This is a genomic window from Rhizobium sp. 007 (assembly GCF_015353075.1).
GTDB lineage: Bacteria > Pseudomonadota > Alphaproteobacteria > Rhizobiales > Rhizobiaceae > Rhizobium.
Map to the genome: position 1 here is coordinate 1,507,581 of NZ_CP064187.1, position 55,059 is coordinate 1,562,639.

Consider the following 55,059-nt stretch of genomic DNA (forward strand, 5'->3'; position numbering starts at 1 on the left):
GCTTCACCGGCGCGGGTTTTTTGTTGCTCTAAATTCATAGTCAACGGACGGTTAATCTCTCAGGCGTAGGCTCGCTCAATAGGTAATGCGTTTGAGAGCATGTGTGCGTATGTGGACAAAGCATCATAAGAAGAGAAAGATCGGCCGGTTCGTCATTCCGGCCATGACGGTCGCTTTTCTCTCCTATTTCGGTTATCACTGCATTCACGGCGACTATGGTCTCCGGGCCACGGAAGGCTTCGAGAAGCGCCGAATTGCGCGCGAGCGTGAGCTTGCGGTCTTGAAGGCGAAACGCGAACATCTGGAGCAGCAAGTCGCGCTGTTGAGCGATGGCTCGCTCGACAAGGACATGCTGGACGAAAAAGCCCGCTATCAATTGAACATGTCGCGGGCCGACGAAATCGTCATATTCAATTCCTACGCCAATTAACCGGAAATAGGTTAATTGGCAATTCTGTAGCTTTATCAATTATTTAAAGCAGAATACGTGCCATGCATTTATGGCATTGCTGTGGCCAAATTTCTTCCCTATGGTACGCGCCACCTAAGAAACGACAAACCCATAGGGAGGGTTGAATGGCGCCGCGAAAGACCGCGACCGTTTCCAGCCGCAAAACCAGCGCAAAACCTCAGAGCAAGCAATCGAATGGCGGGGCTATCGCCGATTTCGACCGCAATACCGAACTTAAGGCCTATCGCGAAATGCTGCTCATCCGCCGTTTCGAGGAAAAGGCAGGCCAGCTGTACGGCATGGGCTTCATCGGCGGTTTCTGTCACCTTTATATTGGCCAGGAAGCCGTTGTCGTCGGCATGCAGTTCGCGCTCAAGGAAGGCGATCAGGTCATCACCGGCTACCGCGATCACGGCCATATGCTGGCGACCGGCATGAGCGCGCGCGGCGTGATGGCGGAGCTGACGGGACGCAGGGGCGGCTATTCCAAGGGGAAGGGCGGCTCCATGCACATGTTCTCCAAGGAAAAGCATTTCTACGGCGGCCACGGCATCGTCGGCGCCCAGGTTTCGCTCGGCACCGGCCTCGCGTTCGCCAACAAGTATCGCGGCAATGACAATGTCAGCGTCGCCTATTTCGGCGACGGCGCGGCCAACCAGGGCCAGGTCTACGAAAGCTTCAACATGGCGCAGCTCTGGAAGCTGCCCGTCATCTACGTGATAGAGAATAACCGCTACGCCATGGGCACGTCGACCGCCCGCGCGACCGCGCAGGCCGATTTCTCCAAGCGCGGCGCGTCCTTCGGCATTCCGGGCATGCAGGTGGACGGCATGGACGTGCGCGCCGTCAAGGCTGCTGCCGATGAAGCGATCGAGTACTGCCGTTCCGGCAAGGGTCCGATGATCCTCGAAATGATGACCTATCGCTATCGCGGCCATTCGATGTCCGACCCGGCGAAGTATCGTTCGAAGGACGAAGTGCAGAAGATGCGCTCCGAATCCGATCCGATCGAGCAGGTGCGCCTGCGCCTCATCGAGAAGGGCTGGGCGTCGGAAGATGACCTGAAGTCCATCGACAAGGACGTGCGCGATATCGTCGCCGACAGCGCCGATTTCGCCCAGGCCGATCCAGAGCCGGATGTATCCGAGCTCTACACCGACATTCTGCTCTAATCGGGGAGGGAACCTATGCCTATCGATATCCTCATGCCCGCCCTCTCTCCGACGATGGAAGAAGGCACGCTGTCCAAATGGCTCAAGAAGGAAGGCGACAAGGTCACTTCCGGTGACGTGATTGCCGAAATTGAAACCGACAAGGCGACGATGGAAGTCGAAGCCGTCGACGAAGGCGTGATCGGCAAGCTGCTGGTCCCGGCCGGCACCGAAAATGTCAAGGTGAACGCCAAGATCGCCGTTCTGCTGCAGGATGGCGAATCGGCTTCGGACATCTCCACCGCAGCGCCCGCCGCACAGGCGGCTCCGGTTGCGGCTCCTCAGGCCGAGGAAAAACCGGCCGCCCAGGCGTCCGTTCCGGCCGAGCCTAAGGCATTCGTTCCGAAGGATCCGGAAATCCCGACAGGCACCGAGATGGTGTCGATGACCGTTCGCGAAGCGCTTCGCGACGCCATGGCCGAAGAAATGCGCGCCGACGAGAGCGTCTTCGTCATGGGCGAGGAAGTTGCCGAATACCAGGGCGCCTACAAGGTAACCCAGGGCCTCTTGCAGGAGTTCGGCTCGCGCCGCGTGGTCGATACCCCGATCACCGAACATGGCTTTGCCGGCATCGGCGTCGGTGCTGCTATGGCCGGCCTGCGGCCGATCGTCGAATTCATGACTTTCAACTTCGCCATGCAGGCGATAGACCAGATCATCAATTCCGCCGCCAAGACGCTCTACATGTCCGGCGGCCAGATGGGCGCACCGATGGTCTTCCGCGGCCCGAACGGCGCGGCTGCCCGCGTTGCCGCCCAGCACAGCCAGGACTACGCTGCCTGGTACTCGAGCATTCCGGGCCTCAAGGTTGTCATGCCGTACACGGCGTCGGACGCCAAGGGCCTGCTAAAGGCCGCCATCCGCGATCCGAACCCAGTCATCTTCCTTGAGAACGAAATCCTCTACGGCCAGCACTTCGACGTGCCGAAGCTCGATAACTTCGTTCTGCCGATCGGCAAGGCCCGTATCCACCGTCCAGGCAAGGATGCGACCGTCGTTTCATGGGGCATTGGCATGACCTATGCCACGAAGGCCGCCGCCGAACTCGAAAAACTTGGCATCGACGTCGAACTGATCGACCTTCGCACCATCCGTCCGATGGATCTGCCGACCGTCATCGAATCGGTCAAGAAGACGGGCCGCTTGGTCACCGTCGAGGAAGGCTATCCGCAGTCGTCCGTCGGCACGGAAATCGCCACCCGCGTCATGCAGCAGGCCTTCGACTATCTCGATGCGCCGATCCTGACGATTGCCGGCAAGGACGTTCCAATGCCCTATGCCGCCAACCTCGAGAAGCTGGCTCTGCCGAATGTCGGCGAAGTCGTCGATGCGGTGAAGGCCGTCTGCTACAAATAACAAGGGGAGGGTATTTCGATGCCTATCAACATCACGATGCCAGCCCTTTCTCCGACGATGGAAGAAGGCAATCTGGCCAAGTGGCTCGTCAAGGAAGGCGACACGGTCAAGTCCGGCGATGTGATCGCCGAGATCGAGACAGACAAGGCGACAATGGAAGTCGAAGCCGTCGATGAGGGCACGATTGCCAAAATCGTCGTTCCGGCCGGTACGGAAGGTGTCAAGGTCAATGCGCTGATCGCGGTTCTTGCCGGCGAAGGCGAGGACGTTGCTGCCGCTGCAGGCGGCGCGGGTTCGGCTGCTGCCTCGTCTTTCGAAGCGAAAGCCGAAAGCGCTTCCGCCCCCCGCGATGAGGCAGGGAAAGGCACCGCGCCAGCCGCTGCCCTGCTTGCCGCAAATGCCAATGTGAGCCCTCAACCTGAGGTGCCGCTGCAGGCCGCCCCGAAGGGCGAGGGCGGCACACGCATCTTCTCCTCGCCGCTCGCGCGGCGTCTGGCCAAGGAAGCCGGTATAGACCTTTCCGCAATTGCCGGTTCCGGCCCCCGCGGCCGTGTGGTTAAGAGCGATGTCGAGGCCGCCGTCGCCGGTGGTGGCGCTAAAGCGGCTCCCGCTGCTGCGGCGGCGCAGCAGGCTGCTGCGGCCCCGGCTCCGGCTGTAGCCAAGGGTGCACCGGAAGAGGCTGTCCTCAAGCTCTTCGAGCCGGGCTCCTACGAGCTGGTGCCGCATGACGGCATGCGCAAGACGATTGCCCGCCGTCTGGTGGAATCCAAGCAGACCATCCCGCACTTCTACGTCACCCTCGATTGCGAACTGGATGCGCTGCTGGCGCTCCGTGCCCAGCTCAACGATTCCGCCCCGCGCAAGGATGGTGCCCCGGCCTACAAGCTTTCTGTCAACGACATGGTCATCAAGGCGATGGCGCTCGCGCTGCGAGACGTTCCGGACGCGAATGTGTCCTGGACCGAAAACAACATGGTCAAGCACAAGCATGCCGATGTCGGCGTCGCCGTCTCCATTCCAGGCGGGCTGATCACCCCGATCGTTCGCAAGGCTGAAGAAAAGACGCTGTCCGCTATCTCCAACGAGATGCGCGATCTCGGCAAGCGCGCCAAGGACCGCAAGCTGAAACCCGAGGAATACCAGGGCGGCACGACCTCGGTCTCGAACATGGGCATGATGGGCGTGAAGGACTTCGCGGCCGTCGTCAACCCGCCACATGCGACGATCCTTGCGGTCGGCGCCGGCGAGCAGCGCGTCATAGTCAAGAATGGCGAAATGGCGATCGCGACGGTGATGAGCATCACGCTTTCGACGGACCACCGTTGCGTCGACGGTGCGCTCGGCGCCGAGTTGCTGCAGGCCTTCAAGGGCTATATCGAAAACCCGATGAGCATGCTTGTCTGATCATTGAGCGGAGACGGAAATGACGAAGACCGTTCTTTGCTATGGCGACTCGCTGACCTGGGGCTACGATCCGGTTTCGCTGAGGCGGCATGCCTATGAGGACCGCTGGCCGAGCGTGCTGCAGGCAGTGCTTGGCGGTGCGGCGCATGTCATTCCGGAAGGCTTGAACGGCCGGACGACCGCTTTCGACGACCATCTCGCCGATTGCGACCGCAACGGTGCGCGCGTCCTGCCGACGATCCTGCAGACGCATGCGCCGCTTGATCTCGTCATCATCATGCTCGGAACCAACGACATGAAGTCGGTCGTGGCGGGATCGGCTTTTGCCGCCTGCCAGGGCATCGGCCGCCTGGTGCGCCTGATCCGCAATCATGCCTGGCCCTTCGAATTCGATGGGCCGGACATCCTAATCATAGCACCGCCGGGGATCTGCGCGACAGGGAATGTGCCTTTTGCCGCTTCGTTCCCGGGCGGTATCGAGGAATCGGCAAAACTTGCAACGCTTTATCGTGACCTTGCCGACGAACTCGGTTGCGGATTCTTCGACGGCAACTCCGTCGCGAAGACGACACCGGTCGACGGCATCCATCTCGATGCGGAAAATACCCGCGCTCTCGGGCGCGGGCTGGAATCAACTGTACGGATGATGCTGGGGCTCTGACCATGGCCGCTTTCGCCGCGCTGCGGCCGGCAGAACGGCGGGACGCGGCGGAGCTGGCCATCCTCGTGGACATCGGCTCGCACGGCTTTGCTTCCTGGCTTTGGTTCGCGGAGGTGGCGGGCAGCAGCGCCGACACGCCGTTGGAGCGGGGCCGGATGAAGATGAGCCGCGATGGCGCATGGGGGAATTGGCAGAGCGCGGTGATTGCCGAGGCTTATGGCGAGATCGCCGGAACGGCGGTGGGCTATGCGCTTGGCGAAGAGATCAGAGCGATCGCGGCGGATGGTCCTGCGCTGGAGCCGGTAATAGCGCTACAAAAGCAGGCGGCCGGAAACTGGTTCATCGGCACGCTGGCCGTCTACCGCCATCTGCGCGGCATCGGCATCGGAAAGCGATTGCTGGGCGACCAGATCGAGAAGGCGGGAGAGCGGGCTGTCAGCCTGATCACCGCAAGTGATAATGAGGCAGCGCTCGCGCTGTACGAGAAGAATGGATTTTCGCAAGCCGCCCGCGCTGAGGCCGTGGCGCTTTTCGAAAACAGCAGGAAACACGAGTGGGTGCTTCTGACCCGCCTCGCCGGATAAAAAGGGCAGGAATACATGGCTGAGAATTACGACGTCATCATCATCGGCTCCGGTCCGGGCGGCTATGTCGCCGCCGTGCGTGCCGGCCAGCTCGGTCTGAAGACCGCGATCGTCGAACGCGAGCACCTGGGAGGCATCTGCCTGAACTGGGGCTGCATCCCGACCAAGGCGTTGCTGCGCTCCGCCGAAATTCTCGACCATTCCACTCATTTGAAGGATTACGGCCTCGTTCTCGAAGGCAAGGTCAGTGCCGATGTGAAGGCCGTTGTTGCCCGTTCGCGCGGCGTTTCCGCACGCCTCAATAGCGGCGTCGGCTTCCTGATGAAGAAAAACAAGGTGGATGTGATCTGGGGCGAAGCCAAGATCACCAAACCCGGCGAGATCGTCGTCTCCAAGACTTCCAAGCCGGTTGTTGAGCCGCAGCATCCGTTGCCGAAGAACATCAAGAGCCAGGAAGGTACTTACACCGCCAAGCATATCATTATTGCGACCGGCGCCCGTCCGCGCGCGCTGCCGGGCATCGAGCCGGACGGCAAGCTGATCTGGACCTATTTCGAGGCGCTGAAGCCGGATGTCCTGCCGAAGTCCTTGATCGTCATGGGCTCGGGCGCCATCGGCATCGAATTTGCGAGCTTCTACCGCTCGATGGGTGTCGACGTGACTGTCGTCGAAGTCCTGCCGACGATCATGCCGGTCGAGGATGCGGAAGTGACCGCCATCGCACGCAAGCAGCTGGAAAAGCGCGGCATGAAGATCTTCACGAGCGCCAAGGTGGCGAAGGTCGAGAAGGGCGCCGGCAGCATCACCGCCCATGTCGAGACGGCTGATGGCAAGATCCAGCACATCACCGCGGACCGTATGATCTCGGCCATCGGCGTGCAGGGCAATATCGAGAATCTCGGTCTCGAAACACTCGGCGTGAAAACGGATCGCGGCTGCGTGGTAGTTGACGGCTATGGCAAGACCAACGTTCCCGGCATCTACGCGATCGGCGATGTCGCAGGCCCGCCGATGCTGGCCCACAAGGCCGAACATGAAGGCGTTGTCTGCGTCGAAAAGCTCGCCGGCCTGCCGAATGTTCATCCGACCGACAAGGTCAAGGTTCCGGGCTGCACCTATTGCCAGCCGCAGGTTGCCTCTGTGGGTCTGACGGAAGCAAAGGCCAAGGAACTGGGCCGCGACATCCGCGTCGGCCGTTTCTCCTTCGCCGCAAACGGCAAGGCGATCGCGCTCGGCGAGGACCAGGGCCTCTGCAAGGTGATCTTCGACAAGAAGACCGGCGAACTCCTCGGAGCGCATATGGTTGGCGCTGAGGTAACCGAGCTGATCCAGGGTTTCGTCGTCGCGATGAATCTCGAGACGACCGAGGAAGAATTGATGCACACGATCTTCCCGCATCCGACCGTCTCCGAATCGATGAAGGAAGCCGTGCTGGACGCTTACGGCCGGGTGTTGAACGCTTGATAATTTCCCTTTCCAGCCTCTATCCGAAGGTAGAAAAAACGAAAGGAAATCATCATGTCTATGGAGACGCAGGCATGGCTTGTCTTCCTCCTGATCGGCCTCGTTGCGGGCTTCCTCGCGAGCTTGGTCGTCGGCGGAGGCGGATTGATACGCTGCCTGCTCAGCGGCATCATCGGCGCGTTCGTGGGCGGGTTTCTGTTCAATGCGCTGGGTATATCGCTCGGCATTGAAAATGCGTTGGTCGTGCAGATCATTCACGCCACAGTCGGCGCCATTGTCGTGGTGTTGATTGCAAGGGCGATAGCTTAGGGAAAACGACAATCATGGAAGGCGTCGGCTGGATAGCGGCAATCATCATCGGCGGTTTTGCGGGCTGGCTCGCCGGCAAGCTGATGGAAGCGCGATATGGCATTGTGCTGAACATCGTGCTCGGCATCGTCGGTTCGGTGGTTGCGACCGCCATCCTGGCGCAATTCCACGTCGAGGTGGCCGCAGGACGGCTCGGCTACTTCGTCACCGGCTTCCTCGGCGCCTGCCTGCTGATATTCATCGCCCGGCTCGTGCGGCGATAATGCGCATCACGACTTGAATTGTAAGGTTCGAGCAAAACGCTTATGTGCAGACGGATGACGAAGCCGCATGGGCGGCGGAAAGTTGATACTGCAATGGTAACCATTCTCGACACGGTCAATCCCGACGCCAAGCGCGTGCGGCATCCGGAAAAGGCGAACCGCCCCGATACGGAAGTCATGCGCAAGCCGGACTGGATCCGCGTCAAGGCCCCGACCTCGAAGGGCTATGCCGAAACGCGCGCGATCGTGAAGGAAAACAAGCTCGTCACCGTCTGCGAAGAAGCCGGATGTCCGAATATCGGCGAGTGCTGGGACAAGAAGCACGCGACCTTCATGATCATGGGCGAGATCTGTACCCGTGCCTGTGCCTTCTGCAACGTCTCGACCGGCAAGCCGAACGCGCTCGACATGGCAGAGCCTGAGAACGTCGCCAAGGCCGTGAAGGAGATGGGCCTTTCCCACGTCGTCATCACCTCGGTCGACCGCGACGATCTGGAAGACGGCGGTGCTGAGCATTTCGAGAGGGTGATCTGGGCGATCCGCGCCGCCTCTCCGGCAACCACGATCGAAATCCTGACGCCGGACTTCCTGCGCAAGCCTGGCGCCCTGGAGCGCGTCGTCGCCGCCAAGCCGGATGTCTTCAACCACAATCTGGAAACCGTGCCGTCGAACTACCTGACGGTCCGTCCAGGCGCCCGCTATTTCCACTCCATTCGCCTGCTGCAGCGCGTGAAGGAACTGGACCCGACGATGTTCACCAAGTCCGGCATCATGGTTGGCCTTGGCGAAGAGCGCAACGAAGTGCTCCAATTGATGGACGACCTGCGCACCGCCGACGTCGACTTCCTGACGATCGGCCAGTACCTGCAGCCGACCCGCAAGCACCACAAGATCGAGAAGTTCGTGACGCCGGATGAATTCAAGTCCTACGAAACCGTCGCCTACACCAAGGGCTTCCTAATGGTGGCATCGAGCCCGCTCACCCGCTCTTCGCACCACGCCGGCGACGATTTCACCCGACTGAGGGCGGCACGCGAAAAGAAGCTGCTGATGGCGGTGGAATAATCAACGAAGGCTTGCATTTTCTGAAAGCCGCGGCGATCGTCCCGCGGCTTTTTCTTTGGAGGATGCCATGGCCTGGTTGAGCGATGTCAGGGATGCCGCCCACCGGCTGAAGACGGCTGATCGCGTACTCGTCATTGGCTGCTCCGGCGGCGGCAAGACCACGCTTGCGCGGACGATCGCAACGCGCTTCAGCCTGCCCTTCATTTCCATGGATCGCGAGTTCTTCTGGCTGCCGGGCTGGGTCGCACGCGCACGGCCGGAGCAGCGGGCGTTGATAGCCGAACGGATCAAGCGAGATCGCTGGATCATGGACGGAACCAACACGTCGAGCTTTGATCTCCGGCTGCCGCGGACCGATATCGTCCTATGGGTCCGCATGCCGCGTCTGATATGCGTTTGGGGCGCCGTCAGCCGCTGGCTGAAGTGGATTGGGCGTACACGGCCGGAAATGACGCCGGGCTGCCCGGAGAAGGTCGATCTCGAATTCCTGCGCTACATCTGGAATTTCGAAAAGAAGCATTCGCCCATGGTTCTCGCCGCCATGGCCGCCCACGGCCCCGATGTCCCGGTTCTCCAGCTAAAATCACGCCATCAGATGCGCGAGCTTCTTGATCTTCTCGGTTCTCCCGCTTAACTGCCGATCATGCCGCAATTCGAAACGCATCACCGCGTCCCGCACTCCGCCGATCAGATGTTCGCCCTCGTGGCCGATGTGGAACGCTATCCGGAATTCCTGCCGCTCTGCGAAGCCTTGAGCATCCGCAGCTGCAAGGAGCGCGACGGCAAGATTTTGCTGATTGCCGACATGACCGTCGGCTACAAGGCGATCCGCGAGACCTTCACCACGCAGGTGCTGCTCAACAAGGCGGAGCGCTTCATCGACGTCAAATATATCGACGGGCCGTTCCGGTATCTCGATAATCGCTGGCGCTTTGAGGAGGCCGTCGGTGACGGCTGTACCATCCATTTCTTCATCGACTACGAGTTCAAGAGTCGCATCCTCGGTGCGCTGATGGGCTCGATGTTCGACCGCGCCTTCCGCATGTTTTCCGAGGCCTTCGAAAAGAGGGCGGAAGCGATCTACCGATAGCCGTCAGAAGGCCGTGTCCTGACAGCCTTACCGATCGAAGAAGTGATAGAAGTACCGATTTGCCGGATAGGCATATGCCCCCCGATCAATAAAGTTGCGCCGGGACAGGCAACTTCTCAGGGCCGCGTTGTAAACGAGGCTGTACCGGTTGGGCGACCCTCTTCGCCAGGACATCGCCTCGTACTGGCAATATCCAAGCGCACGGTCGTATTTAGCCAGCAAGACAGGGTCGGAATCGACGCGGATTCCATGATATGTCTGATAGTTTGACGGTGCCTCGGCAGCCGATACGCAGCCCAGGCTCAAAGCAACTCCCATTGCGGCCAGATATCTCATCGACGTAACCCCTTGCGGAATGAAATCCGGCATAGGAACGGGCGCCAGTGCTCTTTGTTCCAAGCGCAGGATTAGGCGCGGTTTTCCTGGAGTTCGATCAGCATTTCCAGCGCGGTCTGTACGGTTGCAAGACGCACCTTGTCGCGGCCGATATCGCCATAGAGCATCTTGCGGCGGATGAGGGCGCCGGTGCGCGATTTCGCCGCCAGATGAACCAGTCCGACCGGCTTTTGCGGCGAGCCCCCGCTCGGCCCGGCAATCCCCGTCACGGCGACCGCGACGTCGGCGCGGGAGCGGAAAAGGGCGCCGTGCGCCATCTGCAGCGCAGTCTCCTCGGAAACGGCGCCGAAGCTTTCGAGTGTGCGTTCCTGAACGCCGAGCATCTCGATCTTGGCGGTATTGGTATATGTGACGAAACCGCGATCGACGACCGCCGAGGAGCCGGAGATTTCGGTGAGCGCGCCGGCGATCAGCCCCCCGGTGCAGGATTCAGCAGTTGAGATCATTTTCTTTGCCGTCGTGAAATCGCGCACGATGGTCTCCGCGAGCGAGAGAATGTCGGCGGTGAACATACTTACCCCTTTGCTCGGCGATAGACGACGGTCGCGGTTGCGATCGCCGCAATGCCCTCGCGGCGGCCGACAAAGCCGATCGTCTCGTTCGTCGTGGCCTTCACTGAGCAGCGGTCGATCGAGATATCCAGAAATTTGGAGAGATTGGTCCGCATCGCGTCGCGGTGCGGGCCGACTTTCGGCGCTTCGGCAATCAGCGAGACGTCGGCATTCATGATCGTGCCGCCGCGATCGCGCACGATCTTCGCCGCATGTTCGAGGAAGATGCGCGAGGGGGCACCCTTCCATTGTGGGTCCGAAGGCGGAAAGTGATCGCCGATATCGCCTGCGCCGCAGGTGGCAAGCAGCGCGTCCGTCAGGGCATGCAGCGCGACGTCCGCATCCGAATGGCCCTTGAGCCGCTGGTCGTGCGGGATGAAGACGCCGCAGAGCGTGACCCCATCGCCGGCTTCCAATTGATGCACATCATAGCCGTTGCCGGTGCGCACGTCGGGCAGCTGCGATGACGAAAGCCGGTCGTCGGCAAGGGCGATATCCCGTTTGACCGTCAGTTTCACGTTGTCGGCAGCACCTTCGACGATCGTCACGGGAATCCCCGCCCATTCGGCGATTGATGCGTCGTCTGTGAAATCCGTGCGGCCGATCTCGCTTGCCTTTTCATGCGCCGAGAGGATGGTGTCATAGACGAAGGATTGCGGCGTCTGGGCTGCGAAAAGATGCTCGCGCGACACCGTTTCCAGAACCGTGCCCGTACCGTCAGCCCGCTTCAGCGTGTCGGCAACAGGTATTGCGGGCAGGACCGCCGGCGCGCCGCCGGCCAGTGAATCGGCAATGCGATCGAGAAGCTGGTGGTCGAAGAAGGGGCGAACGGCGTCATGAATGAGGACATGCGTAATGCCCTTGTTTTTCAGGTGCCTTAGTCCGGCGAGAACAGACTGCTGTCGCGTTGCACCGCCGTGAACGGCTTCGATCGGCGTGGCGGACAGCACCTGGCGAAATGCCTTTGCCACCAGCGCGTCGTCGTCGGGATGGATGACGACGACGATGTGGGCGGCGTGCTCCCATGTCATGAAGTTTTCAAGCGTATGCGTGATAACCGGCTTTCCGCCGATTAACCGGTATTGCTTCGGACCTTCCTCATGCGAGCCCGCCCGCTCGCCGCGGCCGGCAGCAACGATGACAATTCCAGCCGAGATCGGTTGCTTCGAATGCATTTGCGGCATAAATCCCTAAAAATGTGCGGAAAGCGGCGTGACTGCTCTATCGCCTTCGCGGTCCGCTTTCCAGCATCTGCCCAAAAAATATCAATTCTCACCGAAGCCTCTTGGCAAGCCCCCTTAGTATGGCTAAAAATAGTGCAGCAGTTTCGTGTGCCTGAAAGATAATCAATTGCATCCAGTAAATCTTGCGGCGCCCTTGCAGATCGGAAATGTCTCCGTGCGCAACCGCGTTGTGCTGGCGCCGATGTCCGGCGTCACCGACATGCCCTTCAGGCAACTCGCCTGGCGCCATGGCGCAGGCCTGGTTGTAACCGAGATGGTAGCGAGCAGGGAGCTCGTGAACAATTCGGCCGAATCATGGTCGCGACTGAGGGCTGCCGGCTTCAAGCCGCATATGGTGCAGCTCGCCGGCCGAGAGGCGCATTGGATGGCGCAGGCGGCCAAGATCGCGGCCGATAGCGGCGCCGACATCATCGACATCAACATGGGTTGTCCGGCCAAGAAGGTGATCGGCGGCTATTCCGGCTCGGCGCTGATGCGCGATCCGGATCATGCGCTGAGCCTTATCGAGGCGACCGTGAAGGCGGTCGATGTTCCGGTGACGCTGAAGATGCGGCTCGGCTGGGACGACAATTCGATTAATGCACCAGAGATCGCCAAGCGTGCTGAAGATGCAGGGGTAAAGCTGATCACCATTCATGGCCGTACGCGGATGCAGTTTTACGAAGGCAAGGCGAATTGGGACGCGATCCGCGCCGTTCGCAACGCAATTTCGGTTCCGCTGATCGCAAACGGCGATGTCGACACACAGGCAGATGCGCAGGAGATCCTTCGCCGCTCGGGCGCTGATGTGGTGATGATCGGGCGGGGTTGTCAGGGGCGGCCATGGCATGCAGGCGTGCTGGCTGGAGCACCCGCGCCGTCGCCGGAGAAAATACCGGACATTGCCGTCGAGCACTACGAAATGATGCTGGATTTCTATGGCGAGGCGACGGCTATCCGCCATGCCCGCAAGCACCTCGGCTGGTATCTGGAGCGTTTCGCACCGTTGCTGCCGGTTTCGCAGAAGGCGGCAATCATGACATCGCATACACGGGCAGAAGTAGTCTCGCGCCTTCGCGATGCGCTGGCGGCCGGTTTGGAAATTTCAAAAAGCCGGGAGGCGGCATGATGGACAAGGTTCAAGCCGATCATACCGGCGGCGTTGCGATGGCAGTGCTGAACGCGATCCAGAATCCGGTGGTGATGGTCGACGAGGCGGGCTTGATCGCCTTCGCGAACTGGGAGGCGGAATCGTTTTTCGGCGCTAGCGCGTCGCACCTTGCCCGCTACAAGATTTCCACCTTCATTCCGTTCGGAAGCCCGCTACTGGCCCTGATCGATCAGGTGCGGGAGCGCAGGGCGCCCGTCAACGAATACCGCGTCGACCTGAGTTCGCCCCGTCTTGGCCAGGACAAGCTGGTCGATATCTACGTCGCGCCGGTGATCAGCGAGCCCGGTTCCGTCGTCGTGGTGTTCCAGGAGCGTTCGATGGCCGACAAGATCGACCGTCAGCTGACGCACCGGGCGGCCGCCCGGTCGGTGACGGGCCTTGCGTCCATGCTCGCCCACGAAATCAAGAATCCGCTCTCCGGCATTCGTGGTGCCGCCCAGCTTCTCGAGCAGTCGGTCGTCGATGAGGACCGCGCGCTGACGAGGCTCATCTGCGACGAGACCGACCGCATCGTGTCGCTGGTCGATCGCATGGAGGTCTTCTCAGACGAACGTCCTGTCGATCGTCTGCCCGTCAACATCCATTCGGTGCTCGACCATGTGAAGGCGGTGGCAAAGGCAGGCTTTGCCCGGCACGTCCGCATCACCGAGAATTACGATCCGTCGCTGCCTGCAGTTTACGCCAACCGCGATCAGCTCGTGCAGGTCTTCCTCAACCTCGTGAAGAATGCAGCCGAAGCAGTCGGAGACCGGCAGGACGGCGAGATCATGCTGACGACGGCCTATCGCCCCGGCATCCGCCTTTCTGTCGCCGGAACGCGCGAAAAAATCTCGCTGCCGCTGGAGTTCTGCGTGCAAGACAACGGTCCTGGCGTGCCGTCCGACTTGCTGCCGCATCTCTTCGATCCGTTCATCACCACGAAGACGAACGGCAGCGGCCTCGGCCTTGCACTGGTCGCCAAGATCATCGGCGATCACGGCGGCATCATCGAATGCGACAGCCAGAACAACAAGACGACGTTCCGCGTCCTTATGCCGGCTTCCAAGGATGCTTCGGCCGATGATGCGGCAATTGCAAACCCAACAGGAACTTCTCGATGACAGCAACGATCCTCGTCGCGGATGATGACGCGGCCATCCGTACCGTGCTAAACCAGGCGCTCAGCCGTGCAGGTTATGATGTTCGCATCACCTCCAATGCCGCCACGCTCTGGCGCTGGGTTTCGGCTGGCGAGGGCGATCTGGTCGTAACGGACGTGGTGATGCCGGACGAGAATGCCTTCGATCTGCTGCCGAGAATTAAGAAGGCTCGTCCCGAGCTGCCGGTGCTCGTCATGAGCGCGCAGAACACATTCATGACGGCCATCAAAGCCTCTGAGAAGGGCGCTTACGACTATCTTCCAAAGCCCTTCGACCTGACGGAACTCATCGGCATTATCGGTCGCGCGCTGGCGGAGCCGAAAAAGAAGCCAGCCAAGCTCGACGAAGACATGCAGGACGGCATGCCGCTTGTCGGCCGTTCCGCGGCCATGCAGGAAATCTATCGCGTCCTCGCCCGCCTGATGCAGACCGACCTGACGCTGATGATCACGGGTGAATCCGGTACCGGCAAGGAACTTGTGGCCCGCGCGTTGCACGATTACGGCAAGCGCCGCAACGGACCGTTTGTGGCGATCAACATGGCGGCCATCCCTCGTGACCTCATCGAATCCGAGCTCTTCGGCCACGAAAAGGGTGCCTTTACCGGGGCGCAGACCCGTTCCACCGGCCGCTTCGAACAGGCCGAAGGCGGCACGCTCTTCCTCGATGAAATCGGCGACATGCCGATGGACGCACAAACGCGTCTTTTGCGCGTCCTGCAGCAGGGCGAATATACGACTGTCGGCGGGCGTACGCCGATCCGCACGGACGTCCGCATCGTCGCGGCGACCAACAAGGATCTGAAGCAGGCGATCAACCAGGGGCTCTTCCGCGAGGACCTCTATTACCGCTTGAACGTCGTCCCGCTACGGCTTCCGCCGTTGCGCGACCGCGCCGAGGATATTCCGGACCTGGTTCGGCACTTCATCCAGCAGGCCGAAAAGGAAGGGCTCGGTACCAAGCGGTTTGACCAGGAAGCTATCGAGCTGATGAAGGCCTACGCCTGGCCGGGCAATGTGCGCGAGTTGGAGAACCTTATCCGCCGCTTGGTGGCACTTTATCCACAGGACGTGATCACGCGCGAGATAATCGAAGCCGAGCTTCGTTCCGACGTGCCGGACAGCCCGATCGACAAGGGGCCGATCCGTGCAGGATCAATGACGATTGCCCAGGCAGTGGAAGAAAACATGCGGACTTATTTCGCAAGTTTCGGCGATAATCTGCCGCCTCCGGGCCTTTACGACCGGGTGCTGACGGAACTGGAATATCCGCTGATCCTCGCCGCATTGACGGCCACGCGTGGCAACCAGATCAAAGCGGCGGATTTGCTCGGACTCAACCGCAATACGCTGCGCAAAAAGATCCGCGAACTCGGCGTCTCCGTTTACAGAAGCTCTCGAACAGCTTGACAAGGCTGCAGGCCGCGTTGCATTTTCGCCACAATGCGTTGCTTAAAGGTCACGCATAGGGTTTGGACTTCGCCATCGCATCGAGACTGCTGAAGCTCATGTTTCAGGCTGTCCGGCGCCGTTTCAGCAGAAGGCTGAGACGCCGGGGGCTTTGCATGCATGGCGATCATATCCAGTCGATGAACCGTGACATACCGGCTTCTGCCGCTTGGAGTGATGACTTGATGAAGCAGGATGCGGCACCGCCTGCGGCAGACAGCGATACGGTCTCGACCGTTACCGATCGCCGGGCGCTGTTTGCGCTGCCGGGTCTTGTCCTGGCCGGCGGCGCGTTGCTCTGCGCGACGCTGACGCTCTTCATTCTGCTGGGTGTGACGCCGATCGACCCGACGACCCGCGTCGTCATCACTTCGGTCGTGGTGAATTCCTTCTTCGTGCTTGCACTGATAGCACTGATCGGACGCGAAGTTGCACGGTTGCTCAAAGCGCGCACCCGCGGCCGCGCCGCTGCCCGTTTGCACATCCGGATCGTCGTCCTGTTCTCGATCGTCGCCATCACGCCGGCGATCCTGGTGGCGATCTTTGCAAGTATCACGCTGAATGCGGGGCTCGACCGCTGGTTCGCGCTGCGCACGCAATCCATCGTCAGTTCGTCGCGCAATATCGGCCAGGCCTACATGATGGAGAACGCCAGCTATCTGCAGGGCCAGACCATCTCCATGGCGAACGACCTGGAACGCAACCGGGTGCTTTACAACCTCGACCGCACGGGCTTCGGGGAGTTGATGACGCGTCAGGCGCGGGGCCGCGGGCTGCTTGGCGCATTCCTAGTTGAAAGCGACGGCACTGTCATCGTTCAGGCGGACATCAAGACCGAGAAACCGTTACCAGCGATCCCGCAGGATGCCCTGCAGAAAGCCGCCGCTGGCCAGCCGACGCTCATTCCGCCGGGCGTAACCAACCTTGTCGGCGCCATCATCAAACTCGAGCAGATTCCAAGCGCGTTCCTCTACACCGTGCGCGCCGTTGATCCGAAGGTCATGGGCGCAATGCGCATGATGGAGGAAAACGCAACGGAATACCGCTCGATGGAGGCGGGTCGCGTCTCGCTGCAGATCGCGTTCGCGGTTCTCTATATCGGTTTTGCCCTGATCGTGCTGCTTGCGGCGATCTGGACGGCTATAGCCGTTGCCGACCGGATCGTCCGCCCGATCCGCCTGCTAATCACTGCGGCCGACAGCGTGGCGTCCGGCAACATGGATATCGTCGTGCCGGTTCATGCGGTCGATGGCGACGTTGCAAACCTATCCCGCACGTTCAACAAGATGATTTCGGAAATCCGCACGCAGCGTGACGAGATTCTGGAGGCGAAGGACGAGGTGGACGACCGCCGCCGCTTCATCGAGGCCGTGCTGTCGGGTGTCACTGCCGCGGTGATAGGCGTCGAGAACGACCGGCGGATCACCATCGTCAACAGTTCTGCTGAGACGCTGATGTCGCTGCCGGCGCGCGAGATGCTCGGGAAGCAGTTGAATGAAATTGCTCCCGAAGTCGATCAGGTGCTGACCGAAGCCGCATCGCGCTACCGCGGCGATTTCCGCAAGCAGATTGCCCTCGTGCGCGGCGGAACGGTGCGAACGCTGAGCGTGCAGGTCACGCGCGAGGAAGTTCGCGATACAAGCGATTCCTACGTGATCACCCTCGACGACATTACCGATCTCGTGATCGCGCAACGCTCGACGGCCTGGGGCGACGTGGCAAGGCGCATCGCCCATGAGATTAAAAACCCTCTGACGCCGATCCAGCTCTCCGCCGAGCGCATCCAGCGCCGTTACGGAAAGCAGATCAATCAGGAGGATCGCACAGTCTTCGATCAGTGTACCGATACGATCATCCGGCAGGTTGGCGATATCGGCCGCATGGTGGACGAGTTCTCGGCTTTTGCGCGCATGCCCAAGCCGACGAAGGAACAGACCGATCTGCGCAATATTCTCCGCGATGCCATCTTCCTGCGTGAGATGGGCAATACGCATGTGAGCTTCCTGCAGGAATTCGGCGACAAACCGCTGGAGGGCCAGTTCGACAGCCGCATGCTGGGCCAGGCATTCGGAAACCTGATCAAGAATGCGGTCGAATCCATCGAGGCTGTTCCGAGCGGCGAGCGCGATCAACGGAAGGTTCTCGTCAGGGCGTCGTTGGACGAGAGCCGCGACCGCTTCACGGTCGACGTCATCGACAACGGCCGGGGACTGCCGGTGGAAAACCGGCACAGCATCCTGGAGCCCTACATGACGATGCGGGAGAAGGGCACCGGCCTCGGCCTCGCAATCGTCAAGAAGATCATTGAAGAGCATGGCGGGCAGTTGGAACTGCATGATGCGCCCGCCGATTTCGACCAGGGAAGGGGAGCAATGATCCGCGTGCATCTGCCGCGTCTCGAGCCGGTTCCCGCCGCCCCGGCGTCAAATGACAAGGAAAGTGTGTATGGCCTCTGATATTCTCGTCGTCGACGATGAGCATGATATTCGCGAGATCGTCTCCGGCATCCTCTCTGATGAAGGACACGAGACGCGTACCGCGCATGACAGCGACAGCGCGCTCGCCGCGATTTCCGATCGCGCGCCGCGCTTGATTTTCCTGGATATCTGGATGCAGGGCAGCAAACTCGACGGTCTCTCATTGCTGGACGAGATTAAGACGCGCCATCCCGACATCCCGGTCGTCATGATTTCGGGCCACGGCAATATCGAAACGGCTGTTTCCGCCATCAAACGCGGCGCCTTCGATTTCATCGAAAAGCCCTTCAAGGCTGATCGCCTGATCCTAATTGCCGAACGCGCGCTGGAAAACTCGAAGCTGAAGCGGGAGGTATCCGAGCTGAAGCGGCGCGCAGGCGACGCCGTCGAACTGATCGGCACTTCCGTCGCGGTCTCGCAGCTTCGCCAGACGATCGAAAAGGTCGCGCCGACCAACAGCCGCATCATGATCTTCGGCGCATCTGGCTCCGGCAAGGAGCTGGTGGCGCGGATGATCCACAAGAAGTCGGCGCGCGCCAACGGGCCGTTCGTGGCCTTGAACGCTGCGAACATTACGCCGGACCGCATGGAAGTCGCCCTCTTCGGGACGGAAGGCTCCCCTGGCCAAGCGCGCAAGACCGGGGCGCTGGAAGAAGCCCACCGCGGCATACTCTATCTTGATGAAGTCGGGGAAATGCCGCGCGAGACGCAGAACAAGATCCTGCGCGTGCTTGTCGACCAGCAGTTCGAGCGCGTCGGCGGATCGAAGCGCGTGAAGGTGGATGTCCGTATCATCTCTTCGACGGCTTACAATCTGGAAAGCCGCATCGCCGAAGGCTGGTTCCGCGAGGATCTTTACCATCGCCTCGCGGTCGTCCCCGTTCGCGTACCGGCATTGGCGGAACGCCGGGAGGACATCCCGTTCCTTGTCGATCAGTTGATGCGTCAGATTTCCGAGCAGGCGGGCATCCGCCTGCGCCGTATCGGCGACGATGCAATGGCGGTGCTGCAGGCTCATGACTGGCCAGGCAACATCCGACAGCTGCGCAACAATATCGAACGGCTGATGATCCTTGCACGCTCGGATGGCCCGGATGCGCCGATCACAGCCGACATGCTGCCGACGGACCTCGGCGACATGCTGCCCAAGGTGTCCGCCAAGAACGACTACCACATCATGACACTTCCGCTGCGCGAAGCCCGCGAGATGTTCGAGAAGGATTATCTGATCGCGCAGATCAACCGCTTCGGCGGCAATATCTCGCGCACCGCGGAATTCGTGGGGATGGAGCGCTCGGCGCTTCATCGTAAGCTGAAGTCGCTCGGCGTCTGATTGCTCCGGCGCAATTTTCTGCGCCGGTTTCCCATTTCATTGCCTTGGATGCAGGTTTTCCATGCCGAGAATTTCCTATGTAAATGGCCGCTACGTGCCGCACGCCGATGCGATGGTCCATATCGAAGACCGCGGCTACCAGTTCGCGGACGGCGTCTACGAGGTTTGCGAAATACGTCACGGCTTCATCGTTGATATCACGCGCCATCTCGACCGCTTGAACCGCTCGCTTGGCGAGTTGCGTATCGCCTGGCCGATGAGCCGCCAGGCGATGATCCATGTGATTCGTGAAACGGCGCGCCGCAACAAGGTACGCAACGGCCTGTTCTATCTGCAGGTGACGCGCGGCGTGGCGCGCCGCGACCATGTGTTTCCGGCCGAAGGCACCAAGCCTTCGCTGGTCATCACGGCCAAAAGCACCGATCCCGCGGTCATCGCGAAGAAAAACGCAAACGGCATCAAGGCGATCACCGTTCCGGACAATCGCTGGGATCGGGTTGATATCAAGACGGTCGGTCTTCTTTCGAATGCCCTGGTCCGCCAGCAGGCGAAGGAAGCCGGCGCCCAGGAGGCCATCTATGTCGATGCCAACGGCTGCGTGAAAGAAGGTGCCGCGACCAATGTCTGGATGGTCGACGCCGACGGCACCTTGATCACGCGCCCTGCCGAACATGGTATTCTGCGCGGCATCACGCGCACGACGCTGATGGATGTCGCGGTGAAGCTTGACCTCAGGATCGCCGAGCGGAACTTCACCGTCGCCGAAATGCTGGCGGCACGCGAGGTCTTCATCACAGCTGCCACAAGCATTTGTTTTCCCGTCGTTTCCATCGACGGGCAGACAATTGCCAACGGTCATCCCGGCACGATCTCGCAGAATATTCGAGAAGTCTTTTTCGACGTTGCGGAAAAGATTGCGATTTGATACCAAGATTTGCTGGACGGAAGGGATGAGGGTTACCATCCGTCTTTCAGGAGAGGTTGATTAATATTCACCGGCCAGATCAAGCCGGCAATAAAGAAAGAAGCGGCGCGATGGCGGAACGTTCTCAGAATTTGCAGGACTTATTTCTCAATACTGTTCGCAAACAAAAGATTTCTCTCACAATTTTTCTCATTAACGGCGTAAAGCTCACGGGCGTTGTCACTTCTTTCGACAATTTCTGCGTTCTTCTTCGCCGTGACGGCCATTCGCAACTCGTGTATAAACACGCGATCTCAACGATCATGCCGGGTCAGCCCATGCAGATGTTCGAGAGCGAAGAAGCAGCGTCCTAACAAGGTCAGCAGTCATTTCGACACGCGATACCAGGAATGATTCCATCATCCCGGAGGCTCAGAGACTTCGGGATGATATACGGGCAACCGTCGTCGTGCCTGTGCTCAAGCAGGCGCGGAGTAGGAGTGCGCCCATCGAAGGAGCTGCGACCCGCTCGCCGGAAAGCCGCCTTGAGGAAGCGACCGGTCTCGCTGAGGCAATCGATCTGGATGTGGTCAACGGCGCGATCGTACCGATCTCCGACCCGCGTCCGGCTACGCTGCTCGGCACCGGCAAGATCGAGGACATCAAGGCGCAGCTCGATGAGCATGATTCCGGCCTGGTGATCGTCGATCACCCGCTGACGCCGGTGCAGCAGCGCAATCTCGAGAAGGAGTGGAATGCCAAGGTCATCGACCGCACGGGCCTGATTTTGGAAATTTTCGGCCGCCGCGCCTCGACGAAGGAAGGCACGCTGCAGGTCGATCTTGCGCATCTGAACTATCAGAAGGGCCGTCTGGTCCGCAGCTGGACCCACCTTGAACGCCAGCGCGGCGGCGGCGGCTTCATGGGCGGCCCGGGTGAAACGCAGATCGAAGCCGACCGCCGTCTGCTGCAGGATCGGATCATCAAGCTGGAGCGCGAGCTGGAGCAGGTCGTCCGCACCCGCCAGCTGCACCGGGCCAAGCGCAAGAAGGTGCCGCATCCGATCGTGGCACTGGTGGGCTACACCAACGCCGGCAAGTCGACGCTCTTCAACCGCATTACCGGCGCAGGCGTGCTCGCGGAGGACATGCTCTTCGCTACGCTCGACCCGACGCTTCGCCGCATGAAGCTGCCGCATGGCCGGACCGTCATCCTGTCCGACACCGTCGGCTTTATCTCCGACCTGCCGACGCATCTTGTCGCCGCCTTCCGCGCAACGCTTGAAGAGGTGCTGGAAGCCGATCTGATCCTCCACGTCCGCGATATGTCGGATGCAGACAATCAGGCGCAGAGCGCAGACGTGATGCGCATCCTGAAAGATCTCGGTATCGACGAGGCTGAAGGGGCACGACGCATCGTCGAAGTCTGGAACAAGATCGACCGTCTCGAACCGGAAACGCATGATGCGATGGTGCAGAAGGTTGCGGGCGCCGAAAACGTGGTCGCTGTTTCGGCCATCAGCGGCGAGGGCATCGATCACCTGATGCAGGAAATCAGCAAGCGCCTTTCCGGCGTGATGACCGCGACGACGATCAAGCTGCCTCTGGGCAAGCTGGCGCTGCTACCCTGGCTTTACGAACATTCGATCGTCGACGGCCGCGAAGACAATGAAGACGGCACGGTGACGCTCGACGTAAGGCTCGCCGAAAGCGAAGCCGCCGAATTGGAACGGCGCATGGGCGACGGCCCGAAGCCGCAGAAGGAAGACTGGGAATAGCGAGACGCCTGACCGCTTCTAAGCAAATTCGAGACCCGGCGTCCGTTGCGGATGAAAAGACGGTTCGGCACAGAAGCTGTCGCTGTTTGATGTCGCCTTGCCTCCTTTCTCATCCCTATGCCTGTCGCAGCGATCTCAAGTCCTTGGGTGCAGGAGACTTTTCTCTCGTGGCATGTGAGTCATTCACCGCGCGGACGCGCGGTGGCTGGCTTCCTGTGAGGCCAGTACGGGATGGACGCTGGTGGCAATGGGCAGTCATTCAGCGGATCCATACCGCAAAGGCGACCTACGGGGGAGGAGATCCTTCGAGACCCTGCGGCTTCGCCTTCAGGCACCTATGCCGAAGGCGGCAGATTCGACGAATAAGCGTCGACCCTCGACACTAGCCCCCCGCGACCGCCCGCTCGATCGCCTTGGCGGCCTGCCAGATTTCCTCCATGCGCTCCAGCGTTGCCGCCTCCAGTGTTTCGCCATCTGCTTCAAGCGTTTTCTCGATGTGATTGAATCGACGCCTGAATTTCGTGTTCGTGCCGCGAAGCGCCTGCTCGGGATCGGCCTGTACATGCCGGCCGATATTGGCAATGGCGAAGATCAGGTCGCCGAGTTCATCGCTGACCTTCGCGTGATTGTCCTCCTTGAGTGCGGCACGAAGCTCGCCGATCTCTTCCTCGATCTTGTCGAGGATGGGCTCTGGCGCCGACCAGTCGAAGCCGACCTTTGCTGCGCGTTCCTGCAGTTTCAGCGCTTCTGTGAGCGCGGGGAAGCTCCGCTGCACGGAGCCAAGAAAGCCTGCCTTGAAATCTTCGGAAACGCCGCGCCTTGCGCGCCTTTCGGCACGTTCGTGTTTCTCCGCCTGCTTGATCTCGTCCCACTGCTTCTTGACGCGTTCCGGCGTGTTGGCATCGGATCGCGCGAAGACATGCGGGTGGCGGCGGATCATCTTGCGCGTGATGGCTTCGACGACGTCGCCGAACGTGAATTCGCCGGCTTCCTCGGCCATGCGGGCATGGAAGACGACCTGCAGCAGCAGGTCGCCAAGTTCCTCGCAAAGGTCGTCCATGTCGTTGCGTTCGATCGCATCGGAGACCTCGTAGGCTTCCTCGATCGTATAGGGCTTGATCGTTTCGAAGGTCTGGACGATGTCCCAGGGGCAGCCGGTTTGGGGATCGCGCAGTGCCGCCATGATCTCGATCAGGCGCGAAATATCTTTTGAAGCTTCCATGATATCTCAGTTCAAGGGGATGGCATTGGCGTCTTTGGACGCCTGATAGATGTCGGACAGCGCATCGTAGCGGGCCTTGATGCTGGCGGCCTGCGCTTTCAGACCGGTTTTCAGCGGTTCGTCCTCGGTTTCGATGAGATCGGCGATCGCAAAGCTGTTCCAGAATGCGTTGTGACGGCGGTATCCGCCCGGTTCGAGGCCGAAGACCTCCTTCAGAATCTTCAGATCATGCGGGATGGCAAAGCTGTCGCGCGAATCCTCATGGCTGAAGAAATAATAGAAATTATCGAAACCCGCCCAGGTGATCGCCGACATGCACATGCTGCAGGGCTCGTGCGTCGAGAGAAAGATGAGATCCTTGGTCGAGGGCTTATCGGAGAGTTCGTAAAAGCGCTTCAATGTGTGGACTTCGCCATGCCATAGCGGATTTTCCAGTTCGTTGTTCGTTTCGGCGACGACCAGCGCCAGGTCGGACTTACGCAGGATTGCCGCGCCGAAGACCTTGTTGCCCTCGGAAACGCCGAGCTCGGTGATCGGCAGGATATGCTTCTCGATGACTTCGAGAAGACGGGGAGCAATCGTCTTTTCCCGCATGGTGTTCTCCTGTTTCGTGCAGTTTACCGGTTGCCGCCGGGAAGCGGAATGCATGATCCCGCCGAATCTGCGCATTTGTCACTAACTTATGATGCGCTGCAGCAGCATTTTCAAACGACCGGGCGACTTTTCTCAAATCCTTGAGATGGCGAGCAAAAGAATACGCGCTCAGCGAGGCTTTCGAATTTCTGTTTCTTCAATCCGTTGACCGTAAAAGGCATAGTCGACCAACTTCGAAGTGGAATGATAATGCCTTCCAGCAACGAACAGCTATCGGTGTTTCCCGCATTCTTCCGTGTGGAAGGGCGGATCGCAGCCGTTTTCGGCAATGGAGACGAGGCCTTCGCCAAGGTGCGCCTGCTGCTGAACACGCGCGCCCGCATTGTTGCTTATGCGGACCATCCCGAGGCTGATTATCATTCGTTCCTGATTTCCAATCGAATCGAAACGGTCCGTGGCGCTTTCTCGCCCGAGCAGGTGGACGGTGCGACGCTTGTTTTTGCTGCAACCGGTAATGCTGCCGAAGATCGCGCGGTCGTGGAAGCTGCCCGGGCGGTCAGAGTTCCGGCCAATGCAGTCGACCAGCCGGACTATTGCGATTTCTTCACGCCCGCTCTCGTCAATCGCGCGCCGGTCGCCGTTGCGATCGGCACGGAAGGTGCCGGCCCGGTGCTCGCGCAGATGATCCGTGCGCAGGTCGATCAGTTGCTTTCCCCGTCGCTCGGCCGCCTGGCCGATCTTGCGACGAGCTACCGCAGGACCGTCGAACATCTCGTTCCACGCGGCGTCGCCAGAAGGGTCTTCTGGCGCCGTTTCTTCTCTGGTCGCGTGGCGGACGCCGTTGCAAACGGCAATCTTCCCGAAGCGCGGCGTGCCGCAAACGGCCTCCTGCGCTCGGCGGAAAAGGTTGACGGTCGCGTCTGGCTCGTCGGTGCCGGTCCTGGAGCCGAAGATCTGCTGACGTTGCGCGCCCAGCGCGTGATGATGGAAGCCGACGTCATCGTTTTCGATGCGCTGGTGCCGCAGGCGATCGTCGATATGGGCCGCCGCGATGCCGAGCGCCTTTCGGTCGGCAAGCGCAAGGGTTGCCATTCGAAATCGCAGGAAGAGATCAACGATCTGCTTGTCCAGCTTGGACGCCAGGGCAAGCGCGTCGTGCGCCTGAAATCCGGCGATCCGCTGGTCTATGGCCGGGCAGGGGAAGAGATGGCGGCGCTGCGTGCCGCGGGCATCGGCTACGAGGTCGTTCCGGGCATCACTTCCGCTTTCGCCGCCGCAGCCGATTTCGAGCTGCCGCTGACGCTACGCGGCGTTGCCTCGTCGCTGGTCTTCACGACCGGGCATGATCTGACCGGCGACGTGCTGCCCGATTGGGCAAGCCTTGCCGTGTCCGGCGCGACGATCGCCGTCTATATGGGACGTACTGTCGCAGCTTCGGTCTCCGAGCGGCTGATGAGCGCTGGGCTTCCCGCCGAGACGACCGTTGCCGTCGTCGAGAATGCCAGCCGTGCGGACCGTCGCCTACTGCACGGCATTCTGCGCGATCTTCCCGACTTGCAGCATCGTGACGAGTTGACCGGACCGGTCATGGTCATTATCGGCGATGCCGTCGCAGGCGCCAATTTCGAACTGTCCGAGCCACTGGTGCGCCATGAGGCCACCGCGCCGGAATTTGCAAGGAGCTGAACATGGTCGACAAGGTTCTGACCGCCAACAGGCTGACGGACGGCGTGGCGGTCTGGCTTAACGCCGGCGGCGAATGGGTAACCTCGCTGCAGGATGCGCTCATCGCCCGCCATGCCGAGGCCGTGACGGCTTTGGAAGAGATCGGCAAGAAATCCTATGCCGACAACAAGGTCGTTGACGTTGCCGTCATCGAAGTTCAGGAAACCAACGGAGTTCTATGGCCGCTCCGCCTCCGCGAGCGCATCCGCGCCCAGGGCCCGACCATGGAATATGCGCCGGGCTACAAGCCGGCCGATCCCGAATTCATTGCAGTCTGAGGAAGCTGATGTACCGTTACGACGAATTTGACCACGCCTTTGTCGCCGAGCGCGTCGAGCAGTTTCGCGACCAGGTCCAGCGCCGTCTGTCCGGTGAGCTTGCCGAGGATGCGTTCAAGCCGCTGCGCCTGATGAACGGCGTCTATTTGCAGCTCCATGCCTATATGCTGCGCATCGCCATCCCCTACGGCACGCTCTCCTCGCGCCAGATGCGCATGCTCGCTCATATCGCCCGCACCTACGACCGCGGCTACGGTCACTTCACGACCCGCCAGAACCTGCAGTTCAACTGGCCGAAGCTCTCCGACATGCCGGACGTGCTTGCCGAACTTGCGACGGTCGAGATGCATGCCATGCAGACCTCCGGCAACTGCATTCGCAACGTCACGGCGGATCATTTCGCCGGTGCCGCGGCGGACGAAGTCGCCGATCCGCGTCCCTATGCGGAAATCCTGCGCCAGTGGTCGTCCGTGCATCCGGAATTCTCCTTCCTGCCGCGCAAGTTCAAGATCGCCGTCACCGGCGCCGAGCGCGACCGCGCTGCGATCCAGGTCCACGATATCGGCCTGCATCTGAAGAAGAACGACAAGGGCGAGATCGGCTTTGCCGTTTACGTCGGCGGCGGCCAGGGCCGCACGCCAATGGTCGCCAAGCTGATCCGCGACTTCCTACCGGAAGAGGACCTGCTGTCCTACACGACCGCGATCATGCGCGTTTACAATCTGCACGGCCGCCGCGACAACAAGTACAAGGCGCGCATCAAGATCCTCGTGCACGAGACCGGTGCCGAAGAACTGGCGCGCCAGGTCGAGGTTGAGTTCGTGCAGCTCAAGGATACCGAGCTCAAGCTGCCGGAGAAGGACGTCCAGGCGATCGCCGCCTATTTCGCGCCGCCCGTGCTGCCGGAACGCGCCGAAGGCTGGGAGAACCTTGCCCGCTGGAAGAGGGCCGATCCGGCATTTGCCCGCTGGGTGCAGCAGAACGTAGCGCCCCACAAGAACCCCGATTACGGCATGGTAACGATCTCGCTGAAGCCGATCGGGGGCATCCCGGGTGATGCCTCTGACGCGCAGATGGATGCTGTTGCCGACATCGCGGAGGAATATGCCTTCGACGAAATTCGCGTGAGCCACGAACAGAACCTCATCCTGCCGCATGTGGCGCTGGGCGATCTGGAAGCCGTCTATCGCGGCCTGGTCGCGGCCGATCTCGAAACTGCCAATGCCGGCCTCATCACGGATATTATTGCCTGTCCGGGGCTGGACTATTGCGCGCTCGCCAATGCGCGCTCCATTCCGGTTGCGCAGGAGATTTCCAAGCGATTTGGCGATCCGGCCCGTCAGGCGGAGATCGGCGAACTGAAGATCAAGATTTCAGGCTGCATCAACGCCTGCGGGCATCACCATGTCGGCCATATTGGCCTGCTCGGCGTCGAGAAGAAGGGTGCCGAACTCTATCAGATCACGCTTGGCGGTTCCGGCGACGAACACACCTCGATCGGCGAGATCATCGGCCGCGGCTTCGAACCGGACAAGGTGACGGACGCAATCGAGACGATCGTCGATACCTATCTCGGCATCCGCCGGGACCCGTCTGAAACCTTCCTTGCAGCCTATCGCCGCGTCGGACCGCAGCCTTTCAAGGACGCGCTCTATGGCGCGGCCGCGGAAGCGGCATAAGGAGGGGATGATGACGAAGATTTGGAGAGAAACCGGTTTTGTCGCCAACGATCCCTGGGTGATCGAGAGCGATGAGGTGAAAGCGACCGAAGATCAGAAGCCTCTGCTCGGCCTCGACGAGCTGATCGCCATGGCCGGAGAGAGCAACGATGTCGGGCTTGGTGTGCTCATCAAGCCCGCCGACGACGTCCGCAAGCTCGAGCCTTACCTCGATCGCCTCGATATCGTCGCCGTTGCTTTTCCGGCATTCAGCGACGGCCGTGCCTTCAGCCATGCTTCGCTGCTGCGCGAGCGACTGGGTTATGCCAACGAATTGCGGGCGGTAGGCGATGTGCTAATCGACCAGATCCCGTTGATGCTGCGCGTCGGGATCGACAGCTTCGCCGTGACCAATGAAACGGCGCTCAAGCGCCTTTCCGAAAACCGGCTGCCCGGAATTCCCCATCATTATCAGCCGGCTGTGCGTGACGCGGAGGTCGGCAAGGGCTATAGTTGGCGCCGTCAGGCGAAGCCGGCGGCATAATGCCGGCTCGCCGTCTCTGATGACGGAAGCGATGCAATGAAACATTTCGAAGTGGCGGTGATCGGTGGCGGTCTTGCCGGCATGGTGGCCGCGATCGCGCTCGCCCGCGGCGGCCGCAGCGTGGCGCTGATTGCCCCTCCCGCCGCGACCGAGGACCGGCGCACGACGGCGCTTATGGATCAGTCGATCCGCTTCCTTGATCGCCTGGCGCTCTGGGAAAAGCTGAAGTCCGAGACCGCGCCGCTGAAAAGCATGCGCATCATCGACGGCACACGTCGCCTGCTGCGTGCACCAACCACGACGTTCCGCTCCGTCGAAGTCGGGCTCGACGCCTTCGGCTACAACTTCCCGAACAAGGGTTTGACCGACGTGCTCGAGGCGGCGGTCGCCATCGAAGGCAATATCACGCGCTTCACTGCTTTTGCTGACAGCATTGATATCGGCGAGAATGCCGTTTCCATTATGCTGGCGGGCGGCGAGATGCTGTCTGCAGATTTTGCTGCCGGCGCCGACGGTCGCAAATCGAAGCTTAGGGAAAAAGCCGGCATTGGCGCGCGCAACTGGTCCTATCCGCAGTCGGCCATGGTGCTGAATTTCAGCCATTCGCTGCCGCACGAAAACACCTCGACGGAATTTCACACCGAATGCGGCCCCTTTACCCAGGTGCCCTTGCGCGGCAATCGCTCTAGCCTCGTCTGGGTACAGAATCCGTCGGATGCCGCCGCCGGACTCGAATTGTCGCTTGCCGAATTGAGCAATGTCGTCGAAGAGCGGATGCAGTCGCTGCTCGGCAAGGTGAGCGTCGAGGAAGGCGTCCAGATTTGGCCGCTTTCGGGCATGATGGCGCACCGCTTCGGCAAGGGCCGGATGGCGCTGATCGGAGAAGCCGCGCACGTCTTCCCGCCGATCGGAGCACAAGGCCTCAATCTCAGCCTGCGCGATATCATGGCGTTGACGGATATTCTCTGCGACCGGGCCGAACTGCCGATACCAGCTGATTCGGGCGATCGGTTTGACCGCAGGCGCCGCGCCGACATCATGACGCGAACGGTCAGCGTCGATTTGCTGAACCGCTCGCTTCTCTCGGGTTTCCTGCCGGTGCAGATGCTGCGCGCCGCGGGCCTCCACATCCTGTCGGCGTTTCCACCGCTACGCAGCGTCGTCATGCGCGAAGGCATCGAGCCGGGTCGGGGATTGCGGGATATTCCGACTGCCTTGCGGGAAAAATTCAGCCGGAAGAAAGGCTGATCTGATCGCGATCGGAACGGCGGCTTACTCTTTGCAAGGCAGGCTATGATGTGCTGCCTTTAGCCAATCCGCATCAAGATCGGAAAGGTCTGCTGGAACCAGATGGCAGTATCGCTGACGAAACCGAAGATGAAGGCGAGCCCCGTGAGCACGAGGAAGCCTCCCATGATCTTTTCGATCGTGCCGAGATGGCGGCGGAAGCGCGCCAGAAAATTCATGAAGGCACCGGAAAAGCCGGCGGCGATCCAGAAGGGAATAGCGAGGCCGAGCGAATAGACGGCGAGAAGCCCCGCGCCGGCGCCGACGGTCTCGCGCGATGCTGCAACCCCCAAAATGGCGCCGAGCACCGGCCCGATGCAGGGCGTCCAGCCGAAGGCGAAGGCAAGTCCCATGATATAGGCGCCGGTCAGCGTCGCCGGCTTTCCGCCGCTCTGGAAACGGGCCTCGCGCGCGAAAAGCCCGATTCGGAAGACGCCGAGGAAGTTTAGCCCCATGAGGATGATGATGAGGCCGCCGATCTTTGCCAGTAGATCCAGATGCTGGCGCAGCATCATTCCGATGCTGGAAGCGCCGGCGCCGAGCGCGACGAAGACCGTGGCGAACCCGAGCGTGAAGAACAGCGCCGAAAACAGCACCCCGCGCCGGACATCGGGCGCAACCGCGACAGCATTGCCGCCCCGGAACTGCTCGACGGATATGCCCGCCATGTAGCAGAGATAGGGCGGAACGAGGGGAAGCACGCAGGGGGAGAGAAAGGAGAGGGCACCCGCAAGCAGGGCGCTCAACAGGGAAATATCGGCAATCGACACGCATTCTCTCCGTCTGAATCTGGCGGATGTTTAGCGCCGCAACCCACCGAATGCCAATCACCTTTTCGAGCCCCGGCAAGAAATATGCCTAACGCGGCGAAAAAGGGAGATTTTTCGGTTGACCGCAATAGGTCGCCTGCATATGTTCCGCGCACTTCCGGCCGGGGCTGTTTTTGGGTTCAAGGCGTCAAGGGAGAGCGTAGCTCAGCTGGTAGAGCAACTGACTTTTAATCAGTAGGTCATGGGTTCGAGCCCCATCGCTCTCACCAAAAAACATTAATAAAAGCAATAAGTTACTGCTTCATAGCTGAAACGATTTCGACCGACGAATCGCCTTGGGGGAAAATCTCGGGGAAAGTTGGCTTCCCGTTTCCCCGGCAATCTGGCATCCTTGCGGCCATGCCAGCGCCATCGAAAGCCCGACTTCGCCCGACCCTCGTGCCGAATCCCTACTTCTCCCGCGCTCATCCGGCCGATTCAGCAAACCCGCGCAAAATTGCGGCTGTCGTCAACATCCGTGAAAGCGCAATAACCACGCTCGCCTCGCGCGGTGTACTCGATGCCGCCCAGGTTGCCGCTGCTGATCGGGTCCGCGCCCTCTTTGAGGCGATGGGTGGGAAGGGCGCAAGCGCCATCGACTACGGCCGCGAACATGTCGACGGCGGCAAGGTCCGGGACCCGATCACCGAACGGCAAGTGAATTCCGGCAAGGAACTCGCCCGATGCCGGGCACTGCTCGGAGCGCGGCTTTATGGGCTCGTGTCTGCGGTGTGCGGCGAAGGCTATTCGCTGACTGAGCTCCTGGTGAGCAAGCGCGAGCGGCTGACGGCGGCCGACATGCTCCGCATGGGGCTGGACGACCTCGCCGGGCTGTGGGGCATTGCGACCCGCCGCTGATGCCCCGGTCGTGGCGGCGATGTCAGCGGCGAAGCTATCCACCGGATATCAAATTGCCGATTACTCGGAGCACAATGCCCGTAGTGCACGAGGCCGGACGACGCAGAAGTCGTGAATATCTTGACGTACTCGCCACTGACGCGATTAATCGTCATTAGGTAGCTATATGTCTCCACAGCAGCGTGCTTACACTCGAACATCAATTCAGTATCGCTGACCTTTGCTGTTAGCGTATTTTCCCGGCATCCCGCCTGAACCGTGTAAGTGCTTGAACCGTCAGGTTGGGTGTCGATCACAACGACATCTGTGCCAGTGATTGCAGAAGCAGCGCCCTTCTCATCGACGGTTTTGGTAAGCTTGCAGACGATGAAAGTCTGATCGGCCCATGCGTTAGATACGAGAAGCGACGCAGCAAGTGCCACTCCTATAAACCGTCTTCTTGGAAGTTTACGGTCCGCGCCTTACAAGGAAAACTCTTGCTTGCGGCAAGTATGAGGGCATCGGTTCTGCGATGAGATCAGAATGGTCAGCAAGAAACTCCCCGAACGCTTCCTTCTGGCCGACTTCGTTCTGCTCCTCACGCCAACCCCAATCATCAAACATAACGACGGCCTGATTGTGGATGTGGGGCTCAGAAAAGTTCAGAGCATCCTTAGACGCAGAGTAGATATCGCAGTCAATCATGATGAGACTTGCCTTCTCGATTGCATGATGCCGGCGGGTCTCTTCCGTGAGCGTATCCTTGAACCACCCCTTCACGAGAGTGATCCGCCCAAGGTCGACCTGCTGACGTTTGAGATAATTCCGAGTTGCCTGAATGGTTGAGTGAAATTCACCTTTGGCCCAGCCCTCCTTGTCGGCCTCCACTGGCAGTCCCTCGAAGGAGTCGAACCCGATGAGGCGCATATGGTTTAGACCCGCGTCACGTAGAGTTCTGTACGTGCAGGCCAGCGAGGTTCCTCGGCTGACCCCGAATTCGAGATAGTCTCCTAGACGCTCGGAAGGCTCTAGTTCTTGAAGCTTCGCAACGGCTTGGCGAACGCAGTCACAGAAAGCGTCCTCGGGCACCAAGGGCCACCAGGGTGTCCAGCCTCTTGCCCGGAGCGCCCGCCACGTTTGGCGCGCTGGCCTCTCCAGACCGACGACGCGAGCTACGCTTCTGAAAAGCTCTCTCATAGCACACCCCTCTCTTTTAAAGACAGATTTCATAATGGGACCAACATACGTGAGAATACAACTGAGAAACCAAAATTTCTTCACGTCAAAGTGCAGTCGCTTATCGGTCGTGCTTGACGAAATGGGAATTAAATCCTATTTTGTTCTCATGCCAACCTACAGCGAGCTCATTGAATACTATGGCTAAACGGCAAATTGCTTCTGATCATTTCCAGTCATTCGCCGTGCTTCAGTTCTGCCTTTGCCGCGGCGGCCTCGACAGTCAACTCCTTGACCTTTGCGGCAGTGAAGATTTCCCGGCCTCGACGCGCCGGGCAATGAGAGCCTGAATGTCCGGTTCGGCTTTGGCGACTTCAAGTAAACCGGCCTCCGAAATGTTGGCTAGAATAGCCAACAAATCGGCGTCTATTCCCTGCCAAATCTGAATAGCTTTATAGGCCGACCGCACCTGAATTTGAGGTAATCTCGTGCCTAACCAGCCGGTGAACCCGCCTTCATCGCGCCGGTATTTGAAAAGCTCTTGGGCGGTGGCCAGCTCCCGCCCTATTTCGAAAATGGCATCAAGCTGAATCCGCTCCACGTTCTGAGCGTGGTGTCCAAGCTGTTGGTCGACGGCGGCGGTGAAGGTATCGTCGTCTAACTCGGGTAAATACGAAGCATGCTTCGCATCTCTTATATTGTCACTTTCGGCAATTGCTCTAAGCATTTGCGCCGTTCTCGGCCCGAACGGCAAGTCATTCTTTTACGGAAATCCCAAATGAAAACAGGCATCCGCAAGGATGCCCGTCATTCAAGATCAATGAAGAACGGCGACCTTACACCTTGCCCTTCTTCGCTAGCAGTCGGCGGCATCGAATGCACCTTTGGCACCCGCCTCGTTGGCATGGAACATGACGACGGTGACGCCAATTTGGGCGGTCGGTGCATACATGGGCGTGCTGAACGACGAGCCGCTATAGCTTCCATAAGCTGTGTTGCCGTAGACCGTGGCTTGCCCGAAACCGCTTGTATTAGTGTTCATACCCACGAAACGCGACCCCTGCGCCGTTTGAGCCTGTTCAAGCCTAAAATGGGTATATCCACGCTTTAGGGTAGCCTCTGCCGCCTTCTTCATCGTGATCGCCCCCGCTGCGCTGGTGAAAATCAACCCGCTTGCGTTTGTATCGAGCCGTCCACATCGATCCAGCACTCGTGACCACCATGCCTTTGCGGTAGGGCAGTGCGCGCTGCCACGTGCCGCAATATTTGATGCCGCTGGCTTCCAATGCGTCGAGGCGGCCCTTGTGCTCAAGCAGAACGGACTTCAGCGCGTCGAGTAATTGGTAGGCCTCGCCCTTCGTCATCGGCTTCGTGAGCGCGTCGACCCCGAATTGTTTCATCATCTCGTCGGTCAAAGACATGCCGTATCTCCCGGTTCAGGCCCACTCGATGCCAGTCACCTGGGCGATTGCGTTATCGCGAAGACGCTCGGCGGCGAATGCGACCAGGGCCTGGACGGCGACGCTATTTGTTTGAAACATCGAGACGAGGTTCGTGCCGGCTCCGGTGGTGCTGTCCTGTACAAGCGCAGCGTCCAGCATTTCGATTGTCGACTTAGATGCTGACACTGGCAAAGCAGGCGAAATGCCGATCGGGCCGAACCTTGTGCTCGAGACCTCTGCAGGCAACTACCAGCCGTTCGTCTTATTCGATCGCGCACTGTCCGCTGCCGAGACAAAGCCGCTGGCGGCCGCCCTGAAGCGTGCCACAGGCTCAGACCATGGCACAGCCGATGTCGCCCAACGACAACAGCCCGCGCAAGGTGCGGCAGCCACGCTATCGCGGTACGCTTCCGGCGCTCCGCTGGCTCTTCGACAATTATCCGGCGTTGGCACCAGCGATGGCCGCTGCCTTGCCAAAACCCGCGAGCAACTGGTCTGCAGAGATTGCCGACAACCGACAAGAAATTCCCCCTACGATCGGCGAGTTGATGACGGCTGTAGAGGGCGCCGAGCAAAAGATCGAACAAGACGAAAAGACTGGCGAGCGCATCTCATTCGGCCCACTCAAGTTCTTGCGTGGGCGGTTGGTCGAATGGGCGGTGACCAAAAAGGGTCACAAACTTCGACCGGTAGATCGGGTTGCTCCGGGGAGTTCCACCAAAACCTCGCAGCGCAATCCTGGCCGCTACCTGTCTACGAAGGCTACGACACCGTCACCTTTCGAAGCCGCACCACTCGCCAGGAATATGTCTGACCGGCCCGTGCTGCCGCCGATGCTGGATCCGCTTACCGATGTCGAGGAAGGTCGACGGCTGCTGCGCAGTCTGTGCATCGATGGTGCTGTGTCGTTCGAGAAGCTGCCTGTCGGCGCAATGAAGTGTGAGGATGCGGTAGCTAAGGGCGCAGTTTTTCTGGGCGGCATGTCAAACCCCAAGGGAAACACGTCCAGCGGCGCTCCAGCTTGGGAGACGCCCGAGGTTCAAACAAGGCGAAGCGGCAGCCGTGATCGAAGAAGTTGCCGGTCGAGGCACACTCAAATCAATCGGCATCCGGCTTGGATACGCCGAAGAATACGCTGACCGGGCTGGTAAGGCTGCGCTAGTTGAAGCTGCCAGAACTCTGACAGCGGCGAACAATAACGAGAAAGTTGCAGCCCATGTGCCCAAACGTGGCGCATTGTGACGTATAGGTATGAAAGAGGCCGCCATTGCGCATCCGTTTGGGGCGCTGCCGATCCGCGGACGTATTAACTCGCGTTGATCGCCGGGACTGTCCCGAACCCTACCGCCACCGCGGCTCTCGTGTTGCGTTGTGCAGCAGTTCGCTGGCGGACGCGAATGGTCCAAACAATTGTAGCAGTCGAGCCTCTTCCTCCTCCTTAAGTCGGCGCCGTTTGGAAAAATCCTTGACCGACCAAACACGGGTCGTGGCTCCGGTGCCGATGTTATTCGGTTCCACTCGCTGCATACGTTACTCCTCCCATACAGTTGGGGAGACCTATACCAAAGTATAATTTAGAAAGAAATAAAATAAGTCGTGTTGGCGCCTTTTTTGCGCCGTTCAGCCATTACCTGGCGCGCCTCCTCCGCGAACGAAAGGTGATCGTGCGGCAGGCTGAGGTCCGGAACTGATAAACCGGGCGCCTCCCTGCCGCTTTTGCTATTTGATCTTTTCTGCCGCCTTATTCGCGGCCTCACGATCAGATCCGTGCTTCTTGATAATTGCCTCAGCCTTATCCCGGCTGATGCCGTGCTTCTTGGCGAAGTAGCTAACCTCGTAAGGTTCGCCGCCAGCGACCTTGTTGCGGTCTGCGGCTCCACGCTTGCTCTTGTCGTCTGCCATAGCTGGCCTCCTTCCACTGCAGGTGCTGAACGTATGACGGAATCCAAGGTTCCGGATCGGCGCTCAGCGGAGGCCAAAGTCTGGCATCGTCTTTACGATACAGCAGAGTGGAAACGACTGCGCCAATACCAGTTGGCAATGGAACCTCTTTGTCGTTTCTGCCTGATCACGGGAAGAGGTGACCGAGGCGACGATCGTCGACCACATCAAAGCTCACAGGGCAGCGGCGAATTTTTCTTCGATCCGTCGAACCTGCAGTCATTGTGCAAACATCATCACGATAGTGCGAAGAAGATGATTGATCACGGCAAGATGGTCGTGACCTATGGCCTCGATGGTTATCCAATTGAGATGGGGTAGCGGCTTCGCCTTCGTCCTCGGCATCGCAGGCGCGTACATGGGGGTACGGCGAGACGGGCGTTCGGGCACGGTGAGGCCGCTGGGGGCTGCCGACGCTTCAGTTGGATGATGCGGAGCGCAGGAGCGGAGTAGCTCTTGTGGAGTTACTGGTCCGTGCTGGATTGACCTCCTCGAAGGGGGAGGCGAAGGGCGATCTCGGGGCGCGGTGTGCGGGTCAACGAACGTCCGAGAAAGACCTTGCTTTATCAGACCCCAGCGGAGAGGTTTGCAGAGTGTGTTGCAGCGACCGTTGAACTCGCCACTCAAAGCGACACCAATGATCGATATCAAAGGAAATGAGACGATGGGCGGAGCCGCGCCACAGAGTTCGCCCGCGGTCGATATTGGAACGGGGTCAGTTAATTTATTTGTTTCGCCAGCGTGAGGGCGAATGGCCTTTGTGAGCGCGGAACAACCGCGCAAAATGGCTCGGACTCTCGATCCCGCAGAGCGCGGCGACCTCGATGATAGGCAGGTCCGTTTCCCTCAAAAGACGAGCTGCACGGTCCATGCGGCGGCGGGATATCACTTCCAAAGGCGTTTGGCCTGTTGCTCCGCGAAAAGTCCGGAAGAAGTGCCCCTCCGAGATGCCAAGTGGGAGTGACAGGTCAGAGATCGAAATCGGTTCTGCCAGCCTTGCATCAATTCTCTCGTAGGTGTCACGAAGTTGTCGTCTCGTTAGAGCGTTCTTTACCGACGTCCCGCGCTGACCGCGTCCTGCAACTCTGTTCGAGAGGTACTCGGAAAGAGCAAGAGCCATCGTCGAGCAGTAGGTCACATCCAGATTGCCTTCACGATGATAGAGGCCGCACATCTGCGCCGTCATGCCATAAATGAAGTCGTCGCGATCAACGAGGAATGACTTGGCGTTACGGAGCTTTGGGCTTCCCACAACCGGATCGATGGCAATCGCACCCCATTCCCATGCGACGTCGCGGAGCACAAGCTCGCGATTGCAGCCTGCAGGCAGAAAGGAAACCATGCCCTTCACGTCGCGGCCCTCATAGCGAAATCCGTCGTCGGTTCGAAATGCATGATGCGCTGCGCCGCCATTCAGCGTCACCATGACCAGATGGAAGTCTGGTGCTATCTTGCCTTCGACTTCTCCTGTCTGCCCCCGCCGCGCGGTTTCGAAACGACCGCCCGGCCACTCTATTCGCAGATGATCCTGAGGCGGCTGGGTCAATTGCCAGCCTTCGATCCTGGTCTTCTGTTGCATCGACGCCCCGCTCCAGCCATACGCCTGCAAGGCACATCTTGCAGGTGAGATGCTGAACGATACGACTGGTTGCGGGCGTATGCATTTAGGAAATCGTAGGTCTTCAACCCCGGCTGTTCAAAAGTGCGTGAGGGTTGAGTGCTTGAAAGGTTTTCGTGGCTCGCGGCAGGTGAAGCTACGATTTCAGGTCGTAGGCGCACCGGAAGCCGATGTAGGCGACATAGAAGTCGGCAGACTTCCACTGCATGGCTTCTTCCCGCATCTTGTCTGGGCCGTACCACCACGAGCCGCCAGCCGTGATCGCGTTGTCACCGTTGCGGTCGGCGAGCCATTCCCACACGTTGCCACCCATGTCGTAAAGGCCGTTCACGCCCTGGCGAGTGGTTCCCGTCGAGGCATGCTGAAGCCAAGGATCGCTACCGTTCGTATTCGCCCCTTCAGGAGTATCTCCCGTCGGATAGGAATACGTTTTCCCGACTACGAAGCCCGCCGCCGATCCACTACCATATTCACGATAGGCGGCACGCTGCCACTCGGCGCGAGCCGGCAGTCGGCCGCCGACTGATGCGCAATAGTCACGTGCCTCATACCAACTCACATGTACGGCAGGTTCGGCCACTTCTTGCGGTGCTTTGCCGAACGGCCTGCGAAACGACCAGCCTGGACGACGTTCCCATCCGCTTCCCCATTCGTGACCGCCACCATTGCGTTCAGCAGCCGTCCTCAGCTTAGTCGCGTTAGCGAAGACGGCGAAATCGGCGATAGTGACCTCGCTCCTGTCGATAGCGAAACCTTCAATCGTGACACGGTCGCTCCCGGCCATTGCGGCGGCCGGAAGCGCAATAAGGATGAGTGTCAGGTACGTTGGGGCGGTTGCGGGAAAGGCCATGTGACGACGCCACCATATTTTTTTCCAGGATAAGGAGGCTGTTTAAGCGCGTCCGCGACGCCTGTCAGCCCGGCATAATAATCCACCATGCGTTCACGCATCGCCCGGTCGGGCAGGTCGCCGTAGAGCGCGCCCATGTTGTCGACGACGTGCTGTGGCTGGCTGGTCGCGGGGATAACATTTGTGACGGCCGGATGGGAGATGATCCATTTCAGGAAATACTGCGCCCAGGTCTCGATACCCATCTCCTGGGCAAAGTCTGGAACTGGTTGTCCCGCCACAGGCGTAAAGAGCCGCGCCTTTTCGAACGGGATGTTGACCTGGACGGCTACACCGTTGGCGGCGCAGGCATCGAGCAACCGTTGTTCGGCGGCACGCGTCAGGATCGTATAGGCGACCTGGACGAAATCCAGCGTGCCCGTGTTCACCAGACGCTCCATGGTGTCATAGTATTCCGGGCTCCACTGCGTGATCCCGATATAGCGTACAGACCCCTCGGCCTTTTTCTGCGCCAGCCAGTGACGGACCTGGTCGTGATTTTCGAGACTGTGAACCTGCAGCACATCGATCCGATCCCGCCACAGCCTTTCCCGCGACTGCCTGAGCTGCCGTTCCGAATGGCTGTTGTCGGAAAGATAGTCGCCGGTGGTCCAGGTCTTATTGGTGATGAAGATGTCGTCGGCGATGTCAAGATCGATGATGAAATCGCCGACGCACACTTCAGACATTCCATAAAGTGGCGATGTGTCGATGACCCTTCCACCATGTTCATGGAACAGCCGGATTACCTCGCCCACATGGTCGCGCGGTTCGCCTGGGCGGATGTCGAAGGTCTCGAATGTGCCGAGGCCGACCGCCGGGATCATCTCCCCCGTTCTCGGGATCGGCCGCATGATCGGAGCACGGCCCGATTGTTGAGCGACGGCCTGTCGCATAGAGATGGCCGAAGCGAACATCGATGTTGCGGCAACTGCCGCCACGCCGGTCAAAAACGTCCGGCGTTTCGTTGCGAGTCCTGAGGTCATTCCAAAAAATCCCTGTTGTGACGACAGGGACGTTAACCGGCAGAGTGCCGCCGCGCGCGCTCGATCCTCACCATTTGCTCGATTCTGATCATTTTCTGCGCTTCGTGGCGTTCAAATACCATGCACATCTGAATTTGCCTCAATGACCGCTGCTGGCGGGCGCGAAGCGGAAGCGGCTCCTTGGCAGCTTCCGGGCCCGTTGCAGTCATCGCCACAATCAACGGTTAATACACCGGGTGCAATGTCCTACGGCCGGAGAGATGGTTTTGGCAATGAGGTCATGTCCAGAAATTTAGTCGGGCTGATCGCAGGTCCACTTGCATTGCTCGTCCTCGTCCTGGGCTTCTTGTTCTTCGGGACTTGGGGTGCAGTAATCGGCTTTTTCGTTCTCGCTGCCGCAGTGGTGTTTGGGTGTTTGTGCCGTTATTCGCGCTAGGAACATCTATCGCACCCGCACGTTGGTCGGCTGATCAATGAGAGTTATGAAGCTGGAACCCGTAGCCGCTCCAGGCGGCGGGGTGTGAACCCTTGCTCTATTCGATCTTGCGCTGAGCGCGGACGCGCGGCTTTACGGACTGCGGCTGATGGAAACATCCGACGGAAGGCGCTTCACATACGCTGCGGGCCGGGAAGGTGCATGACACGCTTTACGAAAGGGCAAAGTGGCGCCGGGGAGCGCCGTAGGCAGCGAACGAAAATCACTCCGCAGCGAAAGTTGCTGCATAGCGGCTCGAATCTCGTTCGATAGCATCCAGAGAGTTCATCAAGTCGACAAAGTCACAGGCCTCGGCCCAAGACATGCCACTCACCTTCACGTCACCAAGCGTGGCAGGCTCCATCGTGAGCCCATCCACAACAAGCCACTTGTCATCGACTTCATGTCGAAGATTGAAACGTCGCATCGCAAAGTCTCCAAACGGTGAACCGCGGTACCATATTTTAGGAGGGATGAATATGAGAAAGTTAACAGCTATTAACGATAACATTGCGACCAGCAATGCCACCGGCGTAGCACGGTGCGCACCAATTCCGGGAAAAATCCGGTTACAAATACAAAACGAATTCAGAGGCCGCTATCGAGCAGCCCTCTCCAAGGGAAACGAAGCAGGACGCGCCCGTACCCATGTCGCACGGATTACCGCCACTTCGGTGCCCGTTTGGCGTTGTGCATGAGTTCGCATGCAGTCGCGAATGGACCAAACAGCTGAAGTAGTCTCGTTTCTTCTTCCTCGTCCAATCGATGTCGCGCGCAGAACTCGGTCACCGACCAGACCTTCGTTGCCATATCGGAATCTGCATTTTCCGGCTCAACGCGTTCCATGGAAATCCTCCCGCTCCTAATGCGAGAACACTACTAAAGTCTAATTTAGAATCAAATGAAATAACAATGCAGGCGGGATATTTGTTGCGCTCCAATGCCATCCCCTCGCGCGCCTCAATCCAAGGCCGGCATGCAGGAGCACACCGCTCAATTGCTTCGCGCGGGTAACCGCATCGACGGCCTGCATGAGCGGCTTGACAGGGCGTTAGAGCGGATAACAAGAACGACGCGCAGTTGACGGCGCGTTCTCGGGCGTCCAGTCGGTGATGACACCCTGCTATACTGGCCGTCTCATGGCATCGTTGGTTAATGCCGACCGCCGCTGGCCGCGTTCCCAGTCCGCCATTGGCGACTTCGGCACGGTCTTCGAACTAGCCGACATCGTCTCGACCGCCCGCGACAGCAATGTATTCAAGGCTGACTACGGCGTCGGCGACGGTCTGCATATCAATTGGGCGAACGGCACGGCTAAGGTGGCAATCTTGACCGCGTTCAAGACATTCGTTCAGGCGATGGGATATCCAACGATATGACCGAATAGGCGTCGTGCCGACCTAAAAATTACATCACTTAGCGAAGGTTGAGGGCCGTGAAGGAACTCTACACCAGCGCGGGTCAATGAGAAATGCATGCAGGGGTCGAAGCCGGAACTGTTTTCCTCAACTAGATCCATCTCCCAGGCCTCACTGAGACCCGGCAAGTTGGCGTCCAGTTCCTCAGAGTCGGACACAGGATATCGCGCCCATGCCTCAACGGTCAGAAGTGCATTTCGGATTTGTGTCATGCAAGTATCGCAAGTCCCAGAAAGTTGATTAGCCAAGCAAGAAATACTCAACATACTTGACCTTTATTGTCGAGTGACTTGGAAGTGACACATGGATTATTTTTGGGGGGCGGGGGTAGCAAGGCGATGAAAAAAATGACCAGCCAGCAAATCATGTACACAGTGCTGTTCTTCTTTTGCGTGTTCGGCTTGCTCTTCGGTGCCTGGAAAAGTACTTGGACAGCAAGCTAACGGCGGAACGAAAAGAGACTGAGAAGGTTGCGGAAGCCCTTGCGGCACATAGGCTGCATACGGCTGAGCAGTATGTCTCCAAGCGGGGACTTCGACAAACCACAGATCAAATCATGGACGCGATGCGGACCGGCTAAGAAGCAGCAGAATTGCTGACAGTCGGGCCTGCCGTCGAGTGGACCTTTTACATTTCCGGATCCGAGAACTGTAATGGCGGAGACCCAGCCGCGGGCCTCCTGTAGCCCGATTGCCAGGTCTCCTGCCGTAGCGGGGAGGGGTGTTCTACGGCCCGATAACGTTGATCGGCTTTCGTTGAGTCGGTCCATTTCAATGAACCGGTAAGGATAATAGCCGGTTAATATCCACCGTATGCGTTTCGATCCGAGGCATCATTCAAAGGAGTCTCCCACACCAACCGACGGCGAGTGTTTCGCTATGCGCCGCGGAGGGCATGGCACCTCTCTCGACGATTCGAGCCTTTCGTCTGTCGCTTTTCGGGCTTCAGCAAGCTTCCCAACGGCCCTGAGCGCCCTAACTTCCGGGTTGTATAAAGGAGGTTGCCATGGCCGACTCTGCCAATCAGACGGTGCCGACGCGCAGAGTGTTGCGCGGCCGGCCTTACAGCATAAGCGAATTCGCCCGGAAATACCGTTTGGATGAAAAGGAGGCCAAGCGGCTCTATGAAAAATTCGGACCGTCGGCGACCGAACTCGATCTCCTGATGGCCGCCAAGCGCAAGCCGCCGAGGCTGCCCCTGGATTTCGACGCCTGATGAGAATACGCACTGGGGGCTGCCTTTGCGGCGCCGTCCGATATGAAGTGAAGGGCGAGCCGCTTCGTGCCGGGCTATGCCACTGTGCGGACTGCCGGAAAGAGAGCGGCTCGGCCTTCGTCACGTTCGCCGTATGGCCCCTCGCGGCATTCGAGCATTCCGGTTCGGTCGCGATATATGAAGGCCGCAGCTTCTGTCCCGCATGCGGCGGTCGGCTGTTCTGTCTTACCGAGAAGGAGGCGGAGCTCCGGCTTGGATCTCTCGATGATGCGCCGATGGAAATCGAGCCGCTCTACGAGGTGTGGATCAAACGCCGCGAAAGCTGGCTGCATCCGCTGCAGGGGACCGACCAGTATCAAGAAGATGCCGGCTAAAGCGGACTTTCATTTCCAAGATTTAATTGCAATTTTTCGTCATTCCGTGCGAATGCGCCTCCAACGCTAATTTCCGGTTCATCTTCGCTATGACTATCTAGATGGTAAACGGAGCAGGCGCTTCTTTTTTTGACTTGAGGGTTTTATGGACGATTCCGGAACCGGCAGGAAGGCTGCAGCAGCCAATACCGATCTTGCTGCCGTCCTGGCGGCCTCCGCCAAGCGCGGCAAGGGCCGCCGCTGGCGCGGCCGCCTTATCGCCGCTGCAGCATTGATCGCGGTCGCTGGAACCGGTGCCTTTTTTTACAACGGCCGCAGCGGCAACGGATACAGCTATGCGACGCAGCCGGCAAAGCGCGGCGACCTGACGGTTCTCGTGACGGCGACCGGCTCGGTGCAGCCGACGGAGCAGGTCGACATATCGAGTGAACTTTCCGGCACCGTGCGCGACGTCAATGTCGACTACAACAGCGAGGTCAAATCCGGCGAGGTGCTGGCGGTTCTCGATACGAACAAACTGGAGGCCGATGTGAAGAGCTCGCGCGCGAAGCTCGATTCGGCCAAGGCGAATGTGCTGAAGGCGAATGCCGATCTGCTGTCGGCGCAGGTTTCGCTGGAGCGCTTGAGGAGCCTCGTCAGAGGCAGCGTCTCGACGCAGCAGAGCCTTGACGATGCGACCTACAAATACGAGTCCGCCGCAGCCACGAAGCAGATCAACGAGGCGGAAGTGCTCTCTGCCGAGGCCGACCTGCGGCTCGCCGAGGTCAACCTTGCCAAGGCCAGGATCGTTTCGCCGGTTGACGGCGTTATCCTGACCCGCTCTGTCGATCCGGGTGCCACCGTCGCCGCGTCGCTTTCGGCGCCGGTTCTCTTCACCATCGCCGGCGATCTCAGGAAGATGGAACTGCAGGTCGATGTGGACGAGGCCGATGTCGGCCAGATTGGCGTCGGGCAGAAGGCGACCTTCACGGTCGACGCCTATCCGAACAAGTCCTTTCCCGCCGAGATCGAGCAGATCCGCTTCGCCTCCGAGACGACCAACAATGTCGTCACCTACAAGGCCGTGCTTTCGGTCGACAACGCTGATCTCCTGCTGCGCCCGGGTATGACGGCAACGGCGGATATCACCGTCGAGGCCGTCAAGGATACCCTGATGGTGCCGAACGCTGCGTTGCGCTATGCGCCGCCAGAAGCCGAATCGCGCGGCAGCCGCGGCATCTTCGGTCTTTTCCGCCCGCCGCGTATGGGGCCTCGCTCCGGCGGCAACCGCAGTGAAGCGCTCACGGGCGCCAAACGGCGCGTCTGGGTGTTGCGCGAAGGCCGCCAGATGCCTCTCGTCATCCAGGTTGGTTCCTCGGACGGTCAGTTCACACAGGTCTCGGCCGGTGAACTCAAGGAAGGCGATGCGCTTGTGACCGACGCGACGACACGGACGCAATAGGCGGGCGAACGATGACCAGTCCGCCGCTTCTCGAATTCAGGCAGGTATCGAAGATCTACGGTCACGGCGAGGCGGCGATCCGCGCGCTCGACCATGTCGATCTACGGATCGGCACCCATGAATTCGTCGCGATCATGGGGCCGTCGGGTTCAGGCAAGTCGACGGCAATGAATATCCTCGGCTGCCTCGATGTTCCGAGCGCCGGCGACTACGTCTTCCAGGGCATTTCCACGACCGGTTTCGATCGCAGTCAGCTGACGCTGCTGAGACGCCATATGCTGGGCTTCGTTTTCCAGGGGTTCAATCTTCTCGCGCGGACATCGGCGGTCGAGAATGTAGAGTTGCCGCTGATCTACCGCGGTGTCGCAGCGGGCGAGCGCCACCGGCGCGCCAAGGAAGCGCTTGGCTTGGTCGGACTGAAGGGGCGCGAGCACCATAAGACGCAGGAGCTTTCCGGTGGCCAGCAGCAGCGCGTGGCAATCGCGCGCGCGATCGTCACCGAACCAGCCCTGCTGCTTGCCGACGAGCCGACCGGCAATCTCGACACGAAAACCAGCGCCGAGATCATGGATCTGATGACGAGGCTGAACCGGGAGCAGGGCATCACCATCGTCATGGTCACGCATGAACCCGACATTGCGGCCTATGCAGAGCGCATCCTCCGTTTCGTCGATGGAAAGCTCGAAGCCGAGGTCGCGCATCAGGGCGAGGCGGATCATGTTTCTTGAAACACTGAAACTCGCGCTGCGCGCCATTAGCCGCAACATCCTGCGTTCCTTCCTCACCGTGCTCGGCGTCGTCATCGGCGTTGCCGCCGTCATCGCCTTGGTGACGATCGGCAACGGCACCACAGAGCAGGTCTCCACGGAGCTCTCGCGGCTCGGGACCAACATGCTCTTCGTGCGTCCGGGCCAGTTCGGTCCGGGGCGCGCGAGCTCCGAGGCGAGACGGTTTACCGTTAAGGACGTCGATGCGATCCGCGATCAGCTAACTGGCCTACGTGCAGTCGCGCCGCTCAACCAGACGACGGCGACGGCGATCTACGGTGGCCAGAGTCATTCGACTACCGTCATGGGCACGACCAACGACTATTTTATCGCGCAGGACTGGGACATTGCCCTCGGCCGCACCTTCGAGGCGGCCGAAGAGCGCGGCCGCGCCCGCTGCATCCTCGGCGAGACGGTCCGATCGCAGCTTTTCGGCGCGGCCAATCCGACAGGGCAGCAGATTCGCGTGGGCAAGGTGTCCTGCGGCGTCATCGGCGTGCTGGCGAAGCGCGGGCAATCGGGCATGGGCACTGACCAGGACGATGTCGTGATCATGCCCGTGAAGATCTATCAGCGCCGGATCGGCGGCAGGGCCAACGCCAATGTCCAGATGATCGTCATTTCGGCCCGCGATGGCGTTTCGACCTCCAAGGTTCAGACGGAGACCGAGAACCTGCTGCGCGAGCGCCGCAAGATCGTTCCGGGCCGCGAAGACGATTTCAACGTCAACGACATGACGCAGATCGCCGAAGCCATGACGGGTACGACGACATTGCTCACGGGATTGCTTGGCGCTGTCGCCGCAATCAGCCTTCTGGTCGGCGGGATCGGCATCATGAACATCATGCTAGTGTCGGTCACTGAACGCACGCGGGAGATCGGCATCCGGCTTGCGATCGGCGCATTGGAGACGCAGGTACTGTTGCAGTTTCTGGTCGAGGCGGTTGCGCTGTCGCTCTTCGGCGGCATCACGGGCATCGTATTCGGATTAGGCATCGGCTTCACCGCCGTGACGCTCTTGAAGGTTCCCTTCGTCGTCAGCCCGCTGATGATCGCCGTCGCCTTCGTCTTCTCGGCCGCAATCGGCATGATCTTCGGCTATTTCCCGGCGCGAAGGGCAGCGCAGCTGAATCCGATCGAGGCCTTACGGCACGAATGAACAAGGCCGGGTGATGCTCGGCCTTGGAACACTCCGTGTGCCGATTGATCAGAACTTCGGCAGTTCCGGGCGGTTTGAAAGCGCCTTTTCAATCACGTCAACGACGCGCAGGCGCTGTTCGCCGGAAAGCGGCAGGCGAGGCGCGCGGACGCGGTCGTTCGACTGGATGGCGTAGACTTCCGCAAGCTTGATGTTCTGGACGAGGAAGGTCGAGACGTCCAGGTCGAGCAGCGGCCGGAACCAGCGGTAGATGGCGCGCGCTTCATCGAGGCGGCCCGCCTGAACGAGCTTATAGATCGCGACCGTTTCCTTCGGGAAGGCGACGACGAGACCGGCGACCCAGCCGTGCGCCCCCATCAAGAGGCTTTCGAGCGCCAGGTTGTCGACGCCGGTAAACACATCGAAGCGTTCGCCGAAGGCGTTGAAGACGTCCGTCACGCGGCGGACATCGTCGGTCGATTCCTTCATGGCGACGACGAGATCGTTCTTCGCCAGCACTTCGAACATCGGGATCGTGACGTCTACGCCATAGGCGACTGGATTGTTGTAGACCATGATCGGCAGGCCACCGGCTGCGGCAATCGTCTGGACATGCGTCAGCGTCTCTTCCGGAGCGGATTTGTAAGGCACGCCTGGCAAGACCATGAAGCCGCTCGCACCGGCCTTTGCTGCGGCCTTGGCGGCAGCGGCGCCGCGCTTTGTCGAGCTTTCGCAGACCGTCATCAGTACTGGCCTCGAACCCGCAGCCGAGCGCGCGACATTCAGGATTTCCAACTTTTCTTCCGGCTCGAGCGTCATGTTCTCGCCGAGCGAGCCGCAGACGATGATGCCATCGACACCTGCATCGGCCTGGAGCCCGAAGCAGCGTTCCATTTCGGCAAGATCTAGCTCGCCGCTCTCAGTGAATTTCGTCGTTACTGCAGGAAATACGCCGCGCCACATGTTCGTCTCCTTGACTCTGATATATCACGGCAGCTTGCCATCTGATTTGCGTCGTGTCAATATCTGATATATCAGAATGAAGTATGGACTATCGAATGCAGAGTTCACAGAGCCATCTGGCCTATCTCGCACTTGAACACGCGATTGTGACGCTGGTGTTGAAGCCGGGCGCGCTGGTGACCGAAAAGCAGCTGATCGATATTGCCGGTCACGGCCGTACGCCGGTGCGCGAAGCGATACAGAAGCTTGCCTGGCAGGGCCTCATCATCGTCAGGCCGCGGGTCGGGCTGCAGGTGGCGGAGATCAAACCGGACGATCATGCCAATGTCATGCAGGTGCGCAGGGAACTGGAGCCTATTGCTGCGTCGCTGGTCGCGAAGCATGCGACGGACGAGCAGCGAGGGGCGCTGATAGACTGCGCCCGCACAATGACCAATTGCGCGGTCAATGGCGATCTTGCCGCCTTCTTCGCTGCCGACAAGGCATTCGACGAGCTTCTCGAAGAGGCTTGCCCGAATACGTTCATCACCGCGGCGCTCGGGCCCGTGCAGACACATTCACGCCGTCTTTGGTATTCGACTGCCACTCCGGAGCGGATGGACCGCTCGATCACGCTGCACGTCACGGTTATTCGCGCGATCCAGCAGGGCAAGGTGGAAGAATCACAGCAGGCAATGGCGGCCTTGATCGACTATCTCAGCCACAAATGAAAACGGCCCCGTCTCCGGAGCCGTTCAATCAACAATCCAAAAACCGTCAGCCGACGAAGGCGCGTTCGATGACGAACTCGGCCGGCTTGCTGTTGGCGCCTTCTTCAAAGCCTGCCTTTTCGAGCAGTTCCTTAGTGTCCTTCAACATGGCGGAAGAGCCGCAGATCATGCCGCGGTCGATTGCCAGGTCGAGCGGCGGAACGCCAAGATCGGTAAAGAGCTTACCGGAGGAGATCAGGTCGGTGATGCGACCGCGATATTCGAAATCCTCGCGGGTGACCGTCGCATAGTGACGCAGTTTGTCGCCGACGATCTCGCTCAGCAGTTCGTCGTTCCGGATCTCTTCTATCAGATCGAAGCCGTATTTCAGTTCCGCGACCTCGCGCGTCGTGTGGGTGAGGATCACTTCCTCGTACTTCTCGTAGGTATCGGGGTCGCGGATAAGGCTTGCGAAGGGCGCGATGCCCGTTCCGGTCGAGAACATGTAAAGCCGCTTGCCGGGCGTCAACGCGTCGAGCACCAGCGTACCCGTCGGCTTCTTGCGCATCAGAACCTGATCGCCCGGCTTGATGCCCTGGAGATGCGATGTGAGCGGGCCGTCCGGCACCTTGATCGAGAAGAATTCGAGTTCTTCGGCCCAGGCTGGGCTTGCAATGGAGTAGGCACGAAAAATCGGCTTGCCATCGACCATGAGGCCGATCATCGCGAACTCGCCGGAACGGAAACGGAAACCCTGCGGCCGGGTCATCGTGAAGCGGAAGAGCCGGTCCGTATAGTGCGTGACGCTCAGCACCGTTTCGGCATAGACATTTGCCGGAACGGCGGAGGCGAAATCTTCGGTCTTTGCTGGAGCGTTCATTCGGTATCGGATCCCGTATTCGTCGCATGATCGGTCTGATGCGAGGCAGATATTACAAATACGCTGGAAACTAAAGGCATTCCATTCTCTGCGACGCTATCAGTAAGAAATATGCGTATCATTGTCATGTATCAATGCCTGCGTGATCTTGTTGCTTTTGCGCTGGCGAAGCGGGGCAAAGGATGCATATTAGGCCAAAACGCTGCCCGAGAGGTTTAAGCGGCGGCAGGCGGTACGGGGAAACATGAAGATTTTCAACTACAAGCGCGTTCCTTATGCAGAGATACGCGCCTTTTCCGTCCATATTTTGACGGCGTCCGGCTCTTTCCTCGCATTTCTGGGCGTGGTCGCCGCCGCCGAACACCGCTTCATCGACATGTTCTGGTGGTTGGGCCTTGCTCTGCTCGTCGACGGCATCGACGGTCCCATCGCCCGTAAGGTGCGGGTGAAGGAGGTGCTGCCCAACTGGTCGGGCGACACGCTCGACAATATCATCGATTATGTCACCTACGTGCTTTTGCCGGCTTTCGCACTATACCAGAGCGGCATGATCGGTGAACCGTGGTCTTTTGCCGCCGCCGGCATGATTGTCGTGTCGAGCGCCATCTACTATGCCGATATGGGCATGAAGACCGAGGAGTATTTCTTCTCCGGTTTCCCTGTCGTCTGGAATATGATCGTCTTTACGCTCTTCGTCATCGACGCAAGCGCTGCGACCGCCCTGACGGTGGTGATCGTCTCGGTGATCCTTACCTTCCTGCCAATCAATTTCCTGCATCCGGTGCGCGTCCAGCGTCTGCGGTTCATCAATCTCGGCGTTTTCTTCCTCTGGTCGGCGCTCGGCATGTATTCACTGCTCATGCACTTCAGCATGCCCCAATGGGCCATTATTCTCTTCGTGATCAGCGGTGTCTATCTTTATTGCATCGGCGCCGTACTGCAGTACTTCCCGGCGCTGGGACGTAGCGAATAGGAGGCGGTTATGACAAAGACGCAGGCGATTGCTTTCAGCCGCAATGGCGGTCCTGAAGTTCTTGAGTATGTCGATGTCGATTTGCCGCCGCCATCCGCCGACGAGGTCCAGATCAGGCACGCTGCAATCGGGCTCAATTTCATCGACGTGTATTTCCGCGATGGAACTTATAAGGCGGCGCATCTGCCGTTCATCGCCGGGAAGGAAGCGGCAGGCACCGTGACGGCGATCGGACCTGGCGTCAACGATTTCGCAGTCGGTGACCGGGTTGCCTATGCCGGTGCCGACGGCGCCTACAGCGTCGAGCGGAACGTCGAGACCAAGCACCTCGTCAAGGTGCCCGACGCGATCAGCCTGGAAACAGCAGCCGCGATGATGCTGAAGGGCATGACCGCCGAATATCTGCTGAACCGAACATTGAAGGTCGGTCCTGAGACGGTTCTGCTTTTCCATGCTGCCGCCGGCGGCGTCGGCCTCATCGCAGGGCAATGGGCAAAGGCGCTGGGCGCAACCGTGATCGGTACCGCCGGCTCGGAAGACAAGGTGAAGCTCGCGCTTGAGCATGGCTACGATCACGTCATCAACTACAGGACGGAAAACTTCCTCGACCGCGTTCGTGAGGTCACCGGCGGCAAGGGCGTGGACGTCGTCTATGACTCGATCGGCCGTGATACATTCCCGCAATCGCTCGACTGCCTGAAGCCGCGCGGCATGTTTGTATCCTTCGGTCAATCCTCTGGCGCTATTGAGAATTTCACGATGGCGATGCTGGCGCAGCGGGGCTCGCTTTATGCAACGAGGCCGACGCTTTTCACCTACATTGCCACGCGCGATGAACTGACCGCCTGTGCAAACGCGCTATTTGATATTGTGCTAAGCAGCAAAGTGCGTATCAATATCAACCAAACCTATCCGTTGCGTGAGGTGGGACGGGCTCACACGGATCTAGAAACAAGAAGAACTACGGGAACTACGCTGCTGATCCCATAAACGATCCGGAACGGACAGGTCGGCAGAGGGAAATGAGGGGAACGTGTCGTCATTGAATGCGCTGCCGTCCGGTGCGTTACTGTCGGTCCAGAAACTGACGAAGCTCTTCGGTAGCTTTACCGCCTGCAACGAAATCGATCTCGATATCGCTCCGGGCGAAATCCACGCGCTTCTCGGAGAGAACGGCGCAGGCAAGTCCACGCTGGTGAAGATGCTGTTCGGCGTTTTGGAGCCGTCGGCCGGCGATATTCTCTGGGAGGGAAAGCCGGTTGCGGTTGGCGCGCCTGGAGAAGCCCGCAAGCTCGGCATCGGCATGGTCTTCCAGCATTTTTCGCTCTTCGAAGCCCTGACGGTCGCCGAAAACATCGCGCTCTCCCTCGATGACAAGATTCCGATCGGCCGGATCGCCGAAGAGGCGAGGGCATTATCGCGCGCTTACGGGTTGCCGCTCGATCCGCACGCCCATGTGGCCGACCTTTCCGTCGGGGAGCGTCAGCGCATCGAAATCGTCCGCGCGTTGCTGCAAAATCCGAAGCTGATCATCCTCGACGAGCCGACCTCGGTTCTGACGCCGCAGGAGGCCGACAAACTCTTCGAAACGCTCTTCAAGCTGAAGGCGGAAGGCCGCTCTGTGCTCTATATCAGCCATCGCCTCGAGGAGGTGCAGCGCATTTGCGATCGCGCAACCGTGCTGCGCCACGGCAGAGTTACCGGCGCCTGCGATCCGAAGCGGGAGACTCCCGGTTCCCTCGCCAGAATGATGGTCGGCTCCCACGTGCCGAGCGTGAGCCATCCCGATCGCGGCAATGTGGGGGACGTTCAACTTGCAGTAACGAGCCTTTCGGTCGCTCCGCGCACGCCCTTTGCCACACCGCTCAGAGATGTGTCGCTTGCGGTCCGCTCCGGCGAAATCCTGGCGATTGCCGGTGTCGCCGGAAACGGGCAGGGCGAGCTTTTCGACGCATTGTCCGGCGAATATCCGGTGGCGCAGCCTGAGGCGATCATGATCCGCAGGAAGCCTGTCGGCACGCAGGGCATCACCGCCCGCCGCCTGCTCGGTGCAGGCTTCGTCCCAGAAGAGCGCCACGGCCACGCCGCAGTTTCGGCCATGCAGCTTTCGGATAATGTGGTGCTCGCGCGCAGCCAGTCGGACCGCAAGGCGTTCCTTGGCGGTGGCTTTCTCAAGGTCATCCGGCGCGGAGCGGTGAGGAGTGCGGCAAAACGCATTTCGGAAAACATGGACGTCCGCAAGAGCGGTGAGGATCCCGCCGCAGGGGCGTTGTCGGGCGGCAATCTCCAGAAGTTCATCGTCGGCCGGGAGCTCGACCGCCAGCCGGCGGTCCTCGTCGTCAATCAGCCGACCTGGGGCGTCGACGCGGGGGCTGCGAGCCACATTCGTCAGGCGCTCGTCGATCTCGCACGCGCCGGCTCTGCCGTCGTCGTCATCAGTCAGGACCTCGATGAGATATTCGAAGTCGCAACCGATATCGCCGTCATCTCGGAAGGGCGTCTTTCGCCGCCGTTCCCGGCCGGTGAACTGACCCGCGAGCAGATCGGCATCCTGATGGGCGGTCTGCATGAAAGCGGGCCTGCCGCGGAGACCGCCGATGCGCATTGAACTCGAAAAACGGCCACAGGTCTCGAAACTCTTCGGGTTCGTTTCGCCGCTCCTGGCACTGGTGCTGACGCTGGTTGCAGGCAGCATCATGTTCGCTCTGCTCGGCAAGGATCCGGTCGGGGCGCTGAACGCCTTCTTCGTCGAACCCTTGCTTGAAGTCTGGTCGCTGCACGAACTGGCGATCAAGGCCGCGCCGCTCATCCTGATCGCAGTCGGCCTTTCGGTTTGCTACCGCTCGAACAACTGGAATATTGGTGCCGAGGGCCAGTTCACCATCGGCGCGATCGCAGGCTCGATCCTGCCGATCGTCTTCTACGATTGGCATTCGCCGCTCGTGCTGCCGCTGATGCTCATCATGGGCGCCATCGGCGGCGCGCTCTTCGCCGCCATCCCGGCACTCTTGAAGGCGCACTTCAATACCAATGAAATCCTGACCTCGCTGATGCTGGTCTATATCGCCCAGCTTTTCCTCGATTGGCTGATCCGTGGTGCCTGGCGCGATCCGAAGGGCTTCAATTTTCCCGTTTCGCGCGACTTTGCTCCGGAGGCGATCCTTCCGGCTATCTGGGAAGAGTCGGGACGCGCGCACTGGGCCTTCGTCTTCGCGATCCTCGCGGCGATCCTCGTCTGGTTTATGATGCGCTATACGCTGAAGGGCTTCGAGATCGTCGTGCTCGGCCAGTCCGAGCGGGCAGGGCGCTTTGCGGGCTTCTCCTCGAGGCGGATGATCTGGTTCAGCTTTCTTTTGTCCGGCGCGCTTGCCGGTCTCGCCGGCATTTCCGAAGTGTCTGGTTCGATCGGCCACCTGCAGCCGGCCATTTCGCCGGGATACGGCTTCACGGCGATCATCGTCGCCTTTCTCGGACGCCTCAATCCCCTCGGCATCATCGCCTCCGGCCTAGTGCTGGCGCTTACCTATCTCGGCGGCGAGGCGGCACAGCTCTCGATCGGGGTGTCCGACAAGGTGACGCGCGTCTTCCAGGGGCTCCTGCTGTTTTTCGTGCTCTCGTGCGACACGCTGATCTTCTACAGGATCAGGATCGTCTGGTCGCGGGTGCAGGCAGTCACCGGAAAGGTGGCGCAATGATCTTCGAAGCCATCTTGCTGACCGTCATCACGGCCGCCACGCCCCTCGTGATCGCTGCATTCGGCGAACTTGTGACGGAGCGCGCCGGAGTCTTGAACCTGGGCGTTGAGGGTATGATGATCATGGGCGCTGTCGGCGCCTTTGCGGCTGCCCAGGCCACCGGATCGCCTTATATCGGCCTGCTGGCCGGTATCGCGACCGGCGCAGTGTTCTCGCTTCTCTTCGGCTTCCTGACGCTGACGCTGGTAACCAATCAGGTCGCGACCGGCCTTGCGCTGACGATCCTCGGGCTTGGGGCCTCCGGGATGCTCGGCGAGAGCTATGTCGGCATCCCCGGTATCAAGGTTCCGCAGGTCTACATTCCGTATCTTTCCGACATTCCCTTCATCGGACCGGTGCTCTTTCATCAGGATCTGGTTTTCTACCTGTCGATCGCGCTCGTCATCGGCATCAATTGGTTCCTCTTCAAAAGCCGCAGGGGCCTGAAGTTGCGGGCGATCGGCGACAATCACAGTTCGGCACACGCGCTCGGGATCGATGTCATTCGTACCCGCTACCTGGCGGTCATGTTCGGCGGCGCCTGTGCCGGGCTTGCCGGCGCCCAGCTTTCGCTCGTCTATACGCCGCAATGGGTGGAGAACATGGCGGCGGGACGCGGCTGGATCGCGCTTGCGCTCGTCGTCTTTGCGTCCTGGCGGCCGTGGCGGGTGCTTGCGGGAGGCTATCTATTCGGTGCGGTCTCGATCGGCCAGCTTCACGCGCAGGCCTTTGGGATCGGCATTCCGTCGCAGTTTCTTTCGATGCTGCCTTATGCCGCGACTATTGTCGTTCTCATCATCATTTCACATAATCGGCGCACGACGTTGATCAACACGCCGGCATCGCTTGGCAAGGCTTTCGTGCCTGACCGGTGACGCACAACAACAGACGGGTTTCAAACTCCCAACCAACAGGGGCTAAAATGAAGAAACTAGCACTCGCACTTGCGGCAACCGCTGCGCTTGTCATCAGCGTCGGCTCGGCCGCACAAGCCGCAGACAAGACTAAGGTCTGCTTCATCTATGTCGGCACCCGCACGGACGGCGGCTGGACGCAAGCCCATGAAAACGGCCGCCTGCAGGTCGAAAAGGAATTCGGCGATAAGGTTGAAACACCTTACCTCGAAAGCGTTCCGGAAGGCCCGGATGCCGAGCGCGCGATCGAGCGCATGGCCCGCTCCGGCTGCTCGCTGATCTTCACCACTTCGTTCGGCTTCATGGATGCCACCGTCAAGGTCGCCCAGAAGTTCCCGAAGGTGAAGTTTGAACACGCGACGGGCTTCAAGGCAGCGGAAAACGTCGCGACCTACAATTCGCGCTTCTATGAGGGCCGCTACATTCAGGGCCAGATCGCCGCCAAGATGTCGAAGAAGGGCCTCGCCGGCTACATCGCTTCCTTCCCGATTCCGGAAGTGGTGATGGGGATCAACGCATTCGAACTCGGCGCGAAGTCCGTCAATCCCGACTTCAAGCTGAAAGTCGTATGGGCCAATACCTGGTTCGACCCGGGCAAGGAAGCCGACGCCGCCAAGGCACTGATCGACCAGGGCGTCGACATCTTGACACAGCACACCGACACCACGGCGCCGATGCAGGTTGCTGCCGAACGCGGCATCATGGCCTTCGGTCAGGCGTCGGACATGATCAAGGCCGGTCCGAAGACCCAGTTGACGGCAATCGTCGACACATGGGGCGCTTACTATACCAAGC

General features: G+C 59.9%; 61 protein-coding genes and 1 tRNA gene (1 of these 62 cut by a window edge). 42 read left to right on the top strand and 20 right to left on the bottom strand.

The genetic code is table 11. The features are described from left to right. Positions 1-109 precede the first annotated feature (109 nt). The 12 genes from ISN39_RS07635 to ISN39_RS07690 all read left to right on the top strand — a co-directional run bounded on the left by ISN39_RS07635 (position 110) and on the right by ISN39_RS07690 (position 9,858). Entirely contained in the window at positions 110-430 is a 321-nt protein-coding gene (locus ISN39_RS07635) for a septum formation initiator family protein (RefSeq protein ID WP_022715503.1), read from the top strand. 146 nt (positions 431-576) lie between these two features. Beyond that, entirely contained in the window at positions 577-1,623 is a 1,047-nt protein-coding gene (gene pdhA / locus ISN39_RS07640) for a pyruvate dehydrogenase (acetyl-transferring) E1 component subunit alpha (protein WP_074067999.1), read from the top strand. A gap of 15 nt (positions 1,624-1,638) precedes the next feature. Continuing rightward, positions 1,639-3,018 carry a pyruvate dehydrogenase complex E1 component subunit beta gene (locus ISN39_RS07645; protein WP_194729648.1) on the top strand — a complete coding sequence of 460 codons (1,380 nt, stop codon included), beginning with the start codon at positions 1,639-1,641 and terminating at the stop codon, positions 3,016-3,018. 18 nt (positions 3,019-3,036) lie between these two features. Continuing rightward, the gene (locus tag ISN39_RS07650) at positions 3,037-4,422 is read left to right on the top strand and encodes a pyruvate dehydrogenase complex dihydrolipoamide acetyltransferase (RefSeq protein ID WP_194729649.1); all 1,386 of its coding nucleotides are present in this window, start codon (positions 3,037-3,039) and stop codon (positions 4,420-4,422) included. 19 nt (positions 4,423-4,441) lie between these two features. Then, positions 4,442-5,083 carry an SGNH/GDSL hydrolase family protein gene (locus tag ISN39_RS07655; protein WP_194729650.1) on the top strand — a complete coding sequence of 214 codons (642 nt, stop codon included), beginning with the start codon at positions 4,442-4,444 and terminating at the stop codon, positions 5,081-5,083. Between the two features lie 2 nt (positions 5,084-5,085). Continuing rightward, positions 5,086-5,667, top strand: a complete 582-nt coding sequence (locus ISN39_RS07660; RefSeq protein ID WP_194729651.1) for a GNAT family N-acetyltransferase — start codon at positions 5,086-5,088, stop codon at positions 5,665-5,667. A 15-nt stretch (positions 5,668-5,682) separates the two neighbouring features. After that, positions 5,683-7,131: a dihydrolipoyl dehydrogenase gene (gene lpdA, locus ISN39_RS07665; RefSeq protein ID WP_194729652.1), complete on the top strand. Its 1,449-nt coding sequence runs from the start codon at positions 5,683-5,685 to the stop codon at positions 7,129-7,131. A 54-nt stretch (positions 7,132-7,185) separates the two neighbouring features. Next, complete coding sequence (locus ISN39_RS07670) at positions 7,186-7,440, top strand: GlsB/YeaQ/YmgE family stress response membrane protein (RefSeq protein ID WP_074068010.1); 255 nt, start codon at positions 7,186-7,188, stop codon at positions 7,438-7,440. A 14-nt stretch (positions 7,441-7,454) separates the two neighbouring features. Then, complete coding sequence (locus ISN39_RS07675; protein WP_039844821.1) at positions 7,455-7,703, top strand: GlsB/YeaQ/YmgE family stress response membrane protein; 249 nt, start codon at positions 7,455-7,457, stop codon at positions 7,701-7,703. 93 nt (positions 7,704-7,796) lie between these two features. Beyond that, positions 7,797-8,768, top strand: coding sequence for a lipoyl synthase (gene lipA, locus ISN39_RS07680; RefSeq protein WP_074068012.1), 972 nt, complete (start codon positions 7,797-7,799; stop codon positions 8,766-8,768). Positions 8,769-8,835: 67 nt separating this feature from the next. Then, entirely contained in the window at positions 8,836-9,402 is a 567-nt protein-coding gene (locus ISN39_RS07685; RefSeq protein WP_074068013.1) for an AAA family ATPase, read from the top strand. 9 nt (positions 9,403-9,411) lie between these two features. Then, the gene (locus ISN39_RS07690) at positions 9,412-9,858 is read left to right on the top strand and encodes a type II toxin-antitoxin system RatA family toxin (RefSeq protein WP_074068015.1); all 447 of its coding nucleotides are present in this window, start codon (positions 9,412-9,414) and stop codon (positions 9,856-9,858) included. 27 nt (positions 9,859-9,885) lie between these two features. On the opposite strand, the gene ISN39_RS36175 is transcribed toward ISN39_RS07690, so the two are convergent. From ISN39_RS36175 to ISN39_RS07700, 3 genes are all read right to left on the bottom strand, one after another. Continuing rightward, positions 9,886-10,194 (bottom strand): hypothetical protein, encoded by a 309-nt coding sequence (locus tag ISN39_RS36175; RefSeq protein ID WP_074070255.1) that lies wholly within the window; start codon positions 10,192-10,194, stop codon positions 9,886-9,888. 71 nt (positions 10,195-10,265) lie between these two features. Continuing rightward, positions 10,266-10,766 carry a CinA family protein gene (locus ISN39_RS07695; protein WP_194729653.1) on the bottom strand — a complete coding sequence of 167 codons (501 nt, stop codon included), beginning with the start codon at positions 10,764-10,766 and terminating at the stop codon, positions 10,266-10,268. A gap of 2 nt (positions 10,767-10,768) precedes the next feature. Then, entirely contained in the window at positions 10,769-11,989 is a 1,221-nt protein-coding gene (locus ISN39_RS07700; RefSeq protein WP_194729654.1) for a bifunctional 2-C-methyl-D-erythritol 4-phosphate cytidylyltransferase/2-C-methyl-D-erythritol 2,4-cyclodiphosphate synthase, read from the bottom strand. A gap of 145 nt (positions 11,990-12,134) precedes the next feature. Between ISN39_RS07700 and dusB the strand changes: the two genes are divergently transcribed. From dusB to hflX, 8 genes are all read left to right on the top strand, one after another. Further along, complete coding sequence (gene dusB, locus ISN39_RS07705) at positions 12,135-13,157, top strand: tRNA dihydrouridine synthase DusB (RefSeq protein ID WP_194729655.1); 1,023 nt, start codon at positions 12,135-12,137, stop codon at positions 13,155-13,157. Next, positions 13,154-14,299: a nitrogen regulation protein NR(II) gene (locus ISN39_RS07710; RefSeq protein ID WP_074068023.1), complete on the top strand. Its 1,146-nt coding sequence runs from the start codon at positions 13,154-13,156 to the stop codon at positions 14,297-14,299. The genes dusB and ISN39_RS07710 overlap by 4 nt, the downstream gene beginning before the upstream one ends. Then, positions 14,296-15,747: a nitrogen regulation protein NR(I) gene (ntrC, locus tag ISN39_RS07715; RefSeq protein WP_039844829.1), complete on the top strand. Its 1,452-nt coding sequence runs from the start codon at positions 14,296-14,298 to the stop codon at positions 15,745-15,747. Before ISN39_RS07710 ends, ntrC begins: the two co-directional genes overlap by 4 nt. A 224-nt stretch (positions 15,748-15,971) precedes the next feature. Beyond that, on the top strand, positions 15,972-18,242 hold the full coding sequence (locus ISN39_RS07720) for a PAS domain-containing sensor histidine kinase (RefSeq protein WP_074070256.1): 2,271 nt from the start codon (positions 15,972-15,974) through the stop codon (positions 18,240-18,242). Then, entirely contained in the window at positions 18,232-19,596 is a 1,365-nt protein-coding gene (locus ISN39_RS07725) for a sigma-54 dependent transcriptional regulator (RefSeq protein WP_022715522.1), read from the top strand. Before ISN39_RS07720 ends, ISN39_RS07725 begins: the two co-directional genes overlap by 11 nt. Positions 19,597-19,657: 61 nt before the next feature. Then, a complete protein-coding gene (locus ISN39_RS07730; RefSeq protein ID WP_194729656.1) occupies positions 19,658-20,521 on the top strand; it encodes a D-amino-acid transaminase in 864 nt (287 codons plus the stop codon). Positions 20,522-20,631: 110 nt separating this feature from the next. Continuing rightward, positions 20,632-20,874, top strand: coding sequence for an RNA chaperone Hfq (gene hfq, locus ISN39_RS07735; protein WP_003539403.1), 243 nt, complete (start codon positions 20,632-20,634; stop codon positions 20,872-20,874). Between the two features lie 77 nt (positions 20,875-20,951). Beyond that, entirely contained in the window at positions 20,952-22,277 is a 1,326-nt protein-coding gene (hflX, locus tag ISN39_RS07740; protein WP_194730127.1) for a GTPase HflX, read from the top strand. A gap of 382 nt (positions 22,278-22,659) precedes the next feature. On the opposite strand, the gene mazG is transcribed toward hflX, so the two are convergent. Both mazG and ISN39_RS07750 read right to left on the bottom strand, forming a co-directional pair. Further along, positions 22,660-23,499: a nucleoside triphosphate pyrophosphohydrolase gene (gene mazG, locus ISN39_RS07745; protein WP_194729657.1), complete on the bottom strand. Its 840-nt coding sequence runs from the start codon at positions 23,497-23,499 to the stop codon at positions 22,660-22,662. A 6-nt stretch (positions 23,500-23,505) separates the two neighbouring features. After that, positions 23,506-24,093, bottom strand: a complete 588-nt coding sequence (locus ISN39_RS07750; RefSeq protein WP_074068030.1) for a nucleoside deaminase — start codon at positions 24,091-24,093, stop codon at positions 23,506-23,508. A gap of 249 nt (positions 24,094-24,342) precedes the next feature. Between ISN39_RS07750 and cysG the strand changes: the two genes are divergently transcribed. Genes cysG through ISN39_RS07775 form a run of 5 tightly spaced genes read left to right on the top strand, consistent with a single transcriptional unit; the run spans position 24,343 to position 29,546 of the window. After that, positions 24,343-25,779, top strand: coding sequence for a siroheme synthase CysG (gene cysG, locus ISN39_RS07755; protein WP_194729658.1), 1,437 nt, complete (start codon positions 24,343-24,345; stop codon positions 25,777-25,779). A 2-nt stretch (positions 25,780-25,781) separates the two neighbouring features. Further along, positions 25,782-26,096, top strand: a complete 315-nt coding sequence (locus ISN39_RS07760; RefSeq protein WP_194729659.1) for a DUF2849 domain-containing protein — start codon at positions 25,782-25,784, stop codon at positions 26,094-26,096. An 8-nt stretch (positions 26,097-26,104) separates the two neighbouring features. Then, complete coding sequence (locus tag ISN39_RS07765; RefSeq protein ID WP_194729660.1) at positions 26,105-27,775, top strand: nitrite/sulfite reductase; 1,671 nt, start codon at positions 26,105-26,107, stop codon at positions 27,773-27,775. 10 nt (positions 27,776-27,785) lie between these two features. Beyond that, positions 27,786-28,298 (top strand): DUF934 domain-containing protein, encoded by a 513-nt coding sequence (locus ISN39_RS07770; protein ID WP_194729661.1) that lies wholly within the window; start codon positions 27,786-27,788, stop codon positions 28,296-28,298. 36 nt (positions 28,299-28,334) lie between these two features. Then, positions 28,335-29,546 (top strand): UbiH/UbiF family hydroxylase, encoded by a 1,212-nt coding sequence (locus ISN39_RS07775; protein ID WP_194729662.1) that lies wholly within the window; start codon positions 28,335-28,337, stop codon positions 29,544-29,546. A 59-nt stretch (positions 29,547-29,605) separates the two neighbouring features. Here the strand turns inward: ISN39_RS07775 and ISN39_RS07780 are convergent, their stop codons facing one another. Next, positions 29,606-30,355, bottom strand: coding sequence for a cytochrome c biogenesis CcdA family protein (locus ISN39_RS07780; protein WP_194729663.1), 750 nt, complete (start codon positions 30,353-30,355; stop codon positions 29,606-29,608). A gap of 193 nt (positions 30,356-30,548) precedes the next feature. On the opposite strand from ISN39_RS07780, the gene ISN39_RS07785 reads away from it, so the two are divergent. Both ISN39_RS07785 and ISN39_RS07790 read left to right on the top strand, forming a co-directional pair. Further along, positions 30,549-30,624, top strand: a tRNA-Lys gene (locus tag ISN39_RS07785). A gap of 130 nt (positions 30,625-30,754) precedes the next feature. Then, positions 30,755-31,252 carry a hypothetical protein gene (locus ISN39_RS07790; protein WP_194729664.1) on the top strand — a complete coding sequence of 166 codons (498 nt, stop codon included), beginning with the start codon at positions 30,755-30,757 and terminating at the stop codon, positions 31,250-31,252. 447 nt (positions 31,253-31,699) lie between these two features. On the opposite strand, the gene ISN39_RS07795 is transcribed toward ISN39_RS07790, so the two are convergent. From ISN39_RS07795 to ISN39_RS07815, 5 genes are all read right to left on the bottom strand, one after another. Next, positions 31,700-32,461 carry a TylF/MycF/NovP-related O-methyltransferase gene (locus ISN39_RS07795; RefSeq protein WP_348651970.1) on the bottom strand — a complete coding sequence of 254 codons (762 nt, stop codon included), beginning with the start codon at positions 32,459-32,461 and terminating at the stop codon, positions 31,700-31,702. Positions 32,462-32,690: 229 nt separating this feature from the next. Beyond that, positions 32,691-33,134 carry a hypothetical protein gene (locus ISN39_RS07800; RefSeq protein WP_194729666.1) on the bottom strand — a complete coding sequence of 148 codons (444 nt, stop codon included), beginning with the start codon at positions 33,132-33,134 and terminating at the stop codon, positions 32,691-32,693. A gap of 129 nt (positions 33,135-33,263) precedes the next feature. Next, positions 33,264-33,455 carry a hypothetical protein gene (locus tag ISN39_RS36180; RefSeq protein WP_246763305.1) on the bottom strand — a complete coding sequence of 64 codons (192 nt, stop codon included), beginning with the start codon at positions 33,453-33,455 and terminating at the stop codon, positions 33,264-33,266. 37 nt (positions 33,456-33,492) lie between these two features. After that, a complete protein-coding gene (locus tag ISN39_RS07810) occupies positions 33,493-33,828 on the bottom strand; it encodes a hypothetical protein (protein ID WP_194729667.1) in 336 nt (111 codons plus the stop codon). Positions 33,829-33,843: 15 nt separating this feature from the next. Beyond that, on the bottom strand, positions 33,844-34,008 hold the full coding sequence (locus ISN39_RS07815; protein ID WP_194729668.1) for a hypothetical protein: 165 nt from the start codon (positions 34,006-34,008) through the stop codon (positions 33,844-33,846). A 179-nt stretch (positions 34,009-34,187) separates the two neighbouring features. Between ISN39_RS07815 and ISN39_RS07825 the strand changes: the two genes are divergently transcribed. Continuing rightward, positions 34,188-34,988 carry a hypothetical protein gene (locus ISN39_RS07825; protein ID WP_194730284.1) on the top strand — a complete coding sequence of 267 codons (801 nt, stop codon included), beginning with the start codon at positions 34,188-34,190 and terminating at the stop codon, positions 34,986-34,988. A 202-nt stretch (positions 34,989-35,190) separates the two neighbouring features. On the opposite strand, the gene ISN39_RS36185 is transcribed toward ISN39_RS07825, so the two are convergent. Together ISN39_RS36185 and ISN39_RS07835 are read right to left on the bottom strand one after the other, a co-directional pair. Beyond that, positions 35,191-35,376 carry a hypothetical protein gene (locus ISN39_RS36185; RefSeq protein ID WP_074068045.1) on the bottom strand — a complete coding sequence of 62 codons (186 nt, stop codon included), beginning with the start codon at positions 35,374-35,376 and terminating at the stop codon, positions 35,191-35,193. Between the two features lie 192 nt (positions 35,377-35,568). Further along, positions 35,569-35,751 (bottom strand): DUF3606 domain-containing protein, encoded by a 183-nt coding sequence (locus tag ISN39_RS07835; protein ID WP_074068047.1) that lies wholly within the window; start codon positions 35,749-35,751, stop codon positions 35,569-35,571. Between the two features lie 33 nt (positions 35,752-35,784). Between ISN39_RS07835 and ISN39_RS07840 the strand changes: the two genes are divergently transcribed. Beyond that, a complete protein-coding gene (locus ISN39_RS07840) occupies positions 35,785-36,111 on the top strand; it encodes an HNH endonuclease (RefSeq protein ID WP_246763306.1) in 327 nt (108 codons plus the stop codon). 403 nt (positions 36,112-36,514) lie between these two features. Here the strand turns inward: ISN39_RS07840 and ISN39_RS07845 are convergent, their stop codons facing one another. The 5 genes from ISN39_RS07845 to ISN39_RS36190 all read right to left on the bottom strand — a co-directional run bounded on the left by ISN39_RS07845 (position 36,515) and on the right by ISN39_RS36190 (position 40,604). Then, a complete protein-coding gene (locus ISN39_RS07845) occupies positions 36,515-37,369 on the bottom strand; it encodes an AraC family transcriptional regulator (protein ID WP_074068052.1) in 855 nt (284 codons plus the stop codon). 175 nt (positions 37,370-37,544) lie between these two features. Continuing rightward, on the bottom strand, positions 37,545-38,258 hold the full coding sequence (locus ISN39_RS07850; RefSeq protein ID WP_194729670.1) for a formylglycine-generating enzyme family protein: 714 nt from the start codon (positions 38,256-38,258) through the stop codon (positions 37,545-37,547). Beyond that, positions 38,225-39,283 carry an aldo/keto reductase gene (locus ISN39_RS07855; protein WP_246763307.1) on the bottom strand — a complete coding sequence of 353 codons (1,059 nt, stop codon included), beginning with the start codon at positions 39,281-39,283 and terminating at the stop codon, positions 38,225-38,227. The genes ISN39_RS07850 and ISN39_RS07855 overlap by 34 nt, the downstream gene beginning before the upstream one ends. 698 nt (positions 39,284-39,981) lie before the next feature. After that, positions 39,982-40,185 carry a hypothetical protein gene (locus ISN39_RS07860; RefSeq protein ID WP_074068058.1) on the bottom strand — a complete coding sequence of 68 codons (204 nt, stop codon included), beginning with the start codon at positions 40,183-40,185 and terminating at the stop codon, positions 39,982-39,984. Between the two features lie 233 nt (positions 40,186-40,418). Continuing rightward, entirely contained in the window at positions 40,419-40,604 is a 186-nt protein-coding gene (locus ISN39_RS36190) for a hypothetical protein (RefSeq protein ID WP_246763308.1), read from the bottom strand. Positions 40,605-40,897: 293 nt separating this feature from the next. On the opposite strand from ISN39_RS36190, the gene ISN39_RS07865 reads away from it, so the two are divergent. From ISN39_RS07865 to ISN39_RS07890, 6 genes are all read left to right on the top strand, one after another. After that, positions 40,898-41,137, top strand: coding sequence for a hypothetical protein (locus ISN39_RS07865; RefSeq protein ID WP_194729671.1), 240 nt, complete (start codon positions 40,898-40,900; stop codon positions 41,135-41,137). A gap of 1,044 nt (positions 41,138-42,181) precedes the next feature. Then, the gene (locus ISN39_RS07870) at positions 42,182-42,391 is read left to right on the top strand and encodes a hypothetical protein (protein WP_074068060.1); all 210 of its coding nucleotides are present in this window, start codon (positions 42,182-42,184) and stop codon (positions 42,389-42,391) included. Beyond that, the gene (locus ISN39_RS07875; RefSeq protein ID WP_194729672.1) at positions 42,391-42,765 is read left to right on the top strand and encodes a GFA family protein; all 375 of its coding nucleotides are present in this window, start codon (positions 42,391-42,393) and stop codon (positions 42,763-42,765) included. The genes ISN39_RS07870 and ISN39_RS07875 overlap by 1 nt, the downstream gene beginning before the upstream one ends. A gap of 145 nt (positions 42,766-42,910) precedes the next feature. Beyond that, positions 42,911-44,206 carry an efflux RND transporter periplasmic adaptor subunit gene (locus ISN39_RS07880; RefSeq protein WP_194729673.1) on the top strand — a complete coding sequence of 432 codons (1,296 nt, stop codon included), beginning with the start codon at positions 42,911-42,913 and terminating at the stop codon, positions 44,204-44,206. Between the two features lie 11 nt (positions 44,207-44,217). Beyond that, positions 44,218-44,934, top strand: a complete 717-nt coding sequence (locus ISN39_RS07885; protein ID WP_194729674.1) for an ABC transporter ATP-binding protein — start codon at positions 44,218-44,220, stop codon at positions 44,932-44,934. Beyond that, complete coding sequence (locus tag ISN39_RS07890; RefSeq protein ID WP_194729675.1) at positions 44,924-46,132, top strand: ABC transporter permease; 1,209 nt, start codon at positions 44,924-44,926, stop codon at positions 46,130-46,132. Before ISN39_RS07885 ends, ISN39_RS07890 begins: the two co-directional genes overlap by 11 nt. A 48-nt stretch (positions 46,133-46,180) precedes the next feature. Here the strand turns inward: ISN39_RS07890 and ISN39_RS07895 are convergent, their stop codons facing one another. Next, a complete protein-coding gene (locus ISN39_RS07895) occupies positions 46,181-47,074 on the bottom strand; it encodes a dihydrodipicolinate synthase family protein (RefSeq protein ID WP_194729676.1) in 894 nt (297 codons plus the stop codon). 95 nt (positions 47,075-47,169) lie between these two features. Here ISN39_RS07895 and ISN39_RS07900 point away from each other — a divergent pair, with 95 nt between their 5' ends. Further along, positions 47,170-47,784: a GntR family transcriptional regulator gene (locus ISN39_RS07900; RefSeq protein WP_194729677.1), complete on the top strand. Its 615-nt coding sequence runs from the start codon at positions 47,170-47,172 to the stop codon at positions 47,782-47,784. A 46-nt stretch (positions 47,785-47,830) separates the two neighbouring features. Here the strand turns inward: ISN39_RS07900 and ISN39_RS07905 are convergent, their stop codons facing one another. Next, positions 47,831-48,643, bottom strand: coding sequence for a ferredoxin--NADP reductase (locus tag ISN39_RS07905; RefSeq protein ID WP_194729678.1), 813 nt, complete (start codon positions 48,641-48,643; stop codon positions 47,831-47,833). Between the two features lie 244 nt (positions 48,644-48,887). Between ISN39_RS07905 and pcsA the strand changes: the two genes are divergently transcribed. The 6 genes in view from pcsA to ISN39_RS07935 are tightly spaced (at most 52 nt apart) and all read left to right on the top strand, a layout consistent with a single transcriptional unit that may run on beyond the window. Then, on the top strand, positions 48,888-49,616 hold the full coding sequence (gene pcsA / locus ISN39_RS07910) for a phosphatidylcholine synthase (RefSeq protein WP_074068070.1): 729 nt from the start codon (positions 48,888-48,890) through the stop codon (positions 49,614-49,616). A gap of 9 nt (positions 49,617-49,625) precedes the next feature. Next, positions 49,626-50,606 (top strand): quinone oxidoreductase, encoded by a 981-nt coding sequence (locus ISN39_RS07915; RefSeq protein WP_194729679.1) that lies wholly within the window; start codon positions 49,626-49,628, stop codon positions 50,604-50,606. Between the two features lie 52 nt (positions 50,607-50,658). Further along, positions 50,659-52,224 (top strand): ABC transporter ATP-binding protein, encoded by a 1,566-nt coding sequence (locus ISN39_RS07920; RefSeq protein WP_194730129.1) that lies wholly within the window; start codon positions 50,659-50,661, stop codon positions 52,222-52,224. Beyond that, positions 52,214-53,311, top strand: a complete 1,098-nt coding sequence (locus ISN39_RS07925) for an ABC transporter permease (protein WP_194729680.1) — start codon at positions 52,214-52,216, stop codon at positions 53,309-53,311. Before ISN39_RS07920 ends, ISN39_RS07925 begins: the two co-directional genes overlap by 11 nt. Continuing rightward, positions 53,308-54,225 (top strand): ABC transporter permease, encoded by a 918-nt coding sequence (locus tag ISN39_RS07930; protein WP_194729681.1) that lies wholly within the window; start codon positions 53,308-53,310, stop codon positions 54,223-54,225. Before ISN39_RS07925 ends, ISN39_RS07930 begins: the two co-directional genes overlap by 4 nt. A gap of 47 nt (positions 54,226-54,272) precedes the next feature. Then, positions 54,273-55,059 carry the 5' portion of a BMP family ABC transporter substrate-binding protein gene (locus ISN39_RS07935; protein ID WP_039844855.1) on the top strand. The gene runs 287 nt beyond the window's last position, so the window shows 787 of its 1,074 coding nt (coding positions 1-787); its start codon is at positions 54,273-54,275; its stop codon lies beyond the right edge, outside the window.

Bases quoted from the DNA above. Each gene is read 5' to 3' on its own strand.
- ISN39_RS07635 (WP_022715503.1), top strand. From the start codon at position 110: ATGTGGACAAAGCATCATAAGAAGAGAAAGATCGGCCGGTTCGTCATT.
- pdhA (WP_074067999.1), top strand. From the start codon at position 577: ATGGCGCCGCGAAAGACCGCGACCGTTTCCAGCCGCAAAACCAGCGCA.
- ISN39_RS07645 (WP_194729648.1), top strand. From the start codon at position 1,639: ATGCCTATCGATATCCTCATGCCCGCCCTCTCTCCGACGATGGAAGAA.
- ISN39_RS07650 (WP_194729649.1), top strand. From the start codon at position 3,037: ATGCCTATCAACATCACGATGCCAGCCCTTTCTCCGACGATGGAAGAA.
- ISN39_RS07655 (WP_194729650.1), top strand. From the start codon at position 4,442: ATGACGAAGACCGTTCTTTGCTATGGCGACTCGCTGACCTGGGGCTAC.
- ISN39_RS07660 (WP_194729651.1), top strand. From the start codon at position 5,086: ATGGCCGCTTTCGCCGCGCTGCGGCCGGCAGAACGGCGGGACGCGGCG.
- lpdA (WP_194729652.1), top strand. From the start codon at position 5,683: ATGGCTGAGAATTACGACGTCATCATCATCGGCTCCGGTCCGGGCGGC.
- ISN39_RS07670 (WP_074068010.1), top strand. From the start codon at position 7,186: ATGTCTATGGAGACGCAGGCATGGCTTGTCTTCCTCCTGATCGGCCTC.
- ISN39_RS07675 (WP_039844821.1), top strand. From the start codon at position 7,455: ATGGAAGGCGTCGGCTGGATAGCGGCAATCATCATCGGCGGTTTTGCG.
- lipA (WP_074068012.1), top strand. From the start codon at position 7,797: ATGGTAACCATTCTCGACACGGTCAATCCCGACGCCAAGCGCGTGCGG.
- ISN39_RS07685 (WP_074068013.1), top strand. From the start codon at position 8,836: ATGGCCTGGTTGAGCGATGTCAGGGATGCCGCCCACCGGCTGAAGACG.
- ISN39_RS07690 (WP_074068015.1), top strand. From the start codon at position 9,412: ATGCCGCAATTCGAAACGCATCACCGCGTCCCGCACTCCGCCGATCAG.
- ISN39_RS36175 (WP_074070255.1), bottom strand. From the start codon at position 10,194: ATGAGATATCTGGCCGCAATGGGAGTTGCTTTGAGCCTGGGCTGCGTA.
- ISN39_RS07695 (WP_194729653.1), bottom strand. From the start codon at position 10,766: ATGTTCACCGCCGACATTCTCTCGCTCGCGGAGACCATCGTGCGCGAT.
- ISN39_RS07700 (WP_194729654.1), bottom strand. From the start codon at position 11,989: ATGCCGCAAATGCATTCGAAGCAACCGATCTCGGCTGGAATTGTCATC.
- ISN39_RS07710 (WP_074068023.1), top strand. From the start codon at position 13,154: ATGATGGACAAGGTTCAAGCCGATCATACCGGCGGCGTTGCGATGGCA.
- ntrC (WP_039844829.1), top strand. From the start codon at position 14,296: ATGACAGCAACGATCCTCGTCGCGGATGATGACGCGGCCATCCGTACC.
- ISN39_RS07720 (WP_074070256.1), top strand. From the start codon at position 15,972: ATGAAGCAGGATGCGGCACCGCCTGCGGCAGACAGCGATACGGTCTCG.
- ISN39_RS07725 (WP_022715522.1), top strand. From the start codon at position 18,232: ATGGCCTCTGATATTCTCGTCGTCGACGATGAGCATGATATTCGCGAG.
- ISN39_RS07730 (WP_194729656.1), top strand. From the start codon at position 19,658: ATGCCGAGAATTTCCTATGTAAATGGCCGCTACGTGCCGCACGCCGAT.
- hfq (WP_003539403.1), top strand. From the start codon at position 20,632: ATGGCGGAACGTTCTCAGAATTTGCAGGACTTATTTCTCAATACTGTT.
- mazG (WP_194729657.1), bottom strand. From the start codon at position 23,499: ATGGAAGCTTCAAAAGATATTTCGCGCCTGATCGAGATCATGGCGGCA.
- ISN39_RS07750 (WP_074068030.1), bottom strand. From the start codon at position 24,093: ATGCGGGAAAAGACGATTGCTCCCCGTCTTCTCGAAGTCATCGAGAAG.
- cysG (WP_194729658.1), top strand. From the start codon at position 24,343: ATGCCTTCCAGCAACGAACAGCTATCGGTGTTTCCCGCATTCTTCCGT.
- ISN39_RS07760 (WP_194729659.1), top strand. From the start codon at position 25,782: ATGGTCGACAAGGTTCTGACCGCCAACAGGCTGACGGACGGCGTGGCG.
- ISN39_RS07765 (WP_194729660.1), top strand. From the start codon at position 26,105: ATGTACCGTTACGACGAATTTGACCACGCCTTTGTCGCCGAGCGCGTC.
- ISN39_RS07770 (WP_194729661.1), top strand. From the start codon at position 27,786: ATGACGAAGATTTGGAGAGAAACCGGTTTTGTCGCCAACGATCCCTGG.
- ISN39_RS07775 (WP_194729662.1), top strand. From the start codon at position 28,335: ATGAAACATTTCGAAGTGGCGGTGATCGGTGGCGGTCTTGCCGGCATG.
- ISN39_RS07790 (WP_194729664.1), top strand. From the start codon at position 30,755: ATGCCAGCGCCATCGAAAGCCCGACTTCGCCCGACCCTCGTGCCGAAT.
- ISN39_RS07795 (WP_348651970.1), bottom strand. From the start codon at position 32,461: ATGAAATCTGTCTTTAAAAGAGAGGGGTGTGCTATGAGAGAGCTTTTC.
- ISN39_RS07800 (WP_194729666.1), bottom strand. From the start codon at position 33,134: ATGCTTAGAGCAATTGCCGAAAGTGACAATATAAGAGATGCGAAGCAT.
- ISN39_RS07810 (WP_194729667.1), bottom strand. From the start codon at position 33,828: ATGTCTTTGACCGACGAGATGATGAAACAATTCGGGGTCGACGCGCTC.
- ISN39_RS07815 (WP_194729668.1), bottom strand. From the start codon at position 34,008: ATGCTGGACGCTGCGCTTGTACAGGACAGCACCACCGGAGCCGGCACG.
- ISN39_RS07825 (WP_194730284.1), top strand. From the start codon at position 34,188: ATGGCACAGCCGATGTCGCCCAACGACAACAGCCCGCGCAAGGTGCGG.
- ISN39_RS36185 (WP_074068045.1), bottom strand. From the start codon at position 35,376: ATGCAGCGAGTGGAACCGAATAACATCGGCACCGGAGCCACGACCCGT.
- ISN39_RS07835 (WP_074068047.1), bottom strand. From the start codon at position 35,751: ATGGCAGACGACAAGAGCAAGCGTGGAGCCGCAGACCGCAACAAGGTC.
- ISN39_RS07840 (WP_246763306.1), top strand. From the start codon at position 35,785: ATGACGGAATCCAAGGTTCCGGATCGGCGCTCAGCGGAGGCCAAAGTC.
- ISN39_RS07845 (WP_074068052.1), bottom strand. From the start codon at position 37,369: ATGCAACAGAAGACCAGGATCGAAGGCTGGCAATTGACCCAGCCGCCT.
- ISN39_RS07850 (WP_194729670.1), bottom strand. From the start codon at position 38,258: ATGGCCTTTCCCGCAACCGCCCCAACGTACCTGACACTCATCCTTATT.
- ISN39_RS07855 (WP_246763307.1), bottom strand. From the start codon at position 39,283: ATGACCTCAGGACTCGCAACGAAACGCCGGACGTTTTTGACCGGCGTG.
- ISN39_RS07860 (WP_074068058.1), bottom strand. From the start codon at position 40,185: ATGCGACGTTTCAATCTTCGACATGAAGTCGATGACAAGTGGCTTGTT.
- ISN39_RS36190 (WP_246763308.1), bottom strand. From the start codon at position 40,604: ATGGAACGCGTTGAGCCGGAAAATGCAGATTCCGATATGGCAACGAAG.
- ISN39_RS07865 (WP_194729671.1), top strand. From the start codon at position 40,898: ATGGCATCGTTGGTTAATGCCGACCGCCGCTGGCCGCGTTCCCAGTCC.
- ISN39_RS07870 (WP_074068060.1), top strand. From the start codon at position 42,182: ATGGCCGACTCTGCCAATCAGACGGTGCCGACGCGCAGAGTGTTGCGC.
- ISN39_RS07875 (WP_194729672.1), top strand. From the start codon at position 42,391: ATGAGAATACGCACTGGGGGCTGCCTTTGCGGCGCCGTCCGATATGAA.
- ISN39_RS07880 (WP_194729673.1), top strand. From the start codon at position 42,911: ATGGACGATTCCGGAACCGGCAGGAAGGCTGCAGCAGCCAATACCGAT.
- ISN39_RS07885 (WP_194729674.1), top strand. From the start codon at position 44,218: ATGACCAGTCCGCCGCTTCTCGAATTCAGGCAGGTATCGAAGATCTAC.
- ISN39_RS07890 (WP_194729675.1), top strand. From the start codon at position 44,924: ATGTTTCTTGAAACACTGAAACTCGCGCTGCGCGCCATTAGCCGCAAC.
- ISN39_RS07895 (WP_194729676.1), bottom strand. From the start codon at position 47,074: ATGTGGCGCGGCGTATTTCCTGCAGTAACGACGAAATTCACTGAGAGC.
- ISN39_RS07900 (WP_194729677.1), top strand. From the start codon at position 47,170: ATGCAGAGTTCACAGAGCCATCTGGCCTATCTCGCACTTGAACACGCG.
- ISN39_RS07905 (WP_194729678.1), bottom strand. From the start codon at position 48,643: ATGAACGCTCCAGCAAAGACCGAAGATTTCGCCTCCGCCGTTCCGGCA.
- pcsA (WP_074068070.1), top strand. From the start codon at position 48,888: ATGAAGATTTTCAACTACAAGCGCGTTCCTTATGCAGAGATACGCGCC.
- ISN39_RS07915 (WP_194729679.1), top strand. From the start codon at position 49,626: ATGACAAAGACGCAGGCGATTGCTTTCAGCCGCAATGGCGGTCCTGAA.
- ISN39_RS07925 (WP_194729680.1), top strand. From the start codon at position 52,214: ATGCGCATTGAACTCGAAAAACGGCCACAGGTCTCGAAACTCTTCGGG.
- ISN39_RS07930 (WP_194729681.1), top strand. From the start codon at position 53,308: ATGATCTTCGAAGCCATCTTGCTGACCGTCATCACGGCCGCCACGCCC.